Here is a 53,492-nt window from a genome sequence, read left to right on the forward strand (position 1 = left end):
TTTGGTTTTCTGTTGCATCTTCTTGTTGTTTTTGATGAAAAAAATACAAAGAAGATGTATATAAAGGTTTATCAATATTCTGAACGGGGTCAAATAAATGCCACCAATGATTGCAACACAAGCTCTATAAAAAGATTATAGAACACGATACATCTCAACCGGAATGGCCATCGGGCTACGAACACCAATTTTAAATCGGTCTATTTCTCTTTGTGTCGCAAACGTACAAACGTTAGCCTGCTTTTGCAACTCGTTTTTTTGAGTAGGGGGAATTGCCACCAACGCTGAATGTTTATACAGGATAGGAAATAGAATTCCGTCCGCTCAATTACTTACAAATTTTTAACTATTATAAAATGTTGAATTACTTACGTTCGCCTATCTTGTATAAATATAGTGTTTTTTATATTTTAAGTTGTGCTGTAATATTTTTGTAATATACTTTTAAAGCATCTCTTTCATCTTTTCCAACGTAACCATTATGAGCAACAAGACAACGAATTTTGTAAAGTTCATCTACTATAACGTTTACCCAATGTTCATTTTGTTTAGGAAAATATTTGCTAAAAACATTCCAATTTCCTACTATAATTTTACCTAATTCTATAAAGTCACAATAAAATAAATCATTGTCTCCTCTTAATGGTAAATACTTGCTTTCTTCTTCACTTTTCTTCAATTTGTCGATAGTATCTTGAACTTTTTTGGGAATATTAACCGTTTCTGTTTTTCTAACTTCGTCAATAAATATTCTTAATGAATTTTCGATACAATACAAGTACAAATATACTTCCGACATTTCTCTGCCCTTGTCCTGAATATCTTGGGGAAGAAGTTTTAAATGTCCAAAATTAACACTTGATTGAATTTCTTCAATAGAATCTAACAAAGAATCCTCGTCTTCTAATAAGGAATAAAATATATCTCTTATTGACTCTCTACGTTCTGCATACCCCCCCTTATTTTGCATTTCTCTTCTAAACTCTTTTAAAGAAGAGCATATTTTAAGTTCTTTTGATTGGCGAGATTTAAATTTTGAAACTAAGTTTAAGTCTTTTCTTAATTGAATATATTCTTTTTCCTGTTCATCTGTTATTGCGACATCAGTAGAAGCACCAATAACTAATATTTTTAATCTTTCAACTTTTTCTGTGAAATTCATTTTAAGTCTGGTTTTATAACATTTCTGCTAACGAAGAAGGGGCTAACGAAGTAAAAAAAAGAAGGAATTAGAAGCAGGTACTTTGATAACACACCAAAGTTTGTTAGAAGCACTACTTTTTGATTACCGAACAAAGCCCTTCTTTTTTTATTTCGTTTAATCTTATGTTACTTACCTGCAGCAGTGCTGTTCCCATGAAGCACTACTGTTTGGGGTTCGCACCAAAGGTTGTTCAAGGATATAAAACTCATTTGTATTTTGGTTAGTGTCTTATATTTTCTCGTCCTTCTTGTTGTCCTTTGGTATGATTATTTTTCGCTTGATTTTTATTTCATTCATTATGATGTTTTCTAAAACCTGATTGTATGTGGTCAAGAATTCATCGTTGAGTATAAACTTATGTTCAAACATGTGGGGGGTATCAATGGAAAATTTATGATGCCTTTTCTTATTCTTCTTGTTGTTGATTTCCTTTTGTTCACTTTGTTCAAGTGCAAATTTCATTTTTAGAAATGCTCTAAAGAAAGGACTTGAAATAGAATACTTCCTTGAGTTTCTATCAAGGCGAATTACTTCCTTATATTCAGCAGAACCAACTTGCTCTAAGTAGTTTATCAGTTCTTCATCTGTTGGTCTTTTAGAAGTCGGGATATTATTTTTTATCTCGTCAAACGAAAGCGATTCTTTTTCTAAATGTTCAAATGTTTTGAGAACATTCCATCCATACTTTTGACAAACAATTGAGTCATATATTTTTGTAAAGGTGTCAGAATTTTTTCTAACGTATGAATTAACTGCAACTCTAAACGAACCACTGTTTAGTTTCTTCGGAAAAAATCTAAGTCGCTTTATGTTGGAATGAAAACAAAGGTCGTAACATATTTGATGTGTTAGAGATGCTAAATTATTAGAGTAGTAAACTATTTTTTCTTTTAAATCTTTGTCAATATTGACATTGAGTAACTCAAATCCTTTAGTAACTATTGATTCAATTTCTACATCCGTCAACAATGGCACGAAGAGTTCTGCCACTCTATTGTTTAAATTGTTATCAAGTTCAATAAGTTCTCTTGCAGTTCCAACCGCACCGATGCAAACAATTTTAACCTTAGCGTAATCATTTGCGGCATCAATAAATATTTTAACTACATCTGCTATTCTCTTTTTTTCTTCTGGAACAACTTTATGAAAATCCTCTATAATCCAAACACAACTTATTTCGCCTAAAAACTTTGCTAACTTTTGTGGAGTTAGTTGTGGTGGAATAATCCTAACGCTTTTTTCTCCGTTACTTTCTTTAATTGAAGAATTCAATTGAGAACTTATTCCGCTAAACTCTGCCTTTAATTCGCTACTGATTGTATATTCAGTGTTTGTCGTTTTCTCTGAAACATAGAATCTGTTCAGTTCATCAAATGCTTGAAGCAAAAGGTCATTAAATGAAGTTGATGATTCACAATGTGTCTTGATAAAATTTTGTTCAACTTCTCTTAACTTATTACGAAGCAATGTTGTCTTGCCACCGCCTGAATGTCCATAAATAACAATCTGCTTACCTGGCAACGATAAATATTTTTCTAAATCGTCTTCAATTATTGTCCTACTCACATAAGTCAACTTAGCGACTGTGTTTGGTGTAAATATTTCGTTCAAAGTGTTTGATGAAAAGAGCCGTTTAAATATATTCATATAGTGTTTTATTAAGTCACAAAGTTAGTTTTTGTCTGTTTGTTTCTTGCAGTCAGTTTCAAGTTAACAGTGTCCCCAACGGTTGCAGGTGACGTCTGCGGTATGGAATGTTGGGGATTTCGTGGACACTTATCTATCAACCGATAGAAAAGCTTGCCAGCGGGCGAAACCCTTGGTTTACCAGCAAAACCCCAATATTTTATACCGCTTGTTAGGCCTCGTTTTTCTTTTTCTTTATTCTATCAATCAATACTTTCACAATATAAACAAATATCAAATATGGAATTGTCATTAAAAATCCAAAAATCGCTTTTAAGGGCCAACCAATTCCCATGATACTTGTTTCCAAACTCTTTACTTTATCTATATTTTCCTGTGTTACATTTTGGAATCTTTCAGTATCATTAAATCCGTTAGAATTAAATCCATAATGGTCTAACAAAATCAAGGCGGATTTATCACTCCACCATGCAAAAATCCAGATTATTACTCCTAATATGATTAGAGTTGTCAAGGAATAGACGACCAAAGATTGTTTTAATTTGAAAAGTATAAAAATCGGTAAAGCAAGGATTAATCCTAAAATCAAAAAGATTGTTGCTTGTATTATTATCTCTATATCAATCAAATCCTAATTCGCAAGCGTTTTTTTTAAATGAGGCCTAACGAGTATATAACCGCCATAAGCCGAGGAAAAATGATTATTTATGTCGTCTATCCAACCGTTTGAGAATATAAACTCTATAAATTATTTTTTGAATACTAAATGTATTTGATAGATTCCTCGAGGGTAATTGTTTCTCAATAGTGTATTTCTGTCCATTTTACTGGGACAAGTTTTTTCCCATTTCTCCACTCCTCTTTTATTGCTCCTTCAAATTTTTCATCTTTAAGTTTTGCGTGGTCAATAATTATTGTTTGTAGCTTTCCTTCTAATTCATTTGTTCGCTTAAATATAAAGTCAAAAAGACGATTTATCGCTTTATCATCTTCACTTTGTTCAATTTCTCCAGTACCATTTATGTCTTTTTCAGGTGGAAAATATGCTTGGGACATTTGGTCGATTATCAAAAAATTCGGTGTTGGTCTTTTATTCAGTACAAAATACTTGTGTAATGCAAAATGAATTAGTAAATGATATGCAACCCAATTCTCACCACTACCAGTTTGGTCAAATCTTATTCTCGGTTTATCGGCTGAAATAATATATAAGGTTAGTTTTTTGATGTCAAACTTTATCGTCCGATCCTTAAACTCCAACTCCAATTCTTTTGCCCAAGTTGTCATTTGTAAACTTAATTGGTCAAGGATACTTGCAAGTTTATCTTCTTTATCTTCTGAGTTTAACTGGTTACTTAAGGCTTCTATTTCATTTTTCAGTAAAGTTAACTTATGTCTTGTTTCAGAATAATCAGCCACTTCAATCTTACTTTCGAGATAAAGACTTATTCTTCCTAAAACTCTTCCTTTTCGAATATTTAAGTCTTTCAAACGTTTAGCTTGTTCGTTTTCCTTATATATTGCATTAATAGATTTTTCAATTTCTCGATTTTGGTTTTTCAGTTCACTTTGCTGCTTATAAAGATTATCTAAATATTGTTTAAGTTTTGGTTTTTCTCTTTTTGTTATTTGAAGATTAGCTTGTAAACCTATTAAGGATTTTTTAATTTGCTCAATTTTAGGTACTGTATTTTCTAATTTACTATCACATAATGGGCAAACAGAGTTGTCAACCTCCGTATTAATAGGATATATGTTTATACTTTCAAGTCTTAATGCTTGGTAAGTACCCTCGCTCTCATAACCTTGTGTTTCTCTTTGGTAATCTTCTGTTGATTGAATAGCCTGTCTAATGACATCCAGTTCCTTATTTTTTTCAAATCTTTGACTTTGCAACGAACTTAAGACTTCGTTTTCTGCATCTGCTTTTTCTTGTAATATATCTTGAGTAGAAACAGCTTGAAGTATTTTTAATCCTTCTTCTCTATCTTTAGGAAATTCATTAAGTTGTATCAAGCTTACTTGTTTAGCCTCGTTTATCAAATCAAAAACTTGTCCAATAGTTTTATCAACAATGGACTGTGCTTCTTTTAATTCTCTCTCTAAACGATTAAAATTCCTTTTTTTTTCCGCCAGTTGGCGTACAAATTTTATGCTTTCCGTATCTATTGCACCTAAAAAATAGGGCAATGTATCTTTAATTGACTGCTCTGTCCAAATATCTTTCTTTTGGTGATAAAATAAAAAGTCTCTTTGGTCGATATCAGTTTGTGGTTGAAAACAATAGAAACGACTGTGCTTAAAAGTTACATTCATTTCAGGTCTCGTGTACATTTCAGCTTGATGTGTATATTCATCAATACCAATAATATTAGCTAATTTTTGCAATAAATTTTCGGTATTAATATTTGGTTTTAACTCCTCAAAAATCGGAATAGAAACTACATCTCCCTGTATAAAATAAACGGAAGAGGCACTATTTTGATATTTTATTGGATTGGGACGTGCTATCAAAATTTGTCCCTGCTTTAATTGATATCTTACTGCATACCACCAAACATATTCTCTAACTACACCTTCTGCTACTTTGAAATCACTGCTTCCCAAGCAATAATCAACAATATCTATAATTGCAGTTTTACCTGTTTTACTATCTCCTGTAATAATATTTACTTTTCCTGTATCAAATGATAGTATCCTTTGCTCTCCACTTCTTGAGTAAAGAATAATGTCAATTATTTGCATATTTTTATGGTTTAATCCCTAAATTGACGAATATAAATTGGCTATTTCCAGCTTTCGCTAATAATTTCCCCAATAATTCAGCTTTTTTGTAACATTCAACTACTTCGTTTTCATAAGATAGTATTTTGCCCTTAGCAATAGCTTCAAAATTGCCGCTTTCGTTTATAATAATTATCTTATACATCATTAAAAACATAATGCTCTCTTTTGTAAAAGAATTTATATTTTTAATGATGTTAGGTAAATCTTTTTTTATAATTTGATTTTCTTCTATCCAACTTATAAAGTTTTTTCCACTTGTTTTGGGCAAACGTTCTCTGTTTTCTTTATGTAAAACAATAGGTAAAATCAAAAAAGCAAGTTGAAAAGGCATAGCTGTTTTTTGTTCTTTTTGGTACGCAAACATACAACGACGAATTACCTCTCCACAAAACGCAGGATTTAGTAAGTGTGCAATAGTGTTTGATCTCTCATCCCAATTTGGTAGCATAGATTTTATCTTTTTAAATAGTTTGGATGCCAGACAATACTTTTTTTATCTGCGAGCATCTGACAACTGCCCTTAACGAGAAAAATTTCAGTAACTCTCGTGCGGATAAAAATATTAGGAAAATTCTCCCCATAAAATTGCTTGTAAAATTGTTTACATTTTTCAATAACTACTTCATCTGGGACATTTTCAATTTCATCCTCAAGAAAAGCAAATTTACCTTTCCAATCATCTTTCAGTCTAAAGTCATAATTTATTTCTTCTTCAGCATTCAGAAGATTTTCTCTCATCCATTTAGAGCGTTGTTCGCTTGCTCGGTAATAATCTCTTTTGGATTGATTTATGGCATTTTTCCCTAAGTTGATTTCTTGTAATTGCTTAACGAAGCACATTTCATCATAGTCTGCCTCAGAGACATCTAATCCCATAATATATTTATCAATCGGTAAATTGTCTGACTTATACTTATCGGCAATATATCGAACATAGTTTTTTATTTCTTGATAAGTAATTTTATTTTTCTCATTCGTCAAATGTTTTATACATTGTTCATACCACCAACCTTGTAATTCATTAAAAGCTAATTCCATCTCCTTCGGGAGGAAATAAAGTTGTAGTTCATGTTGGATTTGACGTTTTAATTCATCGAATTTTAGTGCCTTATCCCTAATGTTAATACTTTGTATTAGTTTTTGTTTTTGTTCGTTTGAAAGTTTATTGAAAGCCTTAAAAGATGGTTGTAATCCACTACTCTTGGTTTCTGGATTTGTTCCACTTTTTGAATTTCGTGTAACTTCATTAAGTCTGTCTACTATTTCTTGGGAAGTTTTTTTATCAGTTTTGTTTTCTGTTAATTTATCAAGTATTGAATCAGGGGATATTTTAGAAGTTGTCACCAAGACCAGTATAGCATTATCCAAATCAATGTTACCAGTTGTTATCATTTCACTCCAAACTCTAAGAGTCTTCCAAATATCCACGCCTGAATCTGTCAAGTTTGAAGCATGTTTATTGTGAAATTTTGTTTGGTGCAATTCGACAATGTTAAGGTCGCCAATTTCTACATCATCAAGATTCTCAAGTTTTATGAAAGAATCTTCTTTTTCTTTTGATTTTAACAAAAGATGTAAAGCATACCTAATTTGGTAGTGATAACCCAATGATGGTTCCTGTGCAGAAAATTGGCTCATTAAAATTTCATTATTAATATTTATTTGTTTTGTAATACTACCACCTCAAGCTGGATAATATTTTCCACCAACTATTTGCCAAGCAGCAAAATAAAATTACAATGTCAAATGAGATTACTCGAGTTGATAAAAAGAAGAGTAATATAGGGGAGGTGTTAAAGGCTTTAGAGTGGAATACAATTTCATAGTAGTTGGCTTAATAGTTAGACAATTAACGCTTCATAAAAGCGAAGACGCAATATTAAAATAAAAATTGTTAATCTTTTAGCGTAGAATTACCTAATCTCAATAAAAATTAAAATAATTATTGAAAATAATAACGATAAAACAGCAAAATACAAGTAATGTGCTACCCCCACACCCACAAAAAAACCGCCCACAACAGGCGGTTTTTGTATTTAAAGTCATGAAAATTAGTTCTTATGAGTTGGTAGCGGCTGCTTTTGTCCGTCATTCAAGTGGCTACCAAGTATCTATTTTGTGGTAAGTTTTTGCTTAACTGATTTAACAAAGTCTAACGAAACGCCAGCTATGTCTGCAATTTGTTCAAGGCTATAATTTAGCTTTGTCAAAAGGCTTTCGATAATTTTCTCTTGTCCACGTAGGTAGAGAACGTCTCTTTCTTCTTTGATATATTCTGCGATGCTGTCCATAGCGTTTTTTAAATTTAGTTCTAAGTTACGAAGTTGAGCCAATACACGCAACTGATTAAAGTATCTATTTAACGAAAAATCTCCTTCAGTAGTTTCCTTGACACGAATAAGTATCTGTTTTAGAGCATTTTCAGGGTTTTCACCTTTGAAATTTGCCAAAATGCCCAGTATGATTTCTTCTGGTTTATCCGATTTGAGAAAAATATGATAGTCAAGTGTTGAAAGTGAAACAAGTGGATAGCTGAACTTTAATCGTTCTCGATTAAGTTCGGTTGGCATTGTCAATTTGTCTGCACCAAGAAAAATTACGAATTGTTTTACAGGTAGCTTGTACTTTCGTTCAAGCATTCCGTAATAATCAAGCATACGATAAACCATTTCATCTTCATTCTTTACTTGAAATTCAATTTGAAGGACAAATGTGTTGCCTTTATCATCTGTGATTTTCTTTAAAGTGTCGGGTTTACGTTCTTTGGTATGCTGAATATCATCAGGCAGTTCTTCCACAGAAACAGCCGTAATTTCAAGTATATTTTGCATGATACTCGAAATTACGGCTTCGATATTCTCCTTAAAAATCTTGTCATATTGGTTTGATTGGCGTTTTTTCTTATTTGCTTCCATGAGGCAAATATATCAGAAATGTAACCCTATGGCAATTAAAAAATAAAGTTTATGCTTTCTTTACTGTATTTGGATTCTACCATTTTTGAATATGTGTCGAAAGGGTCATTAGGACTTAGAAATAAAACACAAAATAATTATCAAATTGATATACCCCCACACCCACAAAAAAACCGCTCATAAGAGGCGGTTTTTTTGTGGGTGTGGGCATTGTAAAATATGTTACACTTTATTTTTCGTTTTGCAAACTGGAGTTGGTGGCAGTCGCTTTTGTTCGTCCGTGGATGTGTCCAAAATTAAAAGTTACATTGATTTGCATTAGTTATAGTTTTTAAATGCTTTAACGCAAGCAACTATCGAAAATGTAAGAAAAAATGCTCCATTGAAAAGAAACAAGAAAAACAATGGGTCTCTACCATTAATAGAGTTGTAATCAAAATTGTTTGTTTCTGAATTGTACACACTTGCATCTAAATTACTAATACCTAAAAAACCAAAAACAGTAATTAGTACGCTTAAGATAATTCCTATAATTGAAAAAACTTTTAATGCTCCCATTTTGGGTGTATTTCTATTGTCCATTTGTTTGTAAATTATGTTAAAAAAAAGAATCTAAAATATAAAATGCTTCATCAGGTTCGTTTGCACAACTATCACAATATGTACCTCGTCCATCAACTGGTCCTTCGTAACCGAGTGGAAAATATTTTTTATATGTATTGTCCTCACTTGTCATTAAGATTCTCCTATTTTTTCTATCTCTAAAAATTAAGTAAATTTTATTGTATTTTGGAATTCGAACCATAAGTACCTTTTGATTTCTCACATATTTTGTACCAAGAACCATTAATTTATGTCCGCTTTCGTTCTTCCTATATGAGTAGGTTATTTCACGTCCTTCGTCTGTAAAATCAAATTCTAACTTTTCCCATTCTGGATAAGCATAATTACCAATCATGAAGAAGGCGTGACTTTTATTCTGGGCAAGGCAAATGTTTGTTACAAAAGCTAAAAAAAATACAATTATTGTTTTTTTCATGGAAAGTAATGGTTGTTAAATTTATTTGTAATATTGGAATGATGCTAAGTGTTTTTCTGCGATTGCCACCAATGAGCGTATAGCCGCCATAAGCTGTGAAAAGAGATTATTTATGGCGTCTATCCAACCGATTTGGAAGATTTGGAATATAACCGCCATAAATTGTTTTGAATATTAAATGTAATTGATAGATTCCTCGATAGTGTTTTTCAATAGTGACACTCAGATTAGTTTATAGACTTTATGTCCCAATAATCATAAAGAGTTACTAACAAAATTGACGATAAGAAATGTGATTGCTCACGTGAGCAAAAGAAAAGAGATAAAAAGAACAGGTAGAATCTGTAAGTTGGACATTATTTTTCATTAGTTGTTAGTTTAGTTATTTTGCAATATTAGTAAAAGTTCAAATAAGTTTTTAGAGTAGAATTACCTGATTTTTAAAAAAGATTAAAACTTTTCTCATAGTCTCAATCCAATGCTACCCCCACACCCACAAAAAAACCGCCCATTACAGGCGGTTTTTTTATGCTTCAATAAGTTTCTTTCCAAAAATCATCTCTAAGACTGAAATCTGGTCATCATAAAAATAGTATTGTCCCCAAAACCATTCGGGTAGTTTTTCTTTAATCCCTGCACGAATAATGTGTTGGTTAAAAGTCTTGCGGTTAGGAAGCCCAATCGAAGAGCGTAATTGCTTTTTTGCTAATACAGTCATGCCTTTTGAATGAAAGTGTTTACAATGTGTTTCCAAACTGTTACCAAAGCGTTTCTGCTATTGTAACCGCTGAATAAGCACATTAATTTTAAAACATTAAAAAAAGCAAAAGACGGAGTGGCTATAAATATGACGAGTGGAATTGTTGTAAATATACCACTTCCTTTTGTTTTAAGCAATCAAAAAGCCATCAAACCATGTCGGAAAGTCCAAGTTTTGAGGATATTAAGTCCAAAATTATTCAATTAAAAGAAATTTCTAAAAACTGCCAAGTTGCCAATGCTTCAGAAGGTTTTGTAGTGGTTGTCAAACAAAATGAAATTCTTGATTTACAGATTTTTACTGAAGGGAAAATAACAGCCAATGCCATGAAAACCGCTATCAATAATGCTTTTGCCAGATTAGCAAAAGTATCGGAAAAAGAAGTTCAAAACTTCATCTCTCAGCAAAACGAAGTTGTGCAAAATGCCCTAAAACAAAACCTATCATGACCCCAATAAGCCAACCAATTGACGAACCCAAAACGGAAAGTCTTTCCGTAAAAGTTACAAAATCAACCAAGATTGAATTTGAAGCCGAAGCCAGAAACATGGGACTGGACAATTCAAAGTATTTACTGCTTTTCGTTGATTCCAGACATGAATTGATAAAGCTTTTACAGGAAGGTGGTATCAGACTTGACTTAGATGAAGAATTAGAGGTTCAATTAGCTGCATTAGCCGAACATCGTGGTACTTCGCTGATAGAACTTATTGAAGCTATTTGCTTAGAACACATCGGTAATAAACGTGATATGTTAGAGGTTATTAATGCTTCTAAAAATTACAACAACGTAAACCCATTCCAAAGTATTGATTTACAGAGGGATACGCAAGTAAACGGAAACGTAAACGGAAGTGTAAACGGCAGAATACCCACGAATACGCAAGAAAACACGGAAAGGGTAAACGCTACAAAACGCATTGATGAATTAGCAAATCAAATACTTTTTACGCTTAAAATATCCTCTGTTCTTGTTAATGTTTCTAACCTTATCAACTACGTAATTAATGAGAGAAGAACCTTTTCAAATTTTAGTAGAGACGAACTTGAACAAGTTGTTTTTGAAGGCTTAACAGATTTTGACATTCAATTTATTAAAGAACTTGGAAGAATTAGCAATCATAATCCGTGAGCCGACTGGAGGCGTTAAGATTGTCAAAATCATCGCAGAGGGAGGTGTTGAGTTTTGGGAACAAAACTTTCAAATAGCTTCAGAAGCAATTGCCTTCAAAGAGGAAATGTCAGACTTAGAACATTTCAATGTTATTCATACCAATTTGCTGATTACCAAATTAATCAAACAGGGAGTAATTACTAAACAGGGTGTAAATGTTAGTCCACTCATTCAAAAAGCGGTGGAACTTGAGTACGCCAGAACTTCGTGGCGGTGGAGCAGAAAGAAAAAGCTAATCAAGTTTTTTGAGCATGAACATCTCAAGACAAAAGGAGTCATTCAAAGAACTATCTGGAATAGACTTAAAGAAGAAGGTTTCACCGCAACTTGGAAATGGCTTCAATCAAAATTGCCTTCTCCAATCAAAAGAATAATTGATATTGTTAAAGAACTCGAAAAGAAAATACACAATGAATAATTCATTAAATACTCTTAAAAAACTTGGTCGTGGAGTGCTTGACGGAGTCAATGCCGTGAGAACAGGAGCAGAGGCTTACGAACAGGCAAAAAACGCCTTTGGTGGTATGGGTAATACTCCGAACGCTTCAATGTTAAATCCATCAAATCAACAACAACCTATCCAGTTTGAAAATGATGGCTGGGACAATTCGCCACAACAAATCCAATATGACATTGATGCTGGTACAGCTAAGATTTTTCGGAAAAAAGCCGAAATGAAAGCCGACTTGATGATTCTGAATGTCAAGAAATCATTTCTGTTCAAGAGAATTATTGCCAAATTGATAGTAACCAACAAAGGTGATGACGAAATCTTCAATACGCATAAGGATTTGGATTATGACGAAATCAAGGATTTGCCACAGGATATTCAGAAAATCATCCGCAATCAAAAGCACGTCAGAAAAATTGAAAGTGTAGAAATTGACGAAATCCTACGTGAAAGTTGTATTGAATATTTTGTCTTTGAGTTTGAAGAAGATTATCGCAATGGCATCAATCCCGACTTTTCGGGTATCAATCCTGTCGAATTAATTTACAGAAAATTCAATGAACCATTTGATGAGTTAATCGGTGATTTAGTTCTCGACTTTGGTTTGGCTCACAAAGAAAAAGGTATTGAGTTTGGCAAGAAATTGATGGAAAACATTATGGCAAAAGTGAAAAAAGAAACGCCAATTGAAGAAGAAATTGAAGAGCAGGTTTTAGAAGATTCTCCAAGTGAAGATGTTGAAGTGATTGAAGAGGGAGTTTTGGAAAATTCTCCAGAACAAATTGATGACCAAAGCGAAAATATTGAACCAGAACCCCAAGTAGAAGATGGCAAAGAAGAGTGACGATGAAGTACAGTCATATAACTGGCTGATAGTTGGAAGGCAAAGAACTGGCAAAACATCGTCATTACTTGCCATGATTATTGAACTTCAATACGCTGCTTACAAACGTGGAAAGAAGAAAAGAGTTCTCATTTTCAACCCAGACGGTAAAAATGATGTGTTTGAAAAGAAGTCTTTAATCATCAATGAAGTTCGGAATACGATACCTGAGTTTAACAAAATGCCGGGGTCGTTAAAGAAAATTTCGGCAAGTGCAATTTCTAAAATTGGCAATGCCAATGATGATTTGTACAATTGGTATGTAGTGACCGATGGCGATATTAAAGACTTTTCTGACCCTTGCCGTGTACTTCGAGATTTTATAATTGTCTATGACGATTGTAACAATATCATTACTGGAAACATCGCAGGAAAGCGTTTTGAAGGCTTTAAGGACGTTTTGGCAGGAAATAGAATTCGGAATAATGATACTATTATCACTTATCACGATACCACGCAAGTTCCACCAAAGTTGTGGACTTATTTCCAAAGGGCAATTGTGAAGCAAACCGATGATGCAGACTCGAAAAATCCGTATGCCAACATCGGGAAAGCAAGAAAAGCAATGATTCAAGCTTTGCAAGAAGTTGAAAAAGAGAACCAAAGGGTCAAAAATCCAGACGGTGATTTTGCACAAAGAATAGTCTGGTTGAATGAAGAATACGTTTTTCAAAATGTTGGAAACGAACTCATTACAAAACTTGGGAATAAAATGTACAAAGCCGTTGGCAAAAAAATAGAAGCAATCGTATGATACCAGAATATTCAATAGTTACCACCATCGTAGTTGGTTTCGTCATAAGTACAATCGTAGCAGCGGGATACATAGCTGTACAATGGGGCAAAGGAGTAATGATTCGGAATGCCCAAGTTCGTGGTGATGCCGTAGCTGCATTCTTGGCTTACTTTCTTGTCAAAATTGAAGTCAAGAAAAAAGATTTGTACAGACAAGGCATAACAAGAGAAGCGAGAAGTGCTGAACTATCCAAAATAAATGCCTTAGAGAAGCAAGTCCCCAAATTTGAAATGTTAAAGAATTCAAACTTTCCGCTAATACTGGAGTCTTTTCTTACCGCCGAACAAATAAATTATCTAAACGTTGCCAGTTGAAAAGTCTAAAATATATCTCAAAACGCTCGCTCTTGAAGTTGGCGAACATCCGACTTCCTACATTCAATCAATGCAGGAATACGATACTTACTTTCAAGCAGAGTTTAATTTTAAAGTGACTGACTTAAAACGTCAGCCACTAAAAGATTGGCAAATTGATATTTTTAGAAGATTGAACCCTACTGGGTTTGAAATAGAAACCATGAGAGAAGAAGGTACTTACAACCGTTGGTTAGAGTGGTTTTCGCAGGTACGGAAATACCCGAAAAATGGACAGTATATTTTATTTCCCAAAGATTAAAGCCCAAAAAATGAAAAAGAAAATAGAACAAATTGCTAAAGTTTGCCATGAAGCTAATCGCCAATGGTGTGAAATTAATGGTGATAAGTCGCAAAAGTCTTGGGATAATGCTCCTCAATGGCAAAGAGATTCAGCCATTAAAGGAGTTGAATTTAGGCTAAAGAATCCGAGTGCTGGTGTAGATATGCAACATCAAGCTTGGTTGAAAGAAAAAGCAGAGGCAGGTTGGGTTTATGGAAAGGTAAAGGACGAAGCTAAGAAAACACACCCTTGTATTGTTGACTATGACCAATTACCAGATTTCCAAAAGAAAAAAGATACACTTTTTGTTGGGATTGTTAACGCTTTAAAATAATTCAATCATGACAAATGCAATTCTATTACCAAAAGGTATTTCTCAAGCTTCAATATTTCTTGTGTATGGAAGTGTATTTTTTGAGAATAATGTTGAATTACAAGTAAGTCAGGAATATGATTCTTTAGAAGAAGCTTTAAAATGCTACTTGGATTTGAATATTAGATTTCCAGAAAATTGTGACATTGGTATTCAAGAACAAATCATCAAAAAGATTGATGTAAAAGATTCCATAGATTCTGCTTACAATAATTCTCGTTTACCAGCAAAGAAAAATACGCTACCAACTACGAGATTTAAACATATTGAATCTGGGGAATTCTTGGACGGTGTCATTTCAAAAGATAGCATGAATGGCTTTTATGGTGGACTTTTATTCTTAACAATTGAAGAACAAATCATATTCGTGACCAGTCTTCGTGATGGTGAATTAGATTTTGAAGATGTTACAGACAAATTTGAAAGAGTGATTATCTATTAATCAATCGGAATTTCTGAAATAAAATATTCCCAAAATCACAATAAAAATATTCCAAACCCAAAAATAAAAATCCACCTGACCGCAACGGGTGGATTTTTAAATTCAATTCAAATCAATAACACACAATTAAAAATTAGGCAAACATGACAGTAGAAGAAATTCTCGCCCAGTCTCGAACGAAGACTTGGAAAATACAGCAATTAATTTTGTTGGGCAAAACCCGCAATGAAATAGCTGCTTTGCAGGTATTAGGTGCTTACGGAGCAATCCAAAACGTTTATGCAGCTATGCAGCGAAACGGTCAGCTTCCATCACGAACTACTCCCCAAGCATCACCACGGCAAACATCAAGTCAAATAATTTCAAGAAATGTCCAAAGAATCAGCCGTGACGCTTCTGCTCCAGCAACTCCAACAACTACTCCAACCGTAGCCATTCCACCGCCACAAACGGCAACAAATCAACCACAAAGAGAAAATGCGGGTAATTTGATTAGTGTTATAGGTAATCGACAATTAAAACCTGTTACCGAAAAATTCGGGATTGAAATTGAAGCCTTCAATGTGACTCGCCCAACGCTTAGAGATGCTTTAGTAAATATGGGTATTGCCTGTGAAGTGGAAGATTATAACCATAGAACCAGACCACAATGGAAACTGGTAACTGATGGTTCATTACAAGGAACTAATCCTTTTGAATTGGTAAGTCCAATCTTAGTAGGGCAGGATGGTTTATTTCAACTCAAGAAAGTTTGTACGGTATTGCAAATGCAAAATGCTCGTGTCAATAATTCTTGTGGACTTCATGTTCACTTTGATGCCTCACAAATTACCTTTCCAATTCTTCAAAATATTTTGATTAATTACATGAATTTTGAAGAGGAAATTGATAGTTTCCTGCCACATAGTAGAAGGAACAACAGTTACACCCAATCCATCAAAAACCACAGAACGGCGGTTGAGAATGCCAGAACAATGCAAGGGCTAATTTCCGCTTTTGATGGTCGTTACTACAAAGTGAACTTACAATCATACAGCCGACACAATACCATTGAGTTCCGTCAACACTCAGGCACGGTTGAGTATGAGAAAATTGAGAACTGGGTCATATTCTTGCATAACCTCATTGAGTATTCAAAAAATTACAAGTTCCCACGGTCGGAGGCAAATTTTGAAGGTTTGAAAAAACTCAATCAAAAAGTAGTATATGATTTCCTTATCACTCGTATCAATCAAATAGCAGCGTAAAAAAATGGGATATAAAACACATGATGGAGAAATAGTTCAAGGAACTACTCCACAAGAAATAGTAGCAAGCTTAAAAGCAGGAAGCCGTTTTGATTCTCTTAAATCAGACAAAGATTTTTCTAAAGGTTTGGCAATGCGTTGGAAGAATTATTCTGGCAAAGATGTCCGAACCACTAATCCAAAAGTCTTTGTCGAGGATTTAATTAGCACAAAGTTCTTGATAAAAACCAGAAATTAGTAATTACGAAAAACGTCAACTCTCAAGGGTTGGCGTTTTTTTTTGCCCAAAAAAAGGAGTGAGAGGAAATACAATTTAGTACAATAAAGTGCAATGAAGTTTAGCGAAGTTCGCCCAAGTGCGATGAAGTACGCTCAAGTGCAAGATAGAAAATAGCCTTCTGAGATTTTCGCCAAATTTGTCACATCGAAAAACAGAACATTCTAAATGTTTATTAACCCCACAACCCAGTATTTCACCGATGAAGAATTCTTGAAGCTATGCTTCAGATTTCCAGTCCTAAAAAAGTCAAATATCATGTTTCAAGAAACTTACAAAGGCTGTCGCCCAACGCTAAAAGGAGAATATCCAACGAGAAAATTTAAACTTTCTGCTCAAAAGCAAGTAACTGGTATATTATCATTAACATTGTTAGCGTCTCATTGTACACCAGCAAGTTCGGTTTTATCAGAGAAAAAAACGTACACAGAAGAAGGTGTTGTTGGGAATAAGTCAAGAGAATTTATTGTGAGTGCTTCAAGCATCAATGACGTTGATGTAAAGTTCTGCAAAATCTCTCAGGAATTAGCTCTTCGTCCAACGGTAATTAATACAATCAACGTAGCTCATGATGCTGGTTTTGATGCCATTCAATTGGTTATTAAGAATGAATCCGTTTTTAACGAAACCCAAGAAGAGGTGGTTTTACCAACAGTATTAATTGTTGATGATGAAGCTCAGTTTTTCGTATTTGATTTGACTGCTCTTAACAATCGTATAATTACAAACGGTACAACCTCAATCGTTCTTCAGGGCATTGGTGAAGTAGCTGAGATTAACGCAGAGTTTATTTTGGGTCAATCGTATGCCATTTTTTAGTAGTCTCAGACCGCAAGGCATCAGCCGAATTGAATTTACAGATTCACTAACACACATAAAATTCAAGTGGGACGGCAAAGGGGCAGTTCTGCACTTCAATCGAAACGAGTTTGAAAGGCTTAGTCCAGAGGTGCGATATTTTGTAATCATGCACGAAGTTGGACATCTGAAAACGATGACGGTTTTCAGTAAAAAAGCAACGCTTGAAGATGAAGAAAAAGCAGATAATTACGCACTCCAAGCTTGCCTAAAAGCAGGAATGAATTTCAAAAGCGTACAGGAGGTTCGCCAACTGTACGCCAATCAAATAAAATAAATCAGTAACACATCAAATCCAATTCAATACAATGAAAATTCTTCAAAAGATGAAGTTTGCTATGTTGTCCGCAATGACATTAATAGCATCACAAAATGAAGTAGCTGCCTATTTCTTAGGTCCTGCTGCTGGAGTTGCCTACACGGAAGCGTTCCTATTGGGCGAAGGTCAAGTCGCAGGTGATTTAACGGATAACACCAAAGGAAAACAAATTTTGATTTCCAGAGGAACAAAAGCTCAAATCATCGCTTGGGATACAGATGCAACCGCTGCCTCTGCCACACCGCCAAGAACACCCGCTCCGCACTGGTTTGCTCCAACAAAAGAATGGTGTGCGGTGGTATTTAATGGTTCAGCAACAGATTTCACGACTAATCTTGATTTGAACTCGTCCGACTTAGTTTTTGGAAATGGCGAAACCGTAACATTGACTTACACATTGACGACAAAGATTCCTTTCAAGAAAGAAGGCAAGAAAATCGTTTATGACGCAGCACTTGGCGGGGTAACTACTCCAACAGCCATCAATGGTTTACAAAACAATGTAGTCTCTGGCACTGACCCTTCTAAACCAGCCGTTGAACCAACTGACCCAGCATTAGGAAATGACTCTAAAACTGGATTAGCTGCTATTGCATGGTGGGGCTGGGGATTAATCGTTGTTGGTCTAATTGGTATCGGATTAATCTTGAAGAAAGTATTAGGCGGTGGCAAATCTGGCAAGGTTGTAAAGAAATAGTTTTTTGAGATTCAGCAAAAGAGTTATGGTAGGTACATTTTACTTATCCATAACTCTTTTGATTTTAAGCTAATCACATAAAATATTACGACAATGAGCGAAGAAAATAAAGAAAAAATTAAAGAGAAGGGATACTCTATATTAGACTTTTTCGTGGGTGGATTACTGCTTGGGCTATTCATCATGGTAGTGGTGGTTTCAGCCAACGGATTCTCGAAAATCGTCTATACTTGGTTTCCTAAACTAAAACCAGAAAGCGATGCTAAATCTACTTGATTATATTAACTCACTCACGGTAGCAGACTCTCGGAGTGGACAAAACAGATTGGTGAAAGCCAAAAGTTTGGTAGTCGGATATGCTCAGGTACAAGGTGGTGTAGGTGGTAATAGTTCTTCTTACAAAGCTGGTGAAATCATCGGTATTGTTCAAGATACTGCAACTGTCTCTGTAAAAGCCACAAACGGTGTTATCGTTAAAGTAGCTTACACAAAGATTACGCTACAAGAGCCGTATTACACTACTGGAAATGACTTGGTCTCATATCTCTGGTTTCCTACTTCTCAAATTGATTTTGAAGATGAATTTGAAAAGGAAACTATTCCAGTAACCACTGATAACAAGGCTTTGAAGGCTGTGTATTCAGATGCTCCCAAAGGAATTTATATAAGAGAAACGCCATCAACACTTGCCAACAAAGTAAAAGTTGTTGCCTACGGTGATGTGGTCGGTTATACTGATGGTCAGGAGAAGAAGTATTTAACCTATACTTTCTGGAAGATTTACGACCAAAAGGGACGTGCTATCGGTTGGTGTGCCAAAGGTAGTGGATACTCCACAACCCAAAGACCACAAGCCAAAGCATTACCAAAGTATGACTCTAAAGGTGAAACCACAGAGGAAACTTCTGGAGTAACTGCTGCACAAGACCCACAGGCTGGCAATTCAGACTCGTCTGGAGTTAGTGCCGTAACTATTATTCTTTGGGTTGTAGGCGTTTTGGGGCTGGGTTATTTAGGTGTCAAATTACTCTTCAAAAACAACAAAAATGGAAACTAACAAATCATCACTCGGAAAACAGATTTGGTTGAAGTATTTCCGTTGGATTGTAGTAGCTGTTTTGATTGCTCTGGGAGCGTTTGGTCTTATTCTGTACAACAAAGGAACAAAAGACACGCTGGCAAAATTGCCACAAAGCGTTCCGTATCCCCCTACAACGGGGATTCCTTCGCAGGATAAAGCACAAGTCAATTGGGTAGATACTAAAGGCTCAGCCATTGTTCTGAAACTTGGAAACTACCTCAGAGAATGGCATCTCACTAATATCGGAATCAACACTATCATCGTAAACGATTTACGTCCATTGGCAGACTGGCAATTGGTGTATATTAATGAAGCCTATAACCGAAACTATTTCACGCAGGGGAAAGGCTCGTTGGTTAAGGACTTATTAGATATTAGCTATGTCGGAGCGGATGGTATTCGCAATGACATCGTAATTCGTTTGCAAAAACTCGGAGCGAAATAACATGAACCAAATCTGGGAGAAAATAGTAAACGTCCTTAATGACCAACAGATAAAGGACTTCTTTTCGGGTAAAACATCACCCGTTATTAAAACGGAAAATAACGTAACCATTGCCAAAGAAACCATTACCCAAGCGGGACAATGGATTGCAGGAGGCTTTGTACTCTCTGCCATCATCATTGGGTTATTCGTCAAATGGGCGGTTAGTTCTGGAGTTAAATCCATCAAAGGACAAAGTTTCTAATCAAAATATTCAAGGGCTGGATAAAATTTCACTAACACACCCAACCGCCAGAAAAAAGCATCCAGTCCCTTGTTTCAAAATTTTCAAAAGCCATGAATACAAATTTTGAGAGTGAAGAAGCAGAAGCAAAGGCACAAATTGAACAGCAACAACAAAGGTTGAAAGAACTTGCCGATTTAAAAGCTGCTGCAAAACAGAAAAAAATTGACCAACAGATTGAAGAACGAAACGATTTGTTCGACAATGCCAAAAGATTCAGAGCCGAGGCAATGACTGAGGTCGGAAAAGGAAATATTGACAGTGCAAAGATACTTCGTGAGTTTGCCGATGATGCCGAAAAGCAAGCAAAGGAAATGTTCATTGAAGGAGATTTACCTAAGATAGTGGAAGAATCACAAAGTGAAGTGTTTGGTGAAGGAATGAGTTTGAAGAAAGTCATGCTTTTATTGACCTGTGTGCTAACGGCTCTCTATTTCTTAACGGGTTATATCAACCATTTGGTTGAATTAGGTGAAAAAAGTATTTCAATTTCTCTGGGAGCTGAGTGGATTCATGCTATACAAACCACACAATTTTGGAGTTTATGTTGGTTGGTTTCAATCGGAATGTTAAGACTTAATTTTCGTTCAATTTCAAGATTTGTCAATCCAAAAGACGACCCACACTTTGATTTAACCACCAAACTTTTTACAGAATGTACGCCACAGTTTCAAATCACCGTTTCACTTGGATTGCTCTTGTCTATGGTCTTTTCATGGTGTTTAATCTACCTGCACAGTCCAGTAGCGAATGCAGGATAATCCGCCAAGCCATTGTGGATACAGCCTTTGCTCAGGTTGGCAATTATGAAAAAACTAACCGAAACGATGGCAAGATAAACAAGTATGCTTTGATGAATGGTGGACGGTATGGCGATGCTTACTGCTCATGGGGTGCTATGTATTGCCATAAACAAAACGGAGTCAACCCAAAAGTAGATGGTCGGGCAGTATCATGGACGTTCCCCAAAGCCAGTATCATTCGCAAGTATGGAAAAGTAGTCAGGAATGTACCAGTCCGTCAGGGCGATGTTGCCATTTTCTATTTTGCTCCCAACTACCACGTGGAGATTGTGACCAACTACAATACCCAAACGCAAGAGTTTTATACGGTAGGCTTCAACACTTGGGGAAGGTTTGAAAACGGCAAACGAAGACAAGGAGTCTGGATTCATAAGCGAAACAAACGGAATGTAATCATCTGTAATCAACTTCAATTCTTTTGGTATGAAAAAGATAAAGTACATCGCATTGCTACTATTCTTAACAGGTTGCACGCAAGCAGACTACCAGAGAATTGATAGCATCTTTGGTTTTACCAAATCGGTAAAAACCAATCAATCCTCTGAGTATTACGGCATAAAACCAGATACTTCAGTTGAGTTTGAGCCATTCAATGCTAAACGTTTTGATTCGGTAAAAGTGGCAAAGAAAGCAGATTCAATAAAGACTCGAATCCTTTCTCCCCAAAAGACCAAACGAGAAGGTTGGCGGAGTGACCCAGCGTTAAACTCAGCCTACGAAGAATCAAAAGCTTTTGAAAAAGCACGAAGGCAACTCCATGAGATTTATGCCGAAAACGCCAAAAAAGCTAAAGAAATCAAGAAATCAACCGCCAAAGATTCAACAGAATGATATTACTCGAATTCAATTTTTTAGACAACATCGCTGGGATTCTATTGTCCCTATTCATCACAGGGTCAATCGGAATTTTGACTTATGTTTTCAGAACCCACAAGGACGAAACGAAGCAGAGAATTGATGCTCGTGCAAAGGAAATTGACGATGCCAACAAAGAAATTTCAAGTTTGCAAAAGGACATGATTGAAGTCAAAACAAAAATGACCAATGTAGAAAAACGTTACGATGAATTACAACAACTCGTGAGGGACAATCATAAGGAAACGATGAAACAACTCTACGAGATAATGAACCGTTTACCCCATGCTTAAACTACTAATTGAGCCATACATAAAACGCATTGTTGAAATAGCCTTTTTGATGGTGAAAGTCTGGGCGTGGGTACTTACCATATTCTTTGTGTATGCAGTTTTTAGTTCCTTTAAGTGGTATCAAAACGTACAACACAATGCCGAGTTAGAAATTGAATTAGTCAAGAATAAATCTCGGATAGATTCAATCAAGATTTACCAGCAAGTTTGGCAGCGTGAAAATAAAATTTTGAGAAGTAAAATAAATGCTTTGGAAGTCAGGATTCATGCCTTAGATGCCAACCTAAATAAAGACTTGAAAAATGATAAGAAGCCAATTTTTAGCCGTGATATTCCTGCTGACGATGTACTCAGGATATTCACAAACCGATACGGTAAAGGTTCAGCAAGATACAGCCCAATACGTACTGATTCCCTTAAAAACCATTCGGGACATCAACGAAAATGATGCTCGGTGCGATACTATCCAGAAGCGTTTCAAGCAAATAAGCCGATTATATTCCTTACAAAAAATTGAATTAAAACATTTCAAACGGCTGGATTTGAACAATCAAAAAATTGAACGTTCAAGTCTTGCAATTGAAGGAGTTTATCAAAACTCACAAGTGATAATTAGACAGATTAAACCTCCCGAAACCTTCATTGGTAAAGTTTGGGGATTCACCAAAAATTATGTGATACCAGCCTTGTCAGTTTTTACGGCTGGGTACTTCACAGGCAAAGGCTCATGAAATACGAAGTAACCCCAAAAATGCAGTTTGTATCAGTTGCACTCGGAATACTGAGTGGTATTGCTTCATTAGCTTGGATTGGCTATTTGATAGTTGAAAAGGCTATCGCTAAAAAGAAAGAAAATGCTGGTATTCCTAAGTAAGCTACCTACCAACATAAACCAGACTGAATTTGAGAAGGTGGTCAGAAGTATTTGTGCTGACTCACGTATCAAAATCGCAAACCCGAACTGGTTAATGATTTGTATGAATGCCGAGTCCAATATGCAATTGGTGACAAATGGCATAGGTGCTTATGGCTTCATTCAGATAACCAAGAAAACGGCAAGGGAAGATTTAGGAACAACTACCGACGCACTAAGAGCAGGAACTTGGCAGAATTACATGAAGTATGTTCGCCAGTACCTTATCAATCGAGTGAAAGAGAACGGTATTCCTAAAAATGCCTATGATTTGTACGCTTTGATACACTTTCCAGTAGCGTTTGAAAAGTCAGGTGGTTATGTTCTTTATTCGGCTGGTTCGGCAGCTTATAAAGGGAATTCTGGACTGGATTATAACAAAGACGGAAAGGTTCAATGGAGTGAAGTAATGGCATTTTTGGACAGTAAATGTCCAATTCTGTACGACAAAACTCAGTTGATGAAAGCAGAGGATACCACACAGAATTTTTACTATACAAATTACGCTTGGACAGAAGTTGCCATCATCACCGTGACGGTAGTAAGTGTACTTGCAATTGTTCTGATTAACGCTCCCAAAGCATTTTATAGAAACATTAAAAATAGACTTCAAAATGGCAAAGTTTAAGAAAGGTTCATTAGCCAGCTATACTGGCGAAGACAAAGCCTTGAGAAATAAGGTTTTCAAAGTTCAAGAATTTAAAACTTCAAAGTCATTATTCAGAGGCAAAGAATCAACCATTTATGGATTATCAACTGGAAATTCAGAAAAGGTAACGGTACAAATCAATGAAAATCTTCTTAAACCTTATAAAAAAGAAGATGAAAAAAATACCATTTTGGACATTGACAAACGTGCCAAACAGATACGCAAACAGTCGGGCATTGCCAAAGTAGAACGAGTAACCTTCTACAATATGTCTTTGAAAGAAGCCAAAAAACAAGCATTCCAAGAACTCAAAAAGAAATAATATGAATAAGGTAATCAAGGGATTCTTAATCCTATTCTCAGTCATTGTGATTGCTTTAGGTAGTTGGTATTTTATCAATCAATCTACCAAAAAAGCAGATTTATCAACCGATAATTATACTCCAGATGATAAGCTAATTGCCGAAATCAAAGGTAGAGTTTGGGAGTTTGCCGAAGCTCAAGAAACGGTTATTTCACAGGGCATCAACGGAAGTCCTGATATTGTAAGTTTCTCAGGTGGTTCTTTCCCGATGACAAAAATCGTTGAGAAGCGAAGTTCAAAAGATAAACCAACCAAGTTTGATGCTACCGAAAGAGCTAATAATAAAGTGTTGATTCAAAAGCTAATTGACAAACATGGTACGCTGGTCAAACAAGCTTCTGAAAGATTCTCCATTCCAGCATTGTACATCTACGTAGTAATGTCGGTTGAGAATACCGAAGGCAAAACCAACTACGTTAGTCCGGGTGGATTTGTTGGTTTGATGCAGATAGATACAAGTTCGGCAGCGGATACTTTGACGACTCAAAAGAAACGTAAGCTTCTGACGGTTTCAGATTTACAGTTCTTCCAGAAGAAATTGGGGTCAATTACTCAGGTGTCAAAAAATGCTCTGAAAGATGCCGAAACCAACATCAATGCAGGAGCATTGCACCTTTCGGAGATGATTGTTGATAACAAGTTTGATGTCGTGAAAGATATTCACAAGATATTTTTCTCATATAACAGAGGCAAGAACCGAATGGACAATGATGGAACGAAGGCATTGTCACTTGACGGACTTATCAACCGATATTTAGGAACGGTTCACACAGTTGGAGCAGAATATTTAATCCGTGCATTAGGTCCACACGGAGCAGCCGACATACTTGTAAACGATTTAGGGATTACATCATAGGGGAAATGGTTTGTGGCTTTTCCTTTCCCCTAAATCCCTTCAAAAATTAGCTATGTACATATTATTTGAGAATTTCAGAAATGTTGATACCTACTTCATGCAGAGGCTAATGGCAATGGCTGTAAGGGGTGAGTGGGTACATTGTGAGATAGTATTCAACGAAAAGAACAACGTCAGAGCTTCCGCTTGGGATAAGTCAGGCGTTGAATTCAGAAACTGGGAATACATCCACTATCCAGAACGGTTTGAATTATATCCCTTACCGTCTGAGTATTGGCTTGAAGCATACAGAATTTGTCAAGCTCAGGTAGGTACAAAATACGACCGACTTGGCGTGATTGGTATGATGTACAAAATTCCTGTTTTTAATAACGAAAGGAATTTTTGTTCAAAGCTCTGTTATGAGACCATCCAGAACTATACCAGTTTGGACTTACCCATTGAACGCTCATCGTTAGTTACGCCATTGATGATGCGAAGAATGATAATCAATCAAGGAATTAAACCAGTACCCTTATCGGTACTTAATCAGTAAATACCATGCAAGTAGGACAATATGTATCATTAAAATCAAATACCGACTATGTGGACATTTATGATGCTCCAACCATTAGTTCAGCATCAGAAGGCTTTACGGCTGGTTATATTGGGAAAGTCAGCAAAGTAAATGTGGCAGGTATTGGTGAGTCTCGATTCTTTACCGAAGTAGTCAATAGAAATAATGAAAAGAAATATATTGATACCGCCGACAATGATTTGTTTGAAACATCAGCTACTGACCCTAAAGACAATACTCCCGACAATAGCGGTACTGTACCATCTACTACACCAACAACACCAGATTCCACAGGAGGTTCAACTTTTGATAAAATCGTTAATGTGTTCAATGGCTTGTTAGGTATTTTTAAAAGTACCAAGAAGACTGATACAGGCAGTGGTACAACTGACAATTCTGGTGATACACAAGATTCAAGTGGTACAGATGGAGAAACCCCAGACCCAAGCAATAATGCTGAAAGTCCGTTTTTGACATGGATTAAAACAAACTGGTTATTGTCTATACTTCTATTTATTCTTTTGCCAGGAGGTTTGATTTTGGGAATTATCGCATTAGTAAAAGCATCCAAAAAGAAAGCTGCTTTAGCTATTCAAAATACGCAAAACAATGGCAAAAAAATATAGACAAATTGCTCTTTGGGATGAAACAGGTAGAGTATCGTTTGACCGCCTCACAAAAATTGCAGCTGCCAACGAAATACAACTAAACCGAGATATTGGTAAAGTTTGGGATGTTGAAGGAGTAGTAAGGGCTTTTAGGACAAAAGCCGAAATACCAACAGGTTGGTGGACTTGTACTGTTGTTGATTCTATTCCACAAGGGGATAATTTCAATGGAATCCATTGGTACACAGGAACAGGAGAAAACAGAATTCCTTACGCAAAAGCAAAGCATAAGGGCATACTGTCAGAAGGATTTTTAGAAAAGACTTTTACCAAAGTAATTACTGAAGAAAACGGTGAAATGTCAGTTGACCCTTACGGTGAATTTATAGTAAGTGGTGCTGACCCTGAGTTTGCCAATCAGACGGTTGATTTCTTGGTAGAACTCGGAGACCCCGTTGGAGCATTGGATAATGGCTATTACATCAATGACGTTTTTGTAACCAACTTTATTTATCCAGCTTACTTCTATTTGACCAAACAAGAAGGCATCAAGTATGACCACTTGGGAGTATTGACAGAACCCAAAGGATTAGTAGAAGGTGGTGACCAACTATTTAGAAGAGCCAAACAATGGATTCAAGCCGTGAAAATAAATGGTAAAAAATACTTTTTGAAAAACGGTGAAGAAGCTCCAACCTCCAACTCTGTATTTCTGATTTTAGGTTCGGTAATCTTCATTTTAGGGGTTTCTTTATATTTTATTTTTAAGAAAAAGCCGTAAGGCATGATGATATGGCAATTTCAACAGATTTAAAAACACCATTGACCCTTGTAAAAGACCAAGCGTTGTCGATACCGATTGGTACACCAGAGGTAGATTGTTTTAATGACTCAGGATTATCAAATCCGCACTATCGGACAATTCCAAATGACAAGTCAAATGAGGGATTAATCAAATGGGCAAATATACAATCAGCCAAACAGCAAGATGGTGAATATGCAGTAGCGGTTTCAATGTTTGAATATATACCAGATTCGGGTCCATCTTCCATCTTTTTGAAAATGCTTGAAAAAGCTGCCGCAGAAGGATTATTAGCAAACGTACCGCAACGTGGAGAAATGTACGTCATGCCAAATTCTGTCAAAGAGGAATCGTCTGGTCATGTAGTTTTTAGAAAGATAGTTTGGGTAGCAGCGTCAGACTTGGTATTGGGTTCGGTTTCTCAACAAAAAGCAATTGCTGACGCCGAAGAAGAAAAACAGAAGAAATATTTAGAGTCACTCACAAAAACGGACACTAATCCACTTCTTGGTAATTCTGCTCTTGGAGCGTCGCTTGGTACTTGGGGAATTATCGGTATCGTATTACTTTTTGTGATTGGACTTATCTGGGGAATAGTGGCATTGATTAAGAAGAAAAAAGAAAAAAGTAAAGAAGCTGTACCGCCTCCAGTCAATGTGATTAGAATTCCTAAATCATCCTGATAATGGCAAGTCAAACAGTATCAGGAGCGAGAGTTAAGCCAGAAATTGGGGATACTATGTATGCCTATAAAAAAGCAGTATTGTATTTAGATTCTACTTTAAAAACAAAAGCTTTAACGCTAAAGGAAAAGGAATTTATTGGTACAATTACTGAAATAACTGATAAATATTTTCAAGTCTATTATACACAAGATTCTGATAATCAACAGTATTTATATCTAAAAAGAAATACCGAGTATTATAGTAGCTATTCATCTGTTACGGTAGTCGATAAGTCAGAGACTGAGTATGATGACCGTAATTGGTTTCAGAAAATCTTTGGCATAAATAAAGTAAAAGATGAAAATATTGATAACACAATGAAAGAAGAAAAAATGGCATTCGCAGCATTTTTACCCCTTATAGAAACAGCCGTTGGCGGTGTTATTTCCCTTTTTGGAAAAAACGCAGAAGTTTCAAAAGCTGAATCAGAAGTTCAGTTAGCAAAACAAAACTTATTGGTCGCACAAGAGGCTACCAAACAGTCAAAAGACAAGGTTACAATTGCCACACTTGCCTTAGCCGAAGAAAAAGAAAAAACAGCCCAGAAAGCGTTGGAAGAACAAACGTCATTGGCTAAACAGAAACAATCAATTGGGGTAATCACCCTATCAGTAGTATTATTTTTAATATTCGGGTTAGCGTTTTTATTTGTCAAGTTTGTATTACCAGTCATTTTTCCAAAAGCACCAGAACCTCAGAATGTCATCATTCAAGAACAATAAAAGTCATGAAAAAAACACAGAAAATCATTGTCGGAATACTTCTATTTATAGGAGCTGCTTTTGCCGTTTTTTACTTTTTTATCAAAGATAAAGTGAGTATTAGTAATCCACTTTTGGGAAACTCTTCGAGTACAAATAATACCGAAATTACTACGTTAGCTCAAAAAATATCAGCTTTAGAAACTGACTTAAAGAATAAAATCAGTGCGATTTCTCCCGTAAATAGCACAACCATTACAGGAGCAACTATTCATACAGGTGCAGGCTCACCTGCCAGCACGTTAGGGGCAAATAAGGACTTGTATTTTGATACTACCAATGGTTATACTTTTATCAAAATTGATGGAGGCTGGCAATATTCTGCTACGGGAATTTATGATGGTGGTTCTGACGAATACAACTCTGAATTGGCAAGTTTCTTACGTCCAGCTTCGGTTGGTGCAGTTGCACAGATAAGAGATTTAGTCTATAATTTAATTCAGCTAAAGACTTACCCAGACATTGCTATTTTGGATGGTGTTGATTACGAAAGTTCACAGGGAGTCGCTGAAATTAACATTGCTCCAGTAGGCTTTGAAACTTATGGAGAAGAGTATATTTTGCCGATTTACAAAGTAATCAATTCGGCTCTTATGTTGACAATCAACCTGACAGGGACTCAAGCCTCACAAGTATTCTCAAATCAAGTATTCCCGAATTCCATGTTAGTTCCTCGAAAAGTAGATGGCGAATGGACGTACTTAGTTGTTTAACCTAAAAATATAAACTATGTCTCTGAATATAGCAAACATTGTTATTGGGCGTGACTATCACGACGGTAACAATAACGATATAGCCATTGAAGTTACTGGCACTCCAGTTGGTTTGCAAATCTCGTTCGACTCAGGTACAACTTGGAACAATATGAACCAAGATGGGACGGGCTTATGGAACGGTTCACAGTATTGGATGGCATCTTCGACCTTCAACTGGAATACTACCAATACAACAGGTTTTTCGGGAGATGTTTGGTTTAGAGAATCAGGCAGTCCAACGGTTATCCAAAAGTACAAGTTCAAAGGCTACGTTTACGCTGCTGGTGGAATCTTGGATGGAGTTACTTTCATCGTAAAACAAAATGGTTCAACGAATGTGGACCTAATTGTTCAAACTCAAGCAGGAGCAACAGGAGGAAATAATAATTCTGTAACGCTAAACGGAGCAACAGCCACTTACCAAAGTGCAGGTGCAAGCCCTGTTTGTCAATGGAAGTTTACGAATGTAGCTCCTGCCAATACTTCATACAGTTTTGTACAAGGTGGACAAACCGTTGCAATCACATTCGACAGTGCAGTGTTTACGGCTGGCGGTGGTGGTTCAACGGGAAGTTTGACCATGACAATCCCAACAGGTGGAACTTTGGTTGTTACAACACAACCACTCCACGGGACGCTTTCAATTGTAAACCAGACAATTACTTACACGCCAACGGCTGGTTATTCGGGAGCGGATTCATTTAGTTATGACATTAAAGGTGCGAGTGGCGATGTGATTAGTTCTGGAACTTCAGCATTAAATACCTCTGCTCCATCAACAACGGATACGCCAAGTTTCCCGAAAAGCTTTGTGGATACAACCTCTGACATTCGAGTGAATTGTATGGCAGGTAGTGCAGTTTCATTATTTAAAAATGCAGGAACAACCGCAATTGCTTCGGTAACAGATAGCACCAATCAAGGGTATGTTCTTTTCGGGGGAATCGTAAGAGTTCAAGGCGATACTTTCAAAGCTACGGCTCAAAAAACAAATCTTGGCGTTTCGGCACAGTCAATCATTTGTACCACCAAACGAAAACCAACGGCAATTACAGGCGTTACCAAAACCGCTCCTGCCAACGGTAGTGTTGACATACCATTAGCTGACTTAGTAGCAGATTACGCCAACGGAAGTTTTTTTTAAGTCTGACAGGAGCAACAAAAGGCTCTGCATCAATATCGGCAGGAGTAATCCACTTCAATGCTCCTGCCGTTTTTGAAGGTTATTCCGAAATAAGTTATCGTATCCAAGATACCGCTTGGAATATTGATTTTCTCGGAACTGTCAAAGTTTATGTACAGACTCAATCGTCAGGAGGTGGAACAACTACGAATCCCACGACAACAAGCCCAACAGAACCGCCATTACTTGGCAATAATGCAACAACGCCCAAAGAAGAAAAAAACTCATTTTTTGCCAAAACGTTGTTTCTAATTATTGCTGTTTTAATTACGATTGGAACGATTTTCATTTATTCAATCAAGAAAATAAAATGGATTTTGGGTATTGTTTTATTAGGATTTGGAGCAATAGGATACTGGATTTATAATCATTTTAAAAAATAAAGATGAAGGTTTTTAAAACACAAAATATAGCGTTGTATATCATTTTTGGACTTTTAGTTCTGATTGCTATTTTGGTGTTTAGCTTCTTTGAGCGGATAAAAAAAATGTATGAATACTTTTCACGAGTTCAAGAGGTTAATACAGTTTTGAAAAATCAGCCACAGAGTAATAATCAAGGACTTACCAGTAGGCAATCTCCAGTAACCATTGTACAAACTGCTGGAAGGTATTTTCTTGGAAAGAGAATTATCAATCTAACCAACGAGTCAATTGGTAATGTGTACCGACTCACAGATGTACCCAAAGGTGCAAGTTATTGTACAATCCATTTGATAGAATGTGAAGTAGAATATAATCAAGACGGAGATTTTGCCAATGGCTCACCCGTTTCAGATTCTCAAATAACAATCGACTCAGGGGCATTGATTTCGGTCTTTCACATGAAAGTAACGTCAGCTATTATGCCAGAAGCAAAGATTTATATTGAATATTACCAATAATGATATGCCCGTTAAAGTAATTCCCAAAGCGAAATCAATAGATACAAATACCCTAATTCCCTTTGATGCTTCAATAGGAATATTACCAACTGGAGGAAAAAAGGGTCAAGGCTATCATGTAATAATTGCTGGAATGATTAGCGGAGTCAAGTTTTTGGCAAAAGATATTTTCTACGCATTGAAAGATAATCCCACAAACATTAATGATTTTGGAGATATTCAATCAGAAACGCAGTATGATGATAATACCGATTTTGAATTACAATTCTTGATTTCACTTTTATAATACGACTATGACTTTACAGGAAAGAATATCCGCACTTGCTACTGCTATTGGCGGAAAAATAAAGCAATTATTCCAAAATCAAGGTAATTTGTCGGCATTAGTAACGACTGAAAAGACCAACCTTGTAGGGGCAATTAATGAAGTTGCAAATGCCACAACGTTAATCGATGATGTAACGCCAAGTGCCTCAAAAACTTACAGTTCTAATAAAATTCAAAGCGTTGTATCAGCTGCTGCAACTGCTACAAAAAATGAACTTTTAGGTGGTGCAAGCTCAGCTTTTGATACCCTTCAAGAAATTGAAAGTCGTCTTGGTTCAGATAATAACTCTATCGGTAGTTTATTAACCGCCGTTGGCTTTCGTGTTCGTTTTGATGCTCCTCAAACATTAACCGCCGCCCAAATTACGCAAGTAAACGCCAATTTGGGTATTGGCGAACCTAACACCGATTTTGTCGCAACATTCAACGCAGCATTAGTTTAACAAATGACTTTAGAGCAACGGATAACATTACTTTCTCAAAAAGTAGGAAATCACATTCGGGATAATGTAACCCCAAGACTTTTACCCACTACGGGTACGGCTGGACAGGTTGCAACAAAAACCGCAGGTGGTACAGTTGCTTTTGTTGACCCTTTTTTGAAGTCTGGTGGTACAATAAATGGCACACTCAACGTCGCATCGGGTCAATACCAAATTAATGGATTAACTGCTCTATATGATAATGGCGGTATTTGGGGCAATCTTCGGGTAGTTGGGAATATGGCAGGGTTTAATAATGACGGTATTTATTTGGGCTACAATCAGTCCAACGCACCTGTTAGATTGTATGATGGTGGAGTCAATAATTACCTAAATTTAGTTAGTTCAACGTTTTCAAGTGTTGGCATAAATAAATGGATTTTTGGTGGTGGTTCAGATGATGGGACTTTTGCACAATTCAACGGTGCAGTAAAGATAAAATCAGACCTTACAGTAACTGGAACAAACGGAACATTTAGTACCAATAGCATTCAGTCAAATTTATATTTTCTTAACCTAACAAGGTCAAGTGTAGCACTAACAACCGTTGGTAATGCAGGTTTTGGTTTAAGTTCACCATTAGCAAGAACTCATATTCTTGCGGATGGTGCAAGCGATACATTAAGATTTTCGTCAAATATAGCTAACTCAGGTGATTGGGTTTTTAACCCTTTCATTTCGGGAGTCTCAAATGGGGGATTAAGTTTCCTTAACAAATTGGCTGGAACAATACCATTTGTTATTTCAGCAACAAACGATTTTGTAGGAATTAAAACTACCACTCCTCAATACCCTTTGGATGTTGTAGGAACTGCAAATGTTTCTCATCTGAGGCTTAGAACGGTAACCTATCCAGTTATCCAAGATTTAGGAAGTGACAACGTGTACATGAATACTCGTGTGATTCAGAATATTGGCGGTGTTTATGATGGAATGTACATTGGATATGGAAACAATGGTTCAGCCATGAACCGTATTTTCGATGGTACAACGTCAAATTATATAGGTATTGGTTCTGCTGCTTTTTCGAGTGCAGGAATCACTAAGTGGCTATTTGGAAATCAGACTGACAACGGAACATTTGCCCAGTTTTCGGGTGCAATTCATGCAAAAGCAGGGTTAAATGTAGATGGTTATTTCTCGTTTGGCAACTCAGGAACACGTACCGAAACGCTTCATGATGCTGGCGAAATGGGTGGAAGGTCAGGCTTTTATGAAACTTATGCACCTGTAAATTTCCCGTCAGGGGCGTCATCTTGGTGGCACTTAATTTCGGCACGTCATAGCAATACAGGAAATAACTATGCTATGCAGATAGCAGGAAGTTTTTTTGACCAACGTATTTACTACCGTAAAACGTCTCATAATGGAGCAATGTCTTGGCGTGAATTTGTAAGTGCGGATACTTCTGGAAATGTAGATATTACTGGAGCAATCAATGTTACAAAGGGGTTTAACCTAACAGGAAACGGTGGCTTTTACAATGGTGCGAGTAAGTTCGGGATGGATTTTTATAGCGGAAATACAAGATTCTATTCGTCAGGTGCTAATACCACAACCAAAGGAGGATTTGAGTTTCATACAATTTCATCTGACGGTTCAATAGATGTTCAACCCTTGTATATCAGTCCTTTACAACGAGTAGGGGTTAATAATACAAATCCCAATTTCACCTTAGATTTAAACGGCGATATTAATGCAAGCGGTAGTGTTCTTTTAGGTGGTAGTTACTTTGCTTATAATGATGGAACATATCAAAGAATTTATAAGCGTAATGGAGTAGCTGCCTTTTTAATCGGTAATACGGAAACTTACTATGATGCAGACACGGCACATAATTTTAGAGGTTCGGGAGGTACTTACGCACTAAGAATTGATACCGCAAACTCTATTTTCACGTCCTACCTGACTCGAAACCTCTTTGGTTCTCAATCGGACGATGGCACGGCAAACCAATTTGCAGGGGCAATCAAAGCGAAGTCAGATTTAACCGTTGCAGGTATTTCATATTTATCTGCTACAAGATTCAATTCTTATGTAGTGATGAATAACAATGCTTTTACGTATTGGAAAGATTCGGCAGGAGCAGATAGAAGAATTTTAGGAGTTAGTAGTCTCAACAATACATATTTTGGTGATGTAGATTCAGTATTAGAAGGCTCAGTGTTTTTCATGTCCAGATATGACCATATTTTTTATGGAAATGGTGTAGAAAAAATGAGACTTTATCAAAATGGCAATCTAATTATTCAAGGTTCATTGACGAGTCCAATCCGTACAATCTCGGGTGGAACAGCAACTTATACAATCAATAGTACCGATAACGTAGTAATTATCACTACTTCGCCAGGGTCAACATTTACGATTGATGCTCCAACAACTGCTAACAAAGGAAGAGAATTGACATTGACAAATAAATCAATTGCCAGTCAGACATTAAGTCAAAACTATGTGAACTTATCAGGTTCAACAACAAATCAAATTCCAAACAATCAGTCAATCCGATTGAAATACAACGGGTCTGACATTCACCAAATATAAAGCCATGCAAAACGACATTTTCTTACCAGTAGAAAAACTACCAGTTCCTCCCGACAAAACAGACTTAATGATGATTAGGTTATTGGAGTCTTCTTTTATCAAACAAGAAGATGGTACGATTCAAGAGTTCCGCAAAATCTATTATGAAACATACTTTGAAGGGAAAAAAGTAAGTGACGGAAACAATACCATTCTTGCTTCACTCGTGCCATTAATTTACAATGCAAACTCGCATAAAGAAATGATGGATATGGCACTTCAAGGGTTTGGTTTTAAGCTAATCCATGAAGTTTTTGACGAAAATCAAAACATCTTTCAGAATCCATACCAAAGCCAAAATATAATCGACAATAACTTACCAGTTCCAAATACAAATGAAGCCGAAACCAACACAACAACCTCAACAGAAACAACCGAAGCAGGAACAACAACCGCCACAGAGCAATCAGCCGTTACTCCTGCAAATTGACTCTAAAATAGTAGAAGGCATATTTCAAACTCTTGGACAGTTGCCTTACGCCCAAGTTGAACCCTTAATGACGGCTTTGAGAATGGACTTAACAAAGAATAATCCGCAACAATAATGACAGCCGAAGCAAATATAATTCCCCTAACCAAAGACCAGCTTGAAGTTATCAACTTTACGCTGGTCAGAGTCAAAAAGAATGAAAATACCTTATACGAACTCATTTATGTAGCGATGATTTTGGTAAAAAATGGATACGTTGACCCAGAAGATTATCACATAAAAGTTGCCATCGAAGGCGAAAAACAAACATTTATCAATCTTGTAGAAGAGGCTCTGTGGCTGAATAAACAACAATAACATGGCACTTACTTATAACACACCACCAGCCAACGAAGTCTATGCAATGGACTCTAATGGCATGGGTCACATTGAAATCAAGTTTACAGAAACTACCACAGGAACGGCATCCGTAGTTTTGAAAAATACCGAAACCAATGCAGTAATTCCTGTTACACTTACCAAAAATGGGAATAATTATACGGCAAATCTGACCCTGCCAAAAGGTTTGTACGAATACTATTTTGTTGATTCGTTGGTGACAAATAATACTCCAACAAAGTATAATTTAGGGGTAGGTTATGTGTTTGTCATTGTTGGACATTCATTGGCAAGTTCAAACGGTGAACAACACGCTACTGATAGCCGAGTAAGAATTTACAATAACTATCAAGCCCACGTTGATGCAGATTGGAAAACATTAGCAAAATACTCAGGTGGAACTTACCGCAAAGCAACTGATATTTATGCCGCTGCCGCTGCCGTAGCTGGAAATGTTTCCAACTTGTACGATGGCTTCCAAGTTGGACCGTGGTCGAAGATGGCGGATTTAATTGCCACACGTGATAATTGTCCCGTGGCAATCATAAATACCGCAATGGGAGGGAGTTCCGTAAAAATGTGGGCAGATGAAGCTGCACAACGCCCATTTGTTCATGGCTTTGCTGCTTCGATTGCAGGAGTTGAAGATTACAACCTATACAACTCAGGAATCCCGTATTTTCATTTTGAAAATGTACTGAAAACATTCGGGAAAAGAACAGGAGTTTCCGCCGTTCTTGTTCAACATGGTGAAAATGATGATGCAAGTGACTCCGTGAAAATGAATGAGCTAATTGGTAATTATAAAACCATAATTGACACAGCTCGTAATAATTCTGGGTTATTCAGAATGCCATTTGTAATTGCGAAATCAGCATGGTTGACAGAATCGGCAATTTCAATTCAAAACAAGTTACAAGCCATTGATTCTGTAACGGCAACAAACGACTTCACACATTTTGGTATTGATACCCATACGTTACCACAAACTTTACGTGGTCAGCCAAACAACGCAGGGGACGGACATTGGAATCCTGCTGGTTCTCAGGAAGTCGGTAGAATGTGGGCAGAGCGATTAACCGCCAACTTCTTACTAACTATCAATAATGGCGTTTCAACATTGAAAGTAAAACCACCCGAAGGAGAACCAATTACTGAACCGCCAGAAGAAGTAGTAGAAACAGGAAATTCAAATACCACAACAATGGCAATACTTGCCAAGTTAAACTGGACTGCTGCCGCTATTATTGCAGCAGTCGTTGGTGGTATCTTTTTTGGATTACGATACTTCAAAGTCTTTAAGAAAATCACCAATGCCATTATTTTCATTGGGAGTTTAATTGTAGGCTTCACATATCTTACCATCAACTATTTTGTAAACCAAAAACGCCAAGTATGAACATATTCTCAATTTTCAAGATTAGCGAAATCTACAATAAATACAACAACAAAACCCATTACTACAACAATGGACGAGTATTTATTGAACTAAGAAACTCACAGATTACAAGCATCACCACCAACGATGGAATTCCTGCTCGTCCAGATGAAATCCAATTGATTCTGAATTATGCCATTAACGACATCACCAGACAAGTAAAAGCAGAGTTTGGTTTTTAAACACATAAAGAAATGTTAATATTAATTCTCGCAATAGCTGCTATCATCGGATTGATTATTTCGGTATCAAAATCAATTCGTTTTCTTCGTCAAGAAGATACAAAATCATCCTCAAAATGGGCTTGGATAGCCGTTAGTATTGTTTTGGTTTACGCATTGTTTGCTTTACTGTACAGAAAATTATTTCCTTCCAAGTTGGCAAGTAATCAAATTCTGGTAGGTAACAAAGTAAGAACTCTATATGTCGATACTGAAGCAATGCAGAAAGTCGCAGAAATGTCCAGAGCAAAACAATTTGAATTTGTTCCTTTAAAAACATTTACAAAAGACGGAGTTACTTTTAATGAAGGTCAAACCTATACAGGAGGGTATTTTAACGAACATTCTGAATTAGCTCCAAGTTTATCGAATGATTTCTATGTAGATAATGATAAATCTACTAACTATTTTAAGAGAATTTTACTAATCACAAATACTAATTCTAATACACCAAATCCAGAAGTTAGAATTACAAACATTCCAATATTTAGAGTCTAAAACGTACAATTAAAAATGTACTAAAAAGTTAAAACCATGACATACATTTTTTATGATGAAGTTCAAGCCGTAGTTATTCCAAACAGTTTAATTATTGAATTTGGCAATCAAGATGATACAGGCTTTAAGCATATCGTTACCGCAAAAGGTAAATTTTATTACTCAGAACATTTTATAGTTTAAATAAACTACAACATGAAATTATTTAAGAAAATATCTAAGCCTATTTTAGTGGCTCTGTCAATTATTGGTTTAGCCATTATTGTTTTTGTTGTGTACCTTATTACTAAAAAAAATAAAAATAGTATTGCAAATCCATTATTAGGTAATTCAAATGTTGGTGCTGGTGATGAAATGCCAAAACTTGTTCCAACTACTTTATATGAGTTGTTGGAAGATGTAACCGTATGGGATATTGCTTCGGATAATCAATTTTCGTTTACATTCCCTAAAGGAACACTCATCTATAAACCTGCTGAAATTAATCAGCCTCAGTATGTTGGAACTAATTTCAAAATTGATAAAATATTTACCGATGAAGAAGCGAAGAATGTAGATTTTATTTTAGTCTCTAAAAAGTTTAATCTTCAAAGAGCTAATCTGAGTGTAAATAGAGTAGCAGATTTACACATTAAGAAAAGTTTGGTAAAACTGAAAACTCCACAAGAAATTGAACAATACGAATTGAATTTAGCTCATTCAAAAGCTGAGTCAACAAATAAAGTCATTTACTCAAATGTTGACTATGTGTTCAGTTTTAAAGAAACCTTTGAGTGTGAAGTAACAGATTTTAGTCCGGGAGATTATCAACTTGATACTAAAAAGACTCTTACACCAAATGATACATTAGAAGCTAAAACATTCTTTAGAATTCCAGAAATAAAATTACCAAAAAACAATTACATTGATATTTTCCCAGAAGCTCCAGATTACGAGTATTATATCAATTTGAGAATCGGGAAATTATTGTACAAAGTTCCTTCTTCCAAATTGAGTTCAATTAGAGAAAAGAAATAATTTTTAATATTTAAACACGAATCAAAATGTACGAAAAATTAAAAGCCGATTTTGTAGCTCAGAAAGCTCAATTCGCAAGTATAGAAAAAGACTTCGAGAAGTTTTTAGAAGGTAATGACTCAGCTGGCACAAGAGTTCGAAAAGCACAGCAGGAAATTAAACGTTTAGCTCAGGAGATTAGAACCCAAACGCAAAACATTAAAAACAATTCGTAAAGACCAGGAAGTACCAGCGTTTTTACGATACCCGAACCCCAAAAAGCCAGACCGCAAGCTGGCTTTTTTTGTAAACAACCCATAAAATGAAATTAGGCAAAATTATTTCAAACCCCATTAAGGTTGTTCCGAAAGTAGAAGAACCTCAATCTGTTCAATTATTGACTCCAATCAATTATTACGGTGGCAAAACCAATCTCGCACCCAAAATCCTGCAACTGATACCTCCCCATGAGGTATATACAGAGTGTTTTTTTGGCGGTGGAGCAGTTTTCTTCGCAAAAGAACCAGTAAAAATAGAAGCCATTAACGATACCAATGATGAGGTTATTAATTTTTACAGAACTTGTAAGAAAGAGTTCAAAGCTTTGAGTGCGGAGTTGGACAAAACATTGTTTTCTGAAAAGGAGCATCAACGGGCATCAATGATTTACAACAATCCTAAAAAGTACACCAACGTTGAAAGAGCATGGGCATTATTGGTTTTGAGCCAACAGTCATTTCTAAATATCATCGACAATTCATGGAAGTTTCAACGCCAACGAAATACGGCTATGGGCTTCCAAAACAAAAAGGAAATGATAGACCAGCGGTATTTGAAACGTTTGGAAAGAACCCAAATATTTAATCGTGATGCCAATCGAGTATTAGAAAACATGGATACGCCAGATACTTTTCATTTTATTGACCCGCCATACTTCCAAGCTAACATGGGGCATTATGATGGATACACCGAAAAGGACTTTGAGCAATTATTGAAAACCTGCCAAAACTTAGTTGGGAAATTTATGCTGACTACCTTTCCAAGTCCGATTTTAGAAAAGTACCGCAAGCGAAACAAATGGTATCAATTTCAAATAAAGATGCCATCATCAGCAAAAACAGGAAATCATTTAACTGGAAACGAAGGAATGAAAATTGAAGTAATTACGATGAATTATAAACCCACAAGGGATATGGTGAGTTTGTTTGAGGAGAAATTAAAACCTCGCATGGCAGCCTAACTTGTTACATTCCATAAAATCAACCCATAAACAACACACCAATGGTACTAAAAATTTTGAAAATATTCGGGTTCATCATACTCGGAGTTTTCCTTGTCTTATTTGGCATTTCATTTAGTAAAGTCAGTAAAAGTTCAAAAACAAAACTTAAAGATGCTTGGAATAACTTTTTACAATTGTTTAAACTGGCAAAAACAAGCAGTAACCCCATAAAGCTTCTACTTGGCAATACTGCCGAAGCCATAAAAAATGTTTTTACGCCTTCGTCATACAGTCCAACAAACATTACTACCGTACCATCATCAGGTGGAACAACTGGCGGAACAGTTAGTAATGAAGAAGTAATTTTAATGGCATTTGCAGGAGAATCCAACGCAGGAAACCAAGTGCATAATGACCATGCCTCGCCATCGGAAATAGGAGTGAGGAATATCAAGATTTTAAACAATTCATCGTTAGTTTTTGAACCGCTTAATATTAGTGGAAATAATTCAATCGACCAATTCGCTGCTCCTGCCAACTCACACGGCTGGGATTTAGGACTTGCTAATCTGGTGGATGCAGGAGCATTTGGTGGTAAGAAAGTTTTCTTGGTCAATTTGTCTCAGGGAGGTTCTTTGATTGGGCAATACAACGAAGGAGCAGATACCAATTATCGGAATAAAATTATTGCACGTGCCAACGCTGCTATGACTGCACTCAGGTCAATCACCAATAACATCACGGTTTACATGGTGTATTCTCACGGCATCAATGATGAAGTAGCCAATATTTTGAACGAAAACCAATTTGAAACAGCCACACAAAACCACTTAAACTTTCTCAATTCTCAATTTGGAAATAACATAAAAGTGGTGATTACGAAGTTCGGGGCATTCTTGAAGTTTAACAATGCTCTCCAGAACATTGTCAATTCAAATAGTCGTTATCGGGCAATTGAAACCGTAGGACTTAGCTTACAGGATGCTTATCACTGGGGATATAGTTCTCAAAAATATATTATTACCGAATCAGTCAATATTTTGAAAACCATTTAAGACACACGAAAATGATACTAAAAAATTTGAAGATTGATACTAACAAAGCAGTTCTTGATGATTATTATCAGTATGAGAAGCTATTATTAAAAGCAGGTTTGACACAAGAACAAATAAGGGCAAAGCTAACGGAACATGGTTTTAATTCTTATAACCAATACATTGATGCTCGAAAAACAGCAACTACTCGAGAACAAAGGAATGTAGTAGAAGTTGCCGTAGTTGCAGGTTTAGTAGTTTTAAGTGCCATAATTGGATTTTTGATAATTACTGGCAAACTGATTATAAGTGATGATAGAAAGTAGTTGTATCTCAAACACAAAAGCCACTCAATTTGAGTGGCTTCCGCTTTTATGGCAATACATTAAAACCCCGCATGGCTGCCTAATTTTCACTACCAAAATAGCCAAAACATAATTCCGCCGCAAGCGGAACTCCATGCAGGGTATATCTTCCTGCATTATGTTTTGGTAATCTATTTTGGTGAAATTAGGCGGTGCAAAGATAGAACAAAAATTAAATCATCACATAATGAATGAAAAAATCTTATATTTGTTTATCAAATAAACTTTTACGACCATGACAATTAAAGTACCAGCAAATGCTAAGAAAGCCGATATAGATAAAATTTTCAAAAATCTTAATCAAACAGCAAAACCTTTTAACGCAAGAGATTTTGTTGGTAAAATCAGATTTGGAACAGACCCATTAGAACTACAACGAGATTTAAGATGATGAATCAGCAAGAATATATTTTACTTGATACTAACTGCCTCGGTTATTTTCTGAAAGGGCAATCATTAGAATTGGACGCAGTTGGAAATAAAAACATCGTAATTTCTGAGATTACCGAAATGGAAATTCAATGTGATAAAAAAATGACGGCTCAAGATAGAGCCGTATTGAGAACCTTTTTGAAAGGAATTACAGTAGTTTACTTAAATGAAGTAATTAGAGAGCTGGCTATAAGAATTCGATTGACTACCTCAATGAAATTAATGGATTCAATTATTGCTGCTACTTCTCAATATTTAAGTTTACCAGTAATTACTACAGATGATAGGTTTGATGCTGTAAAAACTACAAATGTGATATTATTACCAGCGATTGATAAACGTAAGTAACAAAAAAGCCATTCATATTTGAATGGCTTTTTTGTTTAGTTCTTAATCTTAATTCCTTTAACAGTCGATTTTGTTATTTTAGTTAAATTAAGAGAACTTCTGGAAATTAATAATCTGACTTCATAAGGAGCTTTAAGTACAAACTTTTCATCTCCATATTTGATTTCATAGTTTGATGGATTATAGTAAAGCCTGTATTCTCCATTTTTACGATTTAAGTAAAATTTCAATGTTCTATCATTTCCTTCTTCAAAAGCAAAGTTCATAGTATCTGTGGAATCTGCCTTTAACAAACAAGGTGTTAATGAATAAAAATTAAGGATGTTAACACGCTTCCCATTCAATTGTTTGATTTTACCTGATTTAACAGAAACATCCGAATTTGATAATTCACGATGTAATTGAAACTGCTTTTCTGTATAAAACTGAAGTGTTTGTAATTCAATATCATCTCCAATTAATTGATTTCTTGTAGAAACGTTAAATAAAACTTTGTCGGATGTACAGCCCACTAAACTAAATGTGATTAGGATAAATAAAAGATATTTCATAAAAGCTATTTGAATTTATTTGATTAAACTAACGAAATGACAAACTCCTCCAGTAACATTTACAGTTCCTGACCAAGTAGCTCCAGTTAATATTTCTTTACAAAAATAAGAATGTGAACCTGCTTGAAGTTTGTTAAAAGAGGCTGAATAAACATTACCACAATCTGGAGTAGAACTAAAATAGTACTCTCCACTAATTAAGCCACTATATTTATTATCAAGAGTAACAGTTACTGTACTTTTTCCCGTAGGATATGCTCGATAAATAGTCAATGATGCTGTTCTATTATTAATTGGTATTGATTTTACAACAACATCACTCTGACCAGAAGCATCCTTTGCCGTTAAACTTACTTGGTAATTGCCATTTCTACTGAATTGATAATCAAATGAGGTAGATGTTTTTTTTGAATTATCAATGAGCCACTCTGTTGTAGTAGCATTTGTTGATACACTTCTAAAATTAACTAATCCTTCATCGTTTATTGTATAAGTAAATTCTGCTTTCGGAGCTGGTGTTGCATCTTTTGTTTTACAACTATTTAGAGCAATAGCAATAAGTAAAAATAATAGTGTAATCTTTTTCATGGTGAATTTGTTTAAGTGTTTAAAATTATTTGCAAAGATAGTTTCGTATTTGAGAACTCTTTAGCGTAGAATTACCTAATCGAAATATAAATTAGGCTCTTTCTCCCAAGAACTCATTGTGCAGTTGAACCATGTCAATTTCTAAGTAGTTTACGAGTTCTCTGGTGGAAGTCCAGCCCGCAATGGCTGCTATTGAACTTTCTCTCATTCCGCCAAAATTATACTTTAGCGAAATTCCCGAACTTCTACCACATTTTGAGGATACATTTAGTTTGATGTCTGCTTTGGCACAGGCTTGTTTAATGTAGCGATTGATAGTAGTTTGCTTGGTATGAGGCATTTGTTCAATAGAACCGTATTTCTCGATGATTTTAAGGGCTGTTTCAGATAGTGGAATGACTTGTATTTGATTATTCTCTTCAATTCTTTTAACACGAGGCTTTATAATCCAAACTTGTCCGTTGTCATATTTGGTAATATTTTCTGAGGTAGTTTCTAAATAGTCGCCAACGTGCATAAAGGTTTCACGCATGAACAGAAGTACATCAAGGTATTTAAGCTCCGTATTTGAGAGCAATGGTCTTATTTTTTCAAGTTTATCATAGTCTTCCTGACGGAGCGTTTTCACGGTTCGTTTTGGCTCAGGTTTAATCTTGTAGGTTTCTGCAAAGTTGACTTTAATCAATTTGTTACTTTTGGCAAAAGTCATAACCGTTTTTACAAGTTTTACGTGTTTTGTAGCGTATGCTTGCCCACGTCCAGTTTGTGTAAGATAATTATCAAGGAGTTCACACATTCGTGCATCAAAGTCAGCCACAGGAATACCTGTCTTCTTAGTATTTTTTAGAAACTCAACAATGTTTTTTTGACGTTTCTGATATGTTCTCCAAGTGGACTCTTCAATGTTCGCCTGAGATTTTGTCATCTTTGGCTTCCTTATTTTGTAAAACTGCTCATCAATATATTCTTGTAGAACGGTTAGGAAGGTCTTTTTGAACCGTTCACTAACGGTAGTCATTTCTATTAATTCATCGCCCGTAAAAGGCTCGTTCAAAACTTCCTTAATTAGCTTATTTTGTTCTAAAATATCGCTTATCTGCTTAATTTTAAGGTTTCTTGATACGGCATCTTTACCGATAAACTGTTTGTTGTAGGCATCCCATTCGTTGATGTGGCAGGATATTGCAGTGGATTTTTCTTTTGTTTTTCTATTACCCAGCATCAGGTAATAATAAATAGAGCCGAAACCTTGATTTTTCTTCGCTGAGGTTTGCGAATACTTGAAATAAAAGGAGATTTTCATTGGGTTGTAAGGAGTGTTGTAGGGCATAATTATTAGGGTTTTTTGTGTGGATTTTTTTAACAAAAACCAAAACAATGCCGTGTTAATAGAAATTATTTGATTAATAGAAATGTCGATACGATTAGATGGTTTCGCTATACGAATTAGAGTTAATCTTTATACGAAACTCAATATTCTCGGTACGAATGAACAGAAGGGCGAAAAGAAGACAAATAAAAAAGGTTCTGAAATGCAATTAAGCATTAATCAGAACCTTTTTTGTGTACTAAAAACCTTAGAAGTGATCCCGCTGGGATTCGAACCCAGGACCCATACATTAAAAGTGTATTGCTCTACCAGCTGAGCTACGGAATCTTCAAACGCTGCATTAGATGCTTAGTTTGTATATATAAAGTGTGTCCTCTGACACGAAGGGAGTGTTACTATTTGTAACCCTCGTGATCCCGCTGGGATTCGAACCCAGGACCCATACATTAAAAGTGTATTGCTCTACCAGCTGAGCTACGGAATCATTGCTTTTCTCGAAATAACTGACTTAAACTTCTTTTGTTTTTGTCATTTTGTTTTCCTTAATTGCGGTGCAAAACTACGAATTTATAAAACACGATGCAAGCTAACTATCTAAAAAAAATCATATTTTTTTTAACTTTTTTTCTTACCTCTCTGCAACTTGCTAAAAGTCAGAGTGATGCTACAACGTTACGACGTGCAGATTCTTTATATAAATTTGCGAATTTCTTTTCGGCAGAGCCAATTTTTGAACAAAATCTCCAAAATTTAAAAAATCCGTCGAGTAACTTTTTTTTGAAATTGGCATCTATAAAAGAAAAAAAAGGTGATTTTTTGAAAACACTCTACTATTTAAACAAGGCTTATGAGCAAAAACCCTCTCAAAAAGTCCTACTGAAATTGAATGAAATTGGTACTTCTCATGAATTGAAAGGGTATGAATTGAACGATTTTAACTTCTTAATTTTGTTTTACAAACAATATTCAGGTTTCTTGGTGGCTTTACTTATGGTTTTGGGGATATATATCTTTGTGATATTATTCACTAAAAAATACAAAAGGCAGTATATACCGCTTAATCAAAAAATATTTTTATGGGTGTATTTATTGGGTATTGGATTACTTTTGAATTTACCTGACAAGTATCACCAAGGTATTATAAATCGTGATGGTGTTTACTTACGTTCTGAACCTTCTGCGGGTGCTGAAATTGCTGAAAGTATTGACAAGGGACATCGACTAAATGTGATAGGAGGGAATGATATTTGGAAAAGGGTAATTTGGAATGATAAATTTTTATACATTAAAGAGAGCGATATCTGGCTCGTTGAATAATTTTGAAAGGCAAGTTTGATGATGAAGAAAATTGCCTCAGTTATTATGAATATATTTTTACGATTAAAAAATGGATTGCTTTTAAGTTTTTACGTTTTCTTACTTTCTGCTTGTATGCAGAACTTTAAATTTAATGACACCGCAATTTCTCAATATTATCAAAATAAGGAATACTTACCATCATTTGCTTTTTCTGATACACTAAACCATACAATTCATTACGCTTTTTCAAAGAATACTGATAAACCGATATTAATGCTCATTCATGGAGCTCCGGGGGCTTGGTTTGGTTATAAGGAGTTTTTTAAGGATAGTCTTTTGTTGAAGAAGTTTCAAATTGTTGCCCCAGACCGTGCAGGGTACAATAAATCAGGAGTTGGAGAAACATCTATTGCTTTACAGGCTAATTTATTGAAACCGCTGATTTCTTCCCACCAAAGACGAGTTGTGGTCTTAGGACGCTCGTATGGAGCTCCAATTGCAGCCAAATTGGCAATGGACAATCCCAAATTGGTAGATGAACTTATTTTGGTCGCTCCAGCTTGTGACCCTCAAAAAGAAAAGTTTTGGTGGTTTTCTAAACCTGTGAATTCAAAATTTGCTCGTTTTTTCTTACCAAAATATGCAAATAGGGCAAGTGATGAAAAATTTGCTCATCGGAGGGAATTGGAAAAACTCGCTCAAGATTGGAATAAAATAAAATGCCCTGTAACTATTTTACAGGGCGGAAAAGATTGGATTATAGAACCATCAAATGGAAAATATGTAGATTCTGTACTGAATACACCGAGACGTTTTATTTTTCTACCAGAAAATGGACATTTGATTACTTCAGAAAGATATGAGCTAATTCGAGATATTTTATTGGAACTTTAACTTTAGTACTTATTTGCTCAAATTTGACGCATCAATAAACTCTTTAAACGTTTTTCTGTAAGTGTCACTAATTGGAATGAAAACTGAACTAATTTGTACTTTTTCTTTTTCAATGGCTTCAATGGCTTCAAAAGCAACGATAAATGAGTTGTGAATGCGAATAAATTTATTTTCGGGTAATTCCTCCTCCAAAGTTTTTAAACGCTGTAACGTAACAACTTTCTGCGTGCGTGTGTGTATGGTTACGTAGTCTTTTAAACCTTCTACGTACAGAATATCATTAAGCTTGATTTTAACTAATTTTGTGCCGTCTTTTACAAAAATGAATGGCTGTACGCCATCTGGAGGACTAACAACTTTCTCCTGAATTATCGTATTTGAAGTAACATTGCTCAATCTTGCATGAGCTTTTTCTACTGCTTTTAAAAAACGTTCAAAAGTGATAGGCTTTAATAAATAATCCATCACATCATGTTCGTATCCTTCTAAAGCATATTCGGAGTATGCAGTTGTTAGAATGACTAATGGTTTTTTTTGAAGAATCTTTAAAAGTGTAATTCCCGTAATTTCAGGCATTTGTACATCCAAAAATAACAAATCTACGGTATTTTCTCTCAAAAAATCAATCGCTTCTAATGGATTTGAACACGCTTGGAGCAAATTCAAATAAGGTATTTTCTCAATGTATGCAGTCATTAGATTTCTTGCTAACGGCTCATCTTCGACTACCAAACAATTAATTTTCATATCAAATTCAAGTTTAAAGTAACTGAATAATTTTGCGGGTTATCCTCCACATTTAATGTGTAATTATCTGGATAACTCAAATCTAATCTGCGTTGTAAGTTTATTAAACCTATTCCAGATTTTTCTTCATTATTGGTATTCTTGGGTATTTTTGAGTTTTCAACCTTATAAATACAATTGTTGCCTTCAAATTTAATCGAAATATTTACCCATGCTTCTTTTGCGTTGTTACTTACGCCATGTTTAAAGGCATTTTCCAAGAAAGCTATAAAAATCAGAGGAACAATTGAATGTCTATCGGTATTTCCTTGCACTTCAAATTGAATAGGAATTTGATTGTTTAATCTTAATTTTTCTAAACTTATATAATTTTCCATGTACTCAATTTCCTTAGAAACAGGCACTTTCGCATGATTTGAGTCATAAATCATGTAACGCATCATTTGGGAAAGTTTGGCAATAACTTCGGTTGTATTGGGCGAATTGGTAAATGCCAAATAGTATAAATTATTGAGAGTATTGAACAAGAAATGAGGGTTGATTTGTGCTTTAAGAAAGCGTAATTCTGCTGTAAGTTTTTCGTTTTCTACCTCTTTTCTTTTTGCTTCTAATTCAAACCAATCTTCTGCAAACTTCAACATTCCAACGAAAATGACAATAAAAAGCGAGCTTGAAAATGACTGTACAATAAATTTTGTACTGTACAGAAAACCGTGTCGTCCGTCATCATAACAGAGATAAATGTATCTTTTTACGTAAATGAGGAATAAAATCAAGACCACGAAAGGAATGATGTATTCAAGTAAATACCTGCCCATATTTTTATTTTTCAGGAAACGTGGTAAAAAATAAAAATAGTTTAGATAACTCGCCAAAACCATCGTAAATACTTGAGCTGTGGCATCAGCAAAAGCTCTTGGGTAATCAGGTTCTTCGCCATGCCGAGAGAATGTGATTTGATAGAAAAAGAATGAAGAATATACACACCAAAAAGCAAGGTGTAATAAGAAAACTCTATATCGTTGAATGAAAACTTGCATATCGTTTTTGTAATTATCACTCAAAGGACTGCATTATTTTAGAAAAAAACATACTTTTTGGTTTTGATTTGACTCATTTTGGGATGTTTTTCTACTAATCTACCTCCTTTTTCGATAATTGGATTCATTTATTCGGCAAATCGGCAATACGAGTTTATAAGCCTGTTTGTCGAATAGTATTGCTGAACTATATAATACTAAAAAGAATGTAATTTTTTATGATTTGCTTTGTTCCAGATTTTACAGTAGAACATAAAAAAATCAAAAATATGAAAAAGCTAAGCTATATTTTCGCTTTAATATTGATGTCAAGTGCCATCGTAAATGCACAATTTGGACCTCCTCCAGGCGGAGGTGGCGGAGATGGAAACGGAAGAAACCGTCAAAATAATCAACCAAGTACGCCAAGTTTTGAAAGTAATGCTCCAAAAGGTAACTCAAAAATTACGGGGTATGTGGTTGATTCAGCCTTAACTGGGGCAGTTGAGTTTGCCAATATTTCATTAATCAATAAAACTACCAATAAACCAATTGATGGAACTATTGCTGACGAAAAAGGTAAATTTTCAATGTCTAAAATTGCCGTAGGCGAGTATAAATTATTGATAACTTTTATCGGTTACGACAATAAAGTTTTTGATAATATCAAAATAGAAAAAGGAAAAGATATAGAATTAGGCGTTATCAAGTTGAGTCCAAGTTCAAAAATGCTTGAAGGTGTAACCGTTTCTGGTGAAAAATCTATGATTGAGGAAAAAGTTGACCGTTTGGTTTATAATGCCGAAAAAGATTTGTCGTCTCGTGGAGGTGATGCCGCAGACGTTCTCAAGAAAGTACCCATGTTATCGGTCGATTTAGATGGTAATGTGTCTTTGAGAGGAACTACGAATATTAAAGTTTTGATTAATAACAAACCTTCAACGATAGTTGCAAGCAGTATTGCAGATGCTCTTAAAATGATTCCTGCTGACTTGATACAGAAAGTTGAAGTAATCACTTCGCCATCTGCCAAATATGATGCTGAAGGTGCGGCAGGTATTATTAACATTCTTACTAAAAAGTCAACGATTGAAGGATTTTCATTGAATATTGACTCTGGACTTGGTTTGAGAGGTTCAAATTTAGGATTGAATGGAAGTTATCGTTCAGGTAAATTAGGGGTAACATTAGGCGGTTTTGGTCGTGCATTTTACAACAAAGCATTCACAACTTTAGACCAATCTACCTTACAAAATAACAATACAGTTTTAACGAAACAAACGGCTGATGCTCAGGATAATGGTTTGTTTGGAAGATATAATTTAGGTTTCGATTATGAGATTTCTAAAAAACAATCTTTGGCGGCTTCAATCAATTTTGGAACACGTAATTTCAATCGTGGACAAGACTATACGACCAATTTGTTTGTAAATGAGAAGTTAAGTTCAACTTCATTCCGTAATGTTGACAGCAAGGATAATTCAAATTCAATTGATGTAAACTTAGACTACGTTAGAACTTTCAAACCTCAACAAGAATGGTCAATTTCAACGATGTATAGCCAAAACAACTTGACTAATAATTTTGATGCAGATTTGTTAAATAACGCTAAAACATTGGTAAGTCGTCAAAGAAACTTAAATGGTAACGTAAACAAAGAATTTACATTACAGACAGATTATGTAACGCCTATTAAAACAAATCAGATGTTTGAAGTAGGTTTAAAAAGCATTTTTCGTAAAGTTGATAGTGATTATCAATATCTTTTTGCAGGAAGTACAGGAGCATTTGCGTCGGATGCTAAAAATCCAGCAGGTTTGTTGAATTATACTCAAAATATCTCTTCTGGGTATGTTTCGTACACCTATTCAACGAAAAACAAATATACTTTTAAGGTTGGAACTCGTTACGAATACACAACGATTGAGGCAAATGACCAAAAAGGAAACATTGCTATTCCATCTTATGGAAATTTAGTACCAAGTGTTAATATTTCAAAAAGTCTTGGCGGTAATTCTACTTTGAAATTGGCGTACAATAACCGTATTTCTCGCCCGGGATTACAACAATTAAATCCAAACTTTAACGCTGCTAATCCACAGAATATCACCATTGGTAATCCAAGTTTAAAACCAGAAATTACCAATAATGTTGAATTGAGTTTAAGTACAAATATCAATAAGACTTACTTAAATATGTCTATTTTTGGAAGACAAACTAATAACTCAATTTTGCGTATCAGTTCTCCGTCAGACACTTTGGCAGGTGCTATTGTTACAACTTTCCAAAACGTAGGTAAGCAACAAACTTTCGGTACAAATATTTTTGGAAATGTTTTCTTGACTTCAAAATGGAGCTTGAACGGCGGAATAGATTTAATGTATAATTACTTAGATGGTCAGGTAGTTGATGCCACAGGAAAATATGCAACCATTAATAATTCGGGCTGGACTTTGGGCGGAAGAATAATGACGCAAGTGCAATTGCCAAACGGTTGGGGAATTCAAGGATTTGGAGGATACAGAGGCAATCAAGTACAATTACAAGGTATGCAAGGCGGTGCTGGTATGTACTCATTGGGTTTAAAGAAAGATTTACCTAACAAAAAAGGAAGTATCGGTTTAGCGGGAGAAAACTTCTTCGGAGGAATGTCAATGACTTCAACGTTAAATTCTGCTCAATTTAACCAAGTAAGTGTCAATAATATTTACAACCAAAACATCAAATTGACCTTAAATCTTAAAATTGGTAACATGAAATTCGTGGAACAAAAGAAAACGAAAGGTGTTAAAAATGATGATGTAAAAGGTGGAGGTGAAGCAACTAATTAATGTTACTAAGTAGGGGTTGGGATTTAGGGATTAGGATTTAGTATCGATAAAATTACTATTTTGTATTCTGTAAGTTATTAGTATTCAGGTTTATATTAATCGAAATACTTAAATCATCATTGTACTTATTATTTTGATTAAAAAAGCAGAATGGATTTCCATTCTGCTTTTTTAATTCAAAATTACTTATTCAAATCACTGCTTTTCAGTTGCTGAACTGCCATAATTTGTTTCATCGTTTTTTCCATTCCTTCGGTTGAACCGTCCAAGAAAATAACGTTTCCTTCACCTTGTTCTGCAAAATGTTTAACGGCTTCTGTCCACATTGAGAATAAAATTAATGAAGAATCTAAGTTAGCATCTGCCATTACTTTCGCTGACTCTGCCATACCTTTTGCCACTTCTTCACGGAAAAGAGCCACACCTTGTCCACGTAATTGAGACGCAATTTTTTCTGCTTCTGCCGAAATTCTGATAGCATTTCCTTCCGCTTCGGCAGCTTTCGTTTTGGTAATTAATAATGCCTGACCTTCATTTTCTGCGGCTGCTTTCAAGTTATTCGATGCCACAACCTGAGCCATTGAACGCATAATAGATTCATCAAAAGCGATGTCATTCAACTGTAAATCAATCAAATGATAACCCCATTGTTCAAGCGTTTCGTCTAATTCTAATTTTACATTTTGAACAATTTCACCACGTAATAATAAAACCTCAGCTTGTCTTTTGGTTGCCACAAAAGCTCTAATCGTTCCTTCAACCGTGCGAATGAGTGCTTGCATAAAAGAACGCTCATCCATGTATTTAAAAGCTACATTCTTAATGGTATTTTCGTCTTGATTAACAACGGCATACACCAACATAGCTTTGAAATTAACATTGGCTTGGTCGGCAGTAATGGCTTGAAAATCAAGCTCCATCGAACGGTTTTGGATTGAAATTCTCTTGAAAATAAATTCAATAAATGGAATTTTGAAGTTCAAACCCGGTGTCATAATTCTTTGGTATTTCCCAAAAATAGTAATCACTGCTACCGTACCTTGATTGACTACAACAATAGAGAGAAAAACCACTACGGCTGCTAAAACGAAAAAGAATAATAAAAAGCTCATTTGTTAAATTGTTTAAGGATGAAAATTAAAACAGCACCAAAGTACATAAAACTTTGATGCTGTTTGTCAAATTGGGATGAATCGCCCAAAATATTTTTTAAATGGTCTGTAATCCGCTACTTCCGCATCGGCAAAAAATACATTATTCGATGCGTAAGCATCAAGTTACATCATTTTTATAGACCCCATTCCGCCATCAACGCCCAAAACTTGTCCTGTAATCCAAGTCGATTCATCTGAAAGTAAAAAAGTGGTAATGTTTGCAATGTCTGCTGATGTACCAAAACGCCCGATTGGATGCCTTTTATTTGACGCTTCTTTCTTTTCATCATTTGAAAGTAGATTTTTTGCCAGCGGTGTATCTGTCAAAGAAGGAGCAATACAATTGACCCTGATTTTTGCAGGTGCTAATTCAGCAGCTAAGGATAGCGTCAAGCCTTCAATAGCTCCTTTTGATGCCGCCACAGAAGCATGAAAACCCATTCCAACTTTCACTGCCACAGTGCTATATAATACCACAGAAGCACTTTCAGCCTTTTTTAATTTAGGTAAAACCGCTTGAATGACTGAAATCGCTCCTAAGACATTTATTTGAAAATCATTTTTGAAATCCTCCTGACTCAAACGATGAAAAGGCTTTAAATTTATAGTTCCAGGGCAATAAACGACTCCATCTAAGGTTTCTGGAAGGTTTGCAAAAGCATTTGTGTCTGGATTTTGTGCATCCCAAACAAGGTGCGTAATTCCTGCTAAATCAGGCTGATTTCTCGAAGCCGTGTAAACATTATAACCCTTGCTTAATAAGATTTTAGCGGCTTCAAAGCCAATTCCAGAACTTGCACCAACGATTAATATATTTTTTGACATGATTGTTTTTAAATGAAAGTGAACAAAAAAGCATCTAAGTTTTTAACCTCAGATGCTTTTAAATGTTTTAGAAAACTTTTTTTTAAATAATTAGTGCAAAATTCTAAAGGTCATTTCTTTTAATGCTTCACCATCGCTCAAAGAACCACTTTCTACGCCTTTCGACTTTAAATCTAACTTTTT

Annotated in this window: 77 protein-coding genes and 2 tRNA genes (1 of these 79 running past the window's edge); 57 read left to right on the forward strand and 22 right to left on the reverse strand. The window is 35.5% G+C overall.

Translation table 11 applies throughout. The features are described 5' to 3' along the window. Positions 1-403: 403 nt before the first annotated feature. The 6 genes from LV89_RS09015 to LV89_RS09040 all read right to left on the reverse strand — a co-directional run bounded on the left by LV89_RS09015 (position 404) and on the right by LV89_RS09040 (position 7,276). Positions 404-1,162, reverse strand: a complete 759-nt coding sequence (locus tag LV89_RS09015) for a Swt1 family HEPN domain-containing protein (protein WP_109742562.1) — start codon at positions 1,160-1,162, stop codon at positions 404-406. 270 nt (positions 1,163-1,432) lie between these two features. Further along, complete coding sequence (locus tag LV89_RS09020; protein ID WP_109742563.1) at positions 1,433-2,851, reverse strand: AAA family ATPase; 1,419 nt, start codon at positions 2,849-2,851, stop codon at positions 1,433-1,435. Positions 2,852-3,062: 211 nt separating this feature from the next. After that, a complete protein-coding gene (locus LV89_RS09025; protein ID WP_109742564.1) occupies positions 3,063-3,479 on the reverse strand; it encodes a hypothetical protein in 417 nt (138 codons plus the stop codon). A 173-nt stretch (positions 3,480-3,652) separates the two neighbouring features. Beyond that, positions 3,653-5,596: a DUF3732 domain-containing protein gene (locus tag LV89_RS09030; protein ID WP_109742565.1), complete on the reverse strand. Its 1,944-nt coding sequence runs from the start codon at positions 5,594-5,596 to the stop codon at positions 3,653-3,655. Positions 5,597-5,600: 4 nt separating this feature from the next. Continuing rightward, positions 5,601-6,086, reverse strand: a complete 486-nt coding sequence (locus tag LV89_RS09035) for a three component ABC system middle component (RefSeq protein WP_146199110.1) — start codon at positions 6,084-6,086, stop codon at positions 5,601-5,603. A gap of 5 nt (positions 6,087-6,091) precedes the next feature. Further along, positions 6,092-7,276 carry an ABC-three component system protein gene (locus LV89_RS09040; protein ID WP_109742567.1) on the reverse strand — a complete coding sequence of 395 codons (1,185 nt, stop codon included), beginning with the start codon at positions 7,274-7,276 and terminating at the stop codon, positions 6,092-6,094. A 307-nt stretch (positions 7,277-7,583) separates the two neighbouring features. On the opposite strand from LV89_RS09040, the gene LV89_RS24885 reads away from it, so the two are divergent. Further along, positions 7,584-7,763 (forward strand): hypothetical protein, encoded by a 180-nt coding sequence (locus LV89_RS24885; protein ID WP_146199111.1) that lies wholly within the window; start codon positions 7,584-7,586, stop codon positions 7,761-7,763. Here the strand turns inward: LV89_RS24885 and LV89_RS09045 are convergent. Beyond that, entirely contained in the window at positions 7,750-8,553 is an 804-nt protein-coding gene (locus LV89_RS09045) for an RpnC/YadD family protein (protein ID WP_109742568.1), read from the reverse strand. The genes LV89_RS24885 and LV89_RS09045 overlap by 14 nt on opposite strands. A gap of 51 nt (positions 8,554-8,604) precedes the next feature. On the opposite strand from LV89_RS09045, the gene LV89_RS25800 reads away from it, so the two are divergent. Then, entirely contained in the window at positions 8,605-8,736 is a 132-nt protein-coding gene (locus LV89_RS25800; protein ID WP_262509857.1) for a hypothetical protein, read from the forward strand. 135 nt (positions 8,737-8,871) lie between these two features. Here LV89_RS25800 and LV89_RS09050 read toward each other — a convergent pair whose 3' ends face one another. The 4 genes from LV89_RS09050 to LV89_RS09060 form a co-directional block, all read right to left on the reverse strand. Continuing rightward, positions 8,872-9,135, reverse strand: a complete 264-nt coding sequence (locus LV89_RS09050) for a hypothetical protein (protein WP_109742569.1) — start codon at positions 9,133-9,135, stop codon at positions 8,872-8,874. A 16-nt stretch (positions 9,136-9,151) separates the two neighbouring features. After that, entirely contained in the window at positions 9,152-9,592 is a 441-nt protein-coding gene (locus LV89_RS09055; protein WP_109742570.1) for a hypothetical protein, read from the reverse strand. 21 nt (positions 9,593-9,613) lie between these two features. Further along, positions 9,614-9,751, reverse strand: coding sequence for a hypothetical protein (locus LV89_RS25125; RefSeq protein ID WP_158279547.1), 138 nt, complete (start codon positions 9,749-9,751; stop codon positions 9,614-9,616). A gap of 367 nt (positions 9,752-10,118) precedes the next feature. Further along, positions 10,119-10,310: a hypothetical protein gene (locus tag LV89_RS09060; RefSeq protein WP_109742571.1), complete on the reverse strand. Its 192-nt coding sequence runs from the start codon at positions 10,308-10,310 to the stop codon at positions 10,119-10,121. Between the two features lie 197 nt (positions 10,311-10,507). On the opposite strand from LV89_RS09060, the gene LV89_RS09065 reads away from it, so the two are divergent. The 35 genes from LV89_RS09065 (at position 10,508) to LV89_RS09230 (ending at position 30,398) form a co-directional block, all read left to right on the forward strand. Then, positions 10,508-10,801 (forward strand): hypothetical protein, encoded by a 294-nt coding sequence (locus tag LV89_RS09065; protein ID WP_109742572.1) that lies wholly within the window; start codon positions 10,508-10,510, stop codon positions 10,799-10,801. Beyond that, a complete protein-coding gene (locus tag LV89_RS09070) occupies positions 10,798-11,484 on the forward strand; it encodes a hypothetical protein (protein ID WP_109742573.1) in 687 nt (228 codons plus the stop codon). Before LV89_RS09065 ends, LV89_RS09070 begins: the two co-directional genes overlap by 4 nt. Then, a complete protein-coding gene (locus tag LV89_RS09075) occupies positions 11,456-11,944 on the forward strand; it encodes a hypothetical protein (protein WP_109742574.1) in 489 nt (162 codons plus the stop codon). The genes LV89_RS09070 and LV89_RS09075 overlap by 29 nt, the downstream gene beginning before the upstream one ends. Then, entirely contained in the window at positions 11,937-12,821 is an 885-nt protein-coding gene (locus LV89_RS09080; protein ID WP_109742575.1) for a hypothetical protein, read from the forward strand. The genes LV89_RS09075 and LV89_RS09080 overlap by 8 nt, the downstream gene beginning before the upstream one ends. Further along, positions 12,805-13,614: a P-loop NTPase family protein gene (locus LV89_RS09085; protein WP_109742576.1), complete on the forward strand. Its 810-nt coding sequence runs from the start codon at positions 12,805-12,807 to the stop codon at positions 13,612-13,614. Before LV89_RS09080 ends, LV89_RS09085 begins: the two co-directional genes overlap by 17 nt. Beyond that, the gene (locus tag LV89_RS09090) at positions 13,611-13,970 is read left to right on the forward strand and encodes a hypothetical protein (RefSeq protein ID WP_109742577.1); all 360 of its coding nucleotides are present in this window, start codon (positions 13,611-13,613) and stop codon (positions 13,968-13,970) included. The genes LV89_RS09085 and LV89_RS09090 overlap by 4 nt, the downstream gene beginning before the upstream one ends. Then, complete coding sequence (locus LV89_RS09095; protein WP_146199112.1) at positions 13,960-14,271, forward strand: SH2 domain-containing protein; 312 nt, start codon at positions 13,960-13,962, stop codon at positions 14,269-14,271. Before LV89_RS09090 ends, LV89_RS09095 begins: the two co-directional genes overlap by 11 nt. A gap of 10 nt (positions 14,272-14,281) precedes the next feature. Next, complete coding sequence (locus tag LV89_RS09100; RefSeq protein WP_109742779.1) at positions 14,282-14,626, forward strand: RyR domain-containing protein; 345 nt, start codon at positions 14,282-14,284, stop codon at positions 14,624-14,626. Between the two features lie 7 nt (positions 14,627-14,633). Further along, complete coding sequence (locus LV89_RS09105; protein WP_109742579.1) at positions 14,634-15,107, forward strand: hypothetical protein; 474 nt, start codon at positions 14,634-14,636, stop codon at positions 15,105-15,107. A 143-nt stretch (positions 15,108-15,250) separates the two neighbouring features. Next, the gene (locus LV89_RS09110) at positions 15,251-16,354 is read left to right on the forward strand and encodes an amidoligase family protein (RefSeq protein WP_109742580.1); all 1,104 of its coding nucleotides are present in this window, start codon (positions 15,251-15,253) and stop codon (positions 16,352-16,354) included. A gap of 4 nt (positions 16,355-16,358) precedes the next feature. Then, positions 16,359-16,592, forward strand: a complete 234-nt coding sequence (locus LV89_RS09115) for a hypothetical protein (RefSeq protein ID WP_109742581.1) — start codon at positions 16,359-16,361, stop codon at positions 16,590-16,592. 297 nt (positions 16,593-16,889) lie between these two features. Further along, entirely contained in the window at positions 16,890-17,450 is a 561-nt protein-coding gene (locus LV89_RS09120; protein WP_109742582.1) for a hypothetical protein, read from the forward strand. Then, positions 17,437-17,766 carry a M48 family metalloprotease gene (locus LV89_RS09125; protein WP_109742583.1) on the forward strand — a complete coding sequence of 110 codons (330 nt, stop codon included), beginning with the start codon at positions 17,437-17,439 and terminating at the stop codon, positions 17,764-17,766. Before LV89_RS09120 ends, LV89_RS09125 begins: the two co-directional genes overlap by 14 nt. Positions 17,767-17,797: 31 nt before the next feature. Further along, on the forward strand, positions 17,798-18,505 hold the full coding sequence (locus LV89_RS09130; RefSeq protein ID WP_109742584.1) for a hypothetical protein: 708 nt from the start codon (positions 17,798-17,800) through the stop codon (positions 18,503-18,505). A gap of 93 nt (positions 18,506-18,598) precedes the next feature. Then, the gene (locus LV89_RS09135) at positions 18,599-18,781 is read left to right on the forward strand and encodes a hypothetical protein (RefSeq protein ID WP_109742585.1); all 183 of its coding nucleotides are present in this window, start codon (positions 18,599-18,601) and stop codon (positions 18,779-18,781) included. After that, positions 18,765-19,562 (forward strand): SH3 domain-containing protein, encoded by a 798-nt coding sequence (locus LV89_RS09140; protein WP_109742586.1) that lies wholly within the window; start codon positions 18,765-18,767, stop codon positions 19,560-19,562. The genes LV89_RS09135 and LV89_RS09140 overlap by 17 nt, the downstream gene beginning before the upstream one ends. Continuing rightward, positions 19,552-20,031 carry a hypothetical protein gene (locus LV89_RS09145; protein ID WP_109742587.1) on the forward strand — a complete coding sequence of 160 codons (480 nt, stop codon included), beginning with the start codon at positions 19,552-19,554 and terminating at the stop codon, positions 20,029-20,031. The genes LV89_RS09140 and LV89_RS09145 overlap by 11 nt, the downstream gene beginning before the upstream one ends. A 1-nt stretch (position 20,032) precedes the next feature. Beyond that, positions 20,033-20,275: a hypothetical protein gene (locus LV89_RS09150; protein ID WP_109742588.1), complete on the forward strand. Its 243-nt coding sequence runs from the start codon at positions 20,033-20,035 to the stop codon at positions 20,273-20,275. Between the two features lie 92 nt (positions 20,276-20,367). Continuing rightward, positions 20,368-21,075 carry a coiled-coil domain-containing protein gene (locus LV89_RS09155; RefSeq protein WP_109742589.1) on the forward strand — a complete coding sequence of 236 codons (708 nt, stop codon included), beginning with the start codon at positions 20,368-20,370 and terminating at the stop codon, positions 21,073-21,075. Between the two features lie 14 nt (positions 21,076-21,089). Next, positions 21,090-21,614: a hypothetical protein gene (locus LV89_RS24890; protein WP_146199113.1), complete on the forward strand. Its 525-nt coding sequence runs from the start codon at positions 21,090-21,092 to the stop codon at positions 21,612-21,614. After that, complete coding sequence (locus LV89_RS09165; protein WP_146199114.1) at positions 21,541-21,948, forward strand: hypothetical protein; 408 nt, start codon at positions 21,541-21,543, stop codon at positions 21,946-21,948. Before LV89_RS24890 ends, LV89_RS09165 begins: the two co-directional genes overlap by 74 nt. Next, positions 21,945-22,265, forward strand: a complete 321-nt coding sequence (locus tag LV89_RS09170; protein WP_109742592.1) for a hypothetical protein — start codon at positions 21,945-21,947, stop codon at positions 22,263-22,265. The genes LV89_RS09165 and LV89_RS09170 overlap by 4 nt, the downstream gene beginning before the upstream one ends. Continuing rightward, entirely contained in the window at positions 22,258-22,713 is a 456-nt protein-coding gene (locus tag LV89_RS09175; RefSeq protein WP_109742593.1) for a hypothetical protein, read from the forward strand. Before LV89_RS09170 ends, LV89_RS09175 begins: the two co-directional genes overlap by 8 nt. Positions 22,714-22,807: 94 nt before the next feature. After that, a complete protein-coding gene (locus LV89_RS09180; protein WP_109742594.1) occupies positions 22,808-22,996 on the forward strand; it encodes a hypothetical protein in 189 nt (62 codons plus the stop codon). After that, a complete protein-coding gene (locus LV89_RS25130; protein WP_158279548.1) occupies positions 22,993-23,139 on the forward strand; it encodes a hypothetical protein in 147 nt (48 codons plus the stop codon). The genes LV89_RS09180 and LV89_RS25130 overlap by 4 nt, the downstream gene beginning before the upstream one ends. After that, positions 23,120-23,806, forward strand: a complete 687-nt coding sequence (locus LV89_RS09185) for a hypothetical protein (RefSeq protein WP_146199115.1) — start codon at positions 23,120-23,122, stop codon at positions 23,804-23,806. The genes LV89_RS25130 and LV89_RS09185 overlap by 20 nt, the downstream gene beginning before the upstream one ends. Beyond that, positions 23,793-24,149 carry a hypothetical protein gene (locus LV89_RS09190; protein WP_109742596.1) on the forward strand — a complete coding sequence of 119 codons (357 nt, stop codon included), beginning with the start codon at positions 23,793-23,795 and terminating at the stop codon, positions 24,147-24,149. Before LV89_RS09185 ends, LV89_RS09190 begins: the two co-directional genes overlap by 14 nt. A gap of 1 nt (position 24,150) precedes the next feature. Continuing rightward, the gene (locus LV89_RS09195) at positions 24,151-25,047 is read left to right on the forward strand and encodes a transglycosylase SLT domain-containing protein (RefSeq protein ID WP_109742597.1); all 897 of its coding nucleotides are present in this window, start codon (positions 24,151-24,153) and stop codon (positions 25,045-25,047) included. Positions 25,048-25,099: 52 nt separating this feature from the next. Continuing rightward, positions 25,100-25,582 (forward strand): hypothetical protein, encoded by a 483-nt coding sequence (locus LV89_RS09200; protein WP_146199116.1) that lies wholly within the window; start codon positions 25,100-25,102, stop codon positions 25,580-25,582. 5 nt (positions 25,583-25,587) lie between these two features. Further along, complete coding sequence (locus tag LV89_RS09205; RefSeq protein WP_109742599.1) at positions 25,588-26,229, forward strand: hypothetical protein; 642 nt, start codon at positions 25,588-25,590, stop codon at positions 26,227-26,229. After that, positions 26,213-26,992 carry a hypothetical protein gene (locus LV89_RS09210; protein ID WP_109742600.1) on the forward strand — a complete coding sequence of 260 codons (780 nt, stop codon included), beginning with the start codon at positions 26,213-26,215 and terminating at the stop codon, positions 26,990-26,992. The genes LV89_RS09205 and LV89_RS09210 overlap by 17 nt, the downstream gene beginning before the upstream one ends. Before the next feature lie 11 nt (positions 26,993-27,003). After that, positions 27,004-27,696, forward strand: coding sequence for a hypothetical protein (locus LV89_RS09215; RefSeq protein ID WP_109742601.1), 693 nt, complete (start codon positions 27,004-27,006; stop codon positions 27,694-27,696). Positions 27,697-27,698: 2 nt separating this feature from the next. Then, entirely contained in the window at positions 27,699-28,460 is a 762-nt protein-coding gene (locus tag LV89_RS09220) for a hypothetical protein (RefSeq protein WP_109742602.1), read from the forward strand. Between the two features lie 5 nt (positions 28,461-28,465). Next, positions 28,466-29,212 carry a hypothetical protein gene (locus LV89_RS09225; RefSeq protein ID WP_109742603.1) on the forward strand — a complete coding sequence of 249 codons (747 nt, stop codon included), beginning with the start codon at positions 28,466-28,468 and terminating at the stop codon, positions 29,210-29,212. Between the two features lie 16 nt (positions 29,213-29,228). After that, a complete protein-coding gene (locus LV89_RS09230) occupies positions 29,229-30,398 on the forward strand; it encodes an Ig-like domain-containing protein (protein WP_109742604.1) in 1,170 nt (389 codons plus the stop codon). A gap of 160 nt (positions 30,399-30,558) precedes the next feature. On the opposite strand, the gene LV89_RS25135 is transcribed toward LV89_RS09230, so the two are convergent. Continuing rightward, the gene (locus tag LV89_RS25135) at positions 30,559-30,726 is read right to left on the reverse strand and encodes a hypothetical protein (protein WP_158279549.1); all 168 of its coding nucleotides are present in this window, start codon (positions 30,724-30,726) and stop codon (positions 30,559-30,561) included. Positions 30,727-30,924: 198 nt separating this feature from the next. On the opposite strand from LV89_RS25135, the gene LV89_RS09235 reads away from it, so the two are divergent. From LV89_RS09235 to LV89_RS09310, 17 genes are all read left to right on the forward strand, one after another. Further along, a complete protein-coding gene (locus LV89_RS09235; protein WP_146199117.1) occupies positions 30,925-31,320 on the forward strand; it encodes a hypothetical protein in 396 nt (131 codons plus the stop codon). Between the two features lie 4 nt (positions 31,321-31,324). Next, a complete protein-coding gene (locus tag LV89_RS09240) occupies positions 31,325-31,606 on the forward strand; it encodes a hypothetical protein (RefSeq protein ID WP_146199118.1) in 282 nt (93 codons plus the stop codon). A gap of 7 nt (positions 31,607-31,613) precedes the next feature. Continuing rightward, on the forward strand, positions 31,614-32,090 hold the full coding sequence (locus LV89_RS09245; protein WP_109742607.1) for a hypothetical protein: 477 nt from the start codon (positions 31,614-31,616) through the stop codon (positions 32,088-32,090). A 3-nt stretch (positions 32,091-32,093) separates the two neighbouring features. Next, entirely contained in the window at positions 32,094-34,670 is a 2,577-nt protein-coding gene (locus LV89_RS09250) for a hypothetical protein (RefSeq protein ID WP_109742608.1), read from the forward strand. A 4-nt stretch (positions 34,671-34,674) separates the two neighbouring features. Continuing rightward, positions 34,675-35,139: a hypothetical protein gene (locus LV89_RS09255; protein WP_109742609.1), complete on the forward strand. Its 465-nt coding sequence runs from the start codon at positions 34,675-34,677 to the stop codon at positions 35,137-35,139. 114 nt (positions 35,140-35,253) lie between these two features. After that, the gene (locus LV89_RS09260) at positions 35,254-35,496 is read left to right on the forward strand and encodes a hypothetical protein (protein ID WP_109742610.1); all 243 of its coding nucleotides are present in this window, start codon (positions 35,254-35,256) and stop codon (positions 35,494-35,496) included. A gap of 1 nt (position 35,497) precedes the next feature. Further along, positions 35,498-36,916 carry a sialate O-acetylesterase gene (locus tag LV89_RS09265; RefSeq protein ID WP_109742611.1) on the forward strand — a complete coding sequence of 473 codons (1,419 nt, stop codon included), beginning with the start codon at positions 35,498-35,500 and terminating at the stop codon, positions 36,914-36,916. Then, entirely contained in the window at positions 36,913-37,137 is a 225-nt protein-coding gene (locus tag LV89_RS09270; RefSeq protein ID WP_109742612.1) for a hypothetical protein, read from the forward strand. Before LV89_RS09265 ends, LV89_RS09270 begins: the two co-directional genes overlap by 4 nt. A gap of 12 nt (positions 37,138-37,149) precedes the next feature. Then, a complete protein-coding gene (locus LV89_RS09275; protein ID WP_109742613.1) occupies positions 37,150-37,674 on the forward strand; it encodes a hypothetical protein in 525 nt (174 codons plus the stop codon). A 36-nt stretch (positions 37,675-37,710) separates the two neighbouring features. Continuing rightward, a complete protein-coding gene (locus tag LV89_RS25140; RefSeq protein WP_158279550.1) occupies positions 37,711-37,857 on the forward strand; it encodes a hypothetical protein in 147 nt (48 codons plus the stop codon). A gap of 12 nt (positions 37,858-37,869) precedes the next feature. Continuing rightward, positions 37,870-38,691, forward strand: a complete 822-nt coding sequence (locus tag LV89_RS09280) for a hypothetical protein (protein WP_109742614.1) — start codon at positions 37,870-37,872, stop codon at positions 38,689-38,691. 26 nt (positions 38,692-38,717) lie between these two features. Beyond that, positions 38,718-38,906, forward strand: coding sequence for a BF3379 family histone-like protein (locus LV89_RS09285; RefSeq protein WP_109742615.1), 189 nt, complete (start codon positions 38,718-38,720; stop codon positions 38,904-38,906). Between the two features lie 86 nt (positions 38,907-38,992). Next, positions 38,993-39,910 carry a DNA adenine methylase gene (locus LV89_RS09290; protein ID WP_109742616.1) on the forward strand — a complete coding sequence of 306 codons (918 nt, stop codon included), beginning with the start codon at positions 38,993-38,995 and terminating at the stop codon, positions 39,908-39,910. Positions 39,911-39,951: 41 nt separating this feature from the next. Continuing rightward, positions 39,952-40,947, forward strand: a complete 996-nt coding sequence (locus LV89_RS09300; RefSeq protein WP_146199119.1) for a hypothetical protein — start codon at positions 39,952-39,954, stop codon at positions 40,945-40,947. An 11-nt stretch (positions 40,948-40,958) separates the two neighbouring features. Next, the gene (locus tag LV89_RS09305) at positions 40,959-41,252 is read left to right on the forward strand and encodes a hypothetical protein (RefSeq protein WP_109742619.1); all 294 of its coding nucleotides are present in this window, start codon (positions 40,959-40,961) and stop codon (positions 41,250-41,252) included. 274 nt (positions 41,253-41,526) lie between these two features. Further along, entirely contained in the window at positions 41,527-41,682 is a 156-nt protein-coding gene (locus tag LV89_RS25145) for a hypothetical protein (RefSeq protein ID WP_158279551.1), read from the forward strand. Beyond that, positions 41,682-42,071, forward strand: coding sequence for a PIN domain-containing protein (locus LV89_RS09310; protein ID WP_158279552.1), 390 nt, complete (start codon positions 41,682-41,684; stop codon positions 42,069-42,071). Before LV89_RS25145 ends, LV89_RS09310 begins: the two co-directional genes overlap by 1 nt. Positions 42,072-42,106: 35 nt before the next feature. On the opposite strand, the gene LV89_RS09315 is transcribed toward LV89_RS09310, so the two are convergent. From LV89_RS09315 to LV89_RS09335, 5 genes are all read right to left on the reverse strand, one after another. Next, positions 42,107-42,622 (reverse strand): hypothetical protein, encoded by a 516-nt coding sequence (locus tag LV89_RS09315; RefSeq protein WP_109742621.1) that lies wholly within the window; start codon positions 42,620-42,622, stop codon positions 42,107-42,109. Between the two features lie 15 nt (positions 42,623-42,637). Continuing rightward, the gene (locus LV89_RS09320) at positions 42,638-43,210 is read right to left on the reverse strand and encodes a PKD domain-containing protein (RefSeq protein ID WP_109742622.1); all 573 of its coding nucleotides are present in this window, start codon (positions 43,208-43,210) and stop codon (positions 42,638-42,640) included. A 91-nt stretch (positions 43,211-43,301) separates the two neighbouring features. Next, positions 43,302-44,513 carry a tyrosine-type recombinase/integrase gene (locus LV89_RS09325; protein ID WP_158279553.1) on the reverse strand — a complete coding sequence of 404 codons (1,212 nt, stop codon included), beginning with the start codon at positions 44,511-44,513 and terminating at the stop codon, positions 43,302-43,304. Between the two features lie 281 nt (positions 44,514-44,794). Next, positions 44,795-44,867: transfer RNA gene (locus tag LV89_RS09330), tRNA-Lys, on the reverse strand. Positions 44,868-44,951: 84 nt separating this feature from the next. Further along, a tRNA-Lys gene (locus tag LV89_RS09335) sits at positions 44,952-45,024 on the reverse strand. Between the two features lie 95 nt (positions 45,025-45,119). On the opposite strand from LV89_RS09335, the gene LV89_RS09340 reads away from it, so the two are divergent. Both LV89_RS09340 and LV89_RS09345 read left to right on the forward strand, forming a co-directional pair. After that, positions 45,120-45,857, forward strand: coding sequence for an SH3 domain-containing protein (locus tag LV89_RS09340; protein ID WP_109742624.1), 738 nt, complete (start codon positions 45,120-45,122; stop codon positions 45,855-45,857). Positions 45,858-45,971: 114 nt separating this feature from the next. Further along, complete coding sequence (locus tag LV89_RS09345; protein WP_211321182.1) at positions 45,972-46,733, forward strand: alpha/beta fold hydrolase; 762 nt, start codon at positions 45,972-45,974, stop codon at positions 46,731-46,733. 9 nt (positions 46,734-46,742) lie between these two features. Here LV89_RS09345 and LV89_RS09350 read toward each other — a convergent pair whose 3' ends face one another. Both LV89_RS09350 and LV89_RS09355 read right to left on the reverse strand, forming a co-directional pair. Next, complete coding sequence (locus LV89_RS09350) at positions 46,743-47,480, reverse strand: LytR/AlgR family response regulator transcription factor (protein WP_109742626.1); 738 nt, start codon at positions 47,478-47,480, stop codon at positions 46,743-46,745. Then, positions 47,477-48,520 carry a sensor histidine kinase gene (locus LV89_RS09355; RefSeq protein ID WP_109742627.1) on the reverse strand — a complete coding sequence of 348 codons (1,044 nt, stop codon included), beginning with the start codon at positions 48,518-48,520 and terminating at the stop codon, positions 47,477-47,479. The genes LV89_RS09350 and LV89_RS09355 overlap by 4 nt, the downstream gene beginning before the upstream one ends. Before the next feature lie 269 nt (positions 48,521-48,789). On the opposite strand from LV89_RS09355, the gene LV89_RS09360 reads away from it, so the two are divergent. Continuing rightward, the gene (locus LV89_RS09360; protein ID WP_109742780.1) at positions 48,790-51,330 is read left to right on the forward strand and encodes a TonB-dependent receptor; all 2,541 of its coding nucleotides are present in this window, start codon (positions 48,790-48,792) and stop codon (positions 51,328-51,330) included. A gap of 182 nt (positions 51,331-51,512) precedes the next feature. On the opposite strand, the gene LV89_RS09365 is transcribed toward LV89_RS09360, so the two are convergent. The 3 genes from LV89_RS09365 to holA form a co-directional block, all read right to left on the reverse strand. Then, complete coding sequence (locus tag LV89_RS09365; RefSeq protein WP_109742628.1) at positions 51,513-52,442, reverse strand: SPFH domain-containing protein; 930 nt, start codon at positions 52,440-52,442, stop codon at positions 51,513-51,515. A gap of 165 nt (positions 52,443-52,607) precedes the next feature. After that, positions 52,608-53,309 (reverse strand): SDR family NAD(P)-dependent oxidoreductase, encoded by a 702-nt coding sequence (locus LV89_RS09370; RefSeq protein WP_109742629.1) that lies wholly within the window; start codon positions 53,307-53,309, stop codon positions 52,608-52,610. Between the two features lie 90 nt (positions 53,310-53,399). Further along, positions 53,400-53,492, reverse strand: the final stretch of a protein-coding gene (gene holA / locus LV89_RS09375) for a DNA polymerase III subunit delta (protein WP_109742630.1). It continues 927 nt past the right edge of the window; the window shows 93 of its 1,020 coding nt (coding positions 928-1,020); its start codon lies off the right edge, out of view — the gene reads right to left on this strand; the stop codon is at positions 53,400-53,402.

This window comes from Arcicella aurantiaca (assembly GCF_003148625.1).
Lineage (GTDB): Bacteria > Bacteroidota > Bacteroidia > Cytophagales > Spirosomataceae > Arcicella > Arcicella aurantiaca.

Excerpts from the sequence above, each read along its gene's own strand:
- LV89_RS09020 (WP_109742563.1), bottom strand. The coding sequence starts at position 2,851 with ATGAATATATTTAAACGGCTCTTTTCATCAAACACTTTGAACGAAATA.
- LV89_RS09140 (WP_109742586.1), top strand. The coding sequence starts at position 18,765 with ATGCTAAATCTACTTGATTATATTAACTCACTCACGGTAGCAGACTCT.
- LV89_RS09370 (WP_109742629.1), bottom strand. The coding sequence starts at position 53,309 with ATGTCAAAAAATATATTAATCGTTGGTGCAAGTTCTGGAATTGGCTTT.
- LV89_RS09040 (WP_109742567.1), bottom strand. The coding sequence starts at position 7,276 with ATGAGCCAATTTTCTGCACAGGAACCATCATTGGGTTATCACTACCAA.
- LV89_RS09105 (WP_109742579.1), top strand. The coding sequence starts at position 14,634 with ATGACAAATGCAATTCTATTACCAAAAGGTATTTCTCAAGCTTCAATA.
- LV89_RS09240 (WP_146199118.1), top strand. The coding sequence starts at position 31,325 with ATGCCCGTTAAAGTAATTCCCAAAGCGAAATCAATAGATACAAATACC.
- LV89_RS09060 (WP_109742571.1), bottom strand. The coding sequence starts at position 10,310 with ATGACTGTATTAGCAAAAAAGCAATTACGCTCTTCGATTGGGCTTCCT.
- LV89_RS09275 (WP_109742613.1), top strand. The coding sequence starts at position 37,150 with ATGTTAATATTAATTCTCGCAATAGCTGCTATCATCGGATTGATTATT.
- LV89_RS09245 (WP_109742607.1), top strand. The coding sequence starts at position 31,614 with ATGACTTTACAGGAAAGAATATCCGCACTTGCTACTGCTATTGGCGGA.
- LV89_RS09215 (WP_109742601.1), top strand. The coding sequence starts at position 27,004 with ATGGCAATTTCAACAGATTTAAAAACACCATTGACCCTTGTAAAAGAC.
- LV89_RS09345 (WP_211321182.1), top strand. The coding sequence starts at position 45,972 with ATGCAGAACTTTAAATTTAATGACACCGCAATTTCTCAATATTATCAA.
- LV89_RS25130 (WP_158279548.1), top strand. The coding sequence starts at position 22,993 with ATGAAATACGAAGTAACCCCAAAAATGCAGTTTGTATCAGTTGCACTC.
- LV89_RS09270 (WP_109742612.1), top strand. The coding sequence starts at position 36,913 with ATGAACATATTCTCAATTTTCAAGATTAGCGAAATCTACAATAAATAC.
- LV89_RS09175 (WP_109742593.1), top strand. The coding sequence starts at position 22,258 with ATGCTTAAACTACTAATTGAGCCATACATAAAACGCATTGTTGAAATA.
- LV89_RS09190 (WP_109742596.1), top strand. The coding sequence starts at position 23,793 with ATGGCAAAGTTTAAGAAAGGTTCATTAGCCAGCTATACTGGCGAAGAC.
- LV89_RS09030 (WP_109742565.1), bottom strand. The coding sequence starts at position 5,596 with ATGCAAATAATTGACATTATTCTTTACTCAAGAAGTGGAGAGCAAAGG.
- LV89_RS09065 (WP_109742572.1), top strand. The coding sequence starts at position 10,508 with ATGTCGGAAAGTCCAAGTTTTGAGGATATTAAGTCCAAAATTATTCAA.
- LV89_RS09260 (WP_109742610.1), top strand. The coding sequence starts at position 35,254 with ATGACAGCCGAAGCAAATATAATTCCCCTAACCAAAGACCAGCTTGAA.
- LV89_RS09315 (WP_109742621.1), bottom strand. The coding sequence starts at position 42,622 with ATGAAATATCTTTTATTTATCCTAATCACATTTAGTTTAGTGGGCTGT.
- LV89_RS09015 (WP_109742562.1), bottom strand. The coding sequence starts at position 1,162 with ATGAATTTCACAGAAAAAGTTGAAAGATTAAAAATATTAGTTATTGGT.
- LV89_RS09080 (WP_109742575.1), top strand. The coding sequence starts at position 11,937 with ATGAATAATTCATTAAATACTCTTAAAAAACTTGGTCGTGGAGTGCTT.
- LV89_RS09365 (WP_109742628.1), bottom strand. The coding sequence starts at position 52,442 with ATGAGCTTTTTATTATTCTTTTTCGTTTTAGCAGCCGTAGTGGTTTTT.
- LV89_RS09300 (WP_146199119.1), top strand. The coding sequence starts at position 39,952 with ATGGTACTAAAAATTTTGAAAATATTCGGGTTCATCATACTCGGAGTT.
- LV89_RS09070 (WP_109742573.1), top strand. The coding sequence starts at position 10,798 with ATGACCCCAATAAGCCAACCAATTGACGAACCCAAAACGGAAAGTCTT.
- LV89_RS09130 (WP_109742584.1), top strand. The coding sequence starts at position 17,798 with ATGAAAATTCTTCAAAAGATGAAGTTTGCTATGTTGTCCGCAATGACA.
- LV89_RS09145 (WP_109742587.1), top strand. The coding sequence starts at position 19,552 with ATGGAAACTAACAAATCATCACTCGGAAAACAGATTTGGTTGAAGTAT.
- LV89_RS09350 (WP_109742626.1), bottom strand. The coding sequence starts at position 47,480 with ATGAAAATTAATTGTTTGGTAGTCGAAGATGAGCCGTTAGCAAGAAAT.
- LV89_RS09165 (WP_146199114.1), top strand. The coding sequence starts at position 21,541 with ATGAAAAAGATAAAGTACATCGCATTGCTACTATTCTTAACAGGTTGC.
- LV89_RS25140 (WP_158279550.1), top strand. The coding sequence starts at position 37,711 with ATGACATACATTTTTTATGATGAAGTTCAAGCCGTAGTTATTCCAAAC.
- LV89_RS09115 (WP_109742581.1), top strand. The coding sequence starts at position 16,359 with ATGGGATATAAAACACATGATGGAGAAATAGTTCAAGGAACTACTCCA.
- LV89_RS09155 (WP_109742589.1), top strand. The coding sequence starts at position 20,368 with ATGAATACAAATTTTGAGAGTGAAGAAGCAGAAGCAAAGGCACAAATT.
- LV89_RS09265 (WP_109742611.1), top strand. The coding sequence starts at position 35,498 with ATGGCACTTACTTATAACACACCACCAGCCAACGAAGTCTATGCAATG.
- LV89_RS09235 (WP_146199117.1), top strand. The coding sequence starts at position 30,925 with ATGTATGAATACTTTTCACGAGTTCAAGAGGTTAATACAGTTTTGAAA.
- LV89_RS09125 (WP_109742583.1), top strand. The coding sequence starts at position 17,437 with ATGCCATTTTTTAGTAGTCTCAGACCGCAAGGCATCAGCCGAATTGAA.
- LV89_RS09230 (WP_109742604.1), top strand. The coding sequence starts at position 29,229 with ATGTCTCTGAATATAGCAAACATTGTTATTGGGCGTGACTATCACGAC.
- LV89_RS09325 (WP_158279553.1), bottom strand. The coding sequence starts at position 44,513 with ATGAAAATCTCCTTTTATTTCAAGTATTCGCAAACCTCAGCGAAGAAA.
- LV89_RS09150 (WP_109742588.1), top strand. The coding sequence starts at position 20,033 with ATGAACCAAATCTGGGAGAAAATAGTAAACGTCCTTAATGACCAACAG.
- LV89_RS09220 (WP_109742602.1), top strand. The coding sequence starts at position 27,699 with ATGGCAAGTCAAACAGTATCAGGAGCGAGAGTTAAGCCAGAAATTGGG.
- LV89_RS09280 (WP_109742614.1), top strand. The coding sequence starts at position 37,870 with ATGAAATTATTTAAGAAAATATCTAAGCCTATTTTAGTGGCTCTGTCA.
- LV89_RS09170 (WP_109742592.1), top strand. The coding sequence starts at position 21,945 with ATGATATTACTCGAATTCAATTTTTTAGACAACATCGCTGGGATTCTA.
- LV89_RS09355 (WP_109742627.1), bottom strand. The coding sequence starts at position 48,520 with ATGCAAGTTTTCATTCAACGATATAGAGTTTTCTTATTACACCTTGCT.
- LV89_RS09340 (WP_109742624.1), top strand. The coding sequence starts at position 45,120 with ATGCAAGCTAACTATCTAAAAAAAATCATATTTTTTTTAACTTTTTTT.
- LV89_RS09045 (WP_109742568.1), bottom strand. The coding sequence starts at position 8,553 with ATGGAAGCAAATAAGAAAAAACGCCAATCAAACCAATATGACAAGATT.
- LV89_RS09290 (WP_109742616.1), top strand. The coding sequence starts at position 38,993 with ATGAAATTAGGCAAAATTATTTCAAACCCCATTAAGGTTGTTCCGAAA.
- LV89_RS25135 (WP_158279549.1), bottom strand. The coding sequence starts at position 30,726 with ATGAAAATCGTTCCAATCGTAATTAAAACAGCAATAATTAGAAACAAC.
- LV89_RS09195 (WP_109742597.1), top strand. The coding sequence starts at position 24,151 with ATGAATAAGGTAATCAAGGGATTCTTAATCCTATTCTCAGTCATTGTG.
- LV89_RS09310 (WP_158279552.1), top strand. The coding sequence starts at position 41,682 with ATGAATCAGCAAGAATATATTTTACTTGATACTAACTGCCTCGGTTAT.
- LV89_RS09225 (WP_109742603.1), top strand. The coding sequence starts at position 28,466 with ATGAAAAAAACACAGAAAATCATTGTCGGAATACTTCTATTTATAGGA.
- LV89_RS25145 (WP_158279551.1), top strand. The coding sequence starts at position 41,527 with ATGACAATTAAAGTACCAGCAAATGCTAAGAAAGCCGATATAGATAAA.
- LV89_RS09090 (WP_109742577.1), top strand. The coding sequence starts at position 13,611 with ATGATACCAGAATATTCAATAGTTACCACCATCGTAGTTGGTTTCGTC.
- LV89_RS09100 (WP_109742779.1), top strand. The coding sequence starts at position 14,282 with ATGAAAAAGAAAATAGAACAAATTGCTAAAGTTTGCCATGAAGCTAAT.
- LV89_RS09085 (WP_109742576.1), top strand. The coding sequence starts at position 12,805 with ATGGCAAAGAAGAGTGACGATGAAGTACAGTCATATAACTGGCTGATA.
- LV89_RS09185 (WP_146199115.1), top strand. The coding sequence starts at position 23,120 with ATGCTGGTATTCCTAAGTAAGCTACCTACCAACATAAACCAGACTGAA.
- LV89_RS09320 (WP_109742622.1), bottom strand. The coding sequence starts at position 43,210 with ATGAAAAAGATTACACTATTATTTTTACTTATTGCTATTGCTCTAAAT.
- LV89_RS09250 (WP_109742608.1), top strand. The coding sequence starts at position 32,094 with ATGACTTTAGAGCAACGGATAACATTACTTTCTCAAAAAGTAGGAAAT.
- LV89_RS25125 (WP_158279547.1), bottom strand. The coding sequence starts at position 9,751 with ATGGCGGTTATATTCCAAATCTTCCAAATCGGTTGGATAGACGCCATA.
- LV89_RS09120 (WP_109742582.1), top strand. The coding sequence starts at position 16,890 with ATGTTTCAAGAAACTTACAAAGGCTGTCGCCCAACGCTAAAAGGAGAA.
- LV89_RS09285 (WP_109742615.1), top strand. The coding sequence starts at position 38,718 with ATGTACGAAAAATTAAAAGCCGATTTTGTAGCTCAGAAAGCTCAATTC.
- LV89_RS09200 (WP_146199116.1), top strand. The coding sequence starts at position 25,100 with ATGTACATATTATTTGAGAATTTCAGAAATGTTGATACCTACTTCATG.
- LV89_RS09110 (WP_109742580.1), top strand. The coding sequence starts at position 15,251 with ATGACAGTAGAAGAAATTCTCGCCCAGTCTCGAACGAAGACTTGGAAA.
- LV89_RS09255 (WP_109742609.1), top strand. The coding sequence starts at position 34,675 with ATGCAAAACGACATTTTCTTACCAGTAGAAAAACTACCAGTTCCTCCC.
- LV89_RS09205 (WP_109742599.1), top strand. The coding sequence starts at position 25,588 with ATGCAAGTAGGACAATATGTATCATTAAAATCAAATACCGACTATGTG.
- LV89_RS09210 (WP_109742600.1), top strand. The coding sequence starts at position 26,213 with ATGGCAAAAAAATATAGACAAATTGCTCTTTGGGATGAAACAGGTAGA.
- LV89_RS09360 (WP_109742780.1), top strand. The coding sequence starts at position 48,790 with ATGAAAAAGCTAAGCTATATTTTCGCTTTAATATTGATGTCAAGTGCC.
- LV89_RS09305 (WP_109742619.1), top strand. The coding sequence starts at position 40,959 with ATGATACTAAAAAATTTGAAGATTGATACTAACAAAGCAGTTCTTGAT.
- LV89_RS09135 (WP_109742585.1), top strand. The coding sequence starts at position 18,599 with ATGAGCGAAGAAAATAAAGAAAAAATTAAAGAGAAGGGATACTCTATA.
- LV89_RS09050 (WP_109742569.1), bottom strand. The coding sequence starts at position 9,135 with ATGGACAATAGAAATACACCCAAAATGGGAGCATTAAAAGTTTTTTCA.
- LV89_RS09055 (WP_109742570.1), bottom strand. The coding sequence starts at position 9,592 with ATGAAAAAAACAATAATTGTATTTTTTTTAGCTTTTGTAACAAACATT.
- LV89_RS25800 (WP_262509857.1), top strand. The coding sequence starts at position 8,605 with ATGCTTTCTTTACTGTATTTGGATTCTACCATTTTTGAATATGTGTCG.
- LV89_RS09035 (WP_146199110.1), bottom strand. The coding sequence starts at position 6,086 with ATGCTACCAAATTGGGATGAGAGATCAAACACTATTGCACACTTACTA.